56 protein-coding genes and 1 tRNA gene (1 of these 57 cut by a window edge) are annotated in these 56556 nt (G+C 59.3%); 24 read left to right on the plus strand and 33 right to left on the minus strand.

The window, feature by feature from the left end; all coding sequences use genetic code 11:
* Nucleotides 1–932 carry the 3' portion of a D-2-hydroxyacid dehydrogenase gene (locus MB02_RS14955; protein WP_067539474.1) on the plus strand. Its footprint begins 13 nt before the window's first position, so 932 of the gene's 945 nt are visible here — the last part of the coding sequence; its start codon lies off the left edge, out of view; its stop codon occupies nucleotides 930–932.
* A 16-nt stretch (nucleotides 933–948) separates the two neighbouring features.
* Here the strand turns inward: MB02_RS14955 and MB02_RS14960 are convergent, their stop codons facing one another.
* Complete coding sequence (locus tag MB02_RS14960; protein ID WP_067539801.1) at nucleotides 949–1320, minus strand: hypothetical protein; 372 nt, start codon at nucleotides 1318–1320, stop codon at nucleotides 949–951.
* Nucleotides 1310–1513: a hypothetical protein gene (locus MB02_RS17855; protein WP_082826251.1), complete on the minus strand. Its 204-nt coding sequence runs from the start codon at nucleotides 1511–1513 to the stop codon at nucleotides 1310–1312. The genes MB02_RS14960 and MB02_RS17855 overlap by 11 nt, the downstream gene beginning before the upstream one ends.
* A gap of 116 nt (nucleotides 1514–1629) precedes the next feature.
* On the opposite strand from MB02_RS17855, the gene MB02_RS14965 reads away from it, so the two are divergent.
* Complete coding sequence (locus MB02_RS14965; RefSeq protein ID WP_067539807.1) at nucleotides 1630–2274, plus strand: S24 family peptidase; 645 nt, start codon at nucleotides 1630–1632, stop codon at nucleotides 2272–2274.
* Nucleotides 2275–2299: 25 nt separating this feature from the next.
* Here the strand turns inward: MB02_RS14965 and MB02_RS14970 are convergent, their stop codons facing one another.
* Entirely contained in the window at nucleotides 2300–3328 is a 1029-nt protein-coding gene (locus MB02_RS14970) for a YeiH family protein (protein ID WP_067539477.1), read from the minus strand.
* Between the two features lie 75 nt (nucleotides 3329–3403).
* Here MB02_RS14970 and MB02_RS14975 point away from each other — a divergent pair, with 75 nt between their 5' ends.
* Entirely contained in the window at nucleotides 3404–4273 is an 870-nt protein-coding gene (locus MB02_RS14975; protein ID WP_067539480.1) for a LysR family transcriptional regulator, read from the plus strand.
* A 71-nt stretch (nucleotides 4274–4344) separates the two neighbouring features.
* Nucleotides 4345–5022 carry an MBL fold metallo-hydrolase gene (locus tag MB02_RS14980; protein ID WP_328585426.1) on the plus strand — a complete coding sequence of 226 codons (678 nt, stop codon included), beginning with the start codon at nucleotides 4345–4347 and terminating at the stop codon, nucleotides 5020–5022.
* 49 nt (nucleotides 5023–5071) lie between these two features.
* On the opposite strand, the gene MB02_RS14985 is transcribed toward MB02_RS14980, so the two are convergent.
* On the minus strand, nucleotides 5072–5464 hold the full coding sequence (locus tag MB02_RS14985; RefSeq protein ID WP_067539482.1) for an MAPEG family protein: 393 nt from the start codon (nucleotides 5462–5464) through the stop codon (nucleotides 5072–5074).
* A 203-nt stretch (nucleotides 5465–5667) separates the two neighbouring features.
* On the opposite strand from MB02_RS14985, the gene rpmF reads away from it, so the two are divergent.
* The 5 genes from rpmF to MB02_RS15010 all read left to right on the plus strand — a co-directional run bounded on the left by rpmF (nucleotide 5668) and on the right by MB02_RS15010 (nucleotide 8737).
* Nucleotides 5668–5847 carry a 50S ribosomal protein L32 gene (gene rpmF / locus MB02_RS17520; protein ID WP_082826238.1) on the plus strand — a complete coding sequence of 60 codons (180 nt, stop codon included), beginning with the start codon at nucleotides 5668–5670 and terminating at the stop codon, nucleotides 5845–5847.
* A gap of 25 nt (nucleotides 5848–5872) precedes the next feature.
* Nucleotides 5873–6949, plus strand: a complete 1077-nt coding sequence (gene plsX / locus MB02_RS14995) for a phosphate acyltransferase PlsX (protein WP_067539811.1) — start codon at nucleotides 5873–5875, stop codon at nucleotides 6947–6949.
* Nucleotides 6946–7911 (plus strand): beta-ketoacyl-ACP synthase III, encoded by a 966-nt coding sequence (locus MB02_RS15000; RefSeq protein WP_067539489.1) that lies wholly within the window; start codon nucleotides 6946–6948, stop codon nucleotides 7909–7911. The genes plsX and MB02_RS15000 overlap by 4 nt, the downstream gene beginning before the upstream one ends.
* A 167-nt stretch (nucleotides 7912–8078) precedes the next feature.
* Nucleotides 8079–8375 carry an integration host factor subunit alpha gene (locus MB02_RS15005; protein WP_456236278.1) on the plus strand — a complete coding sequence of 99 codons (297 nt, stop codon included), beginning with the start codon at nucleotides 8079–8081 and terminating at the stop codon, nucleotides 8373–8375.
* Entirely contained in the window at nucleotides 8372–8737 is a 366-nt protein-coding gene (locus MB02_RS15010; protein WP_067539495.1) for a MerR family transcriptional regulator, read from the plus strand. The genes MB02_RS15005 and MB02_RS15010 overlap by 4 nt, the downstream gene beginning before the upstream one ends.
* Before the next feature lie 14 nt (nucleotides 8738–8751).
* Here the strand turns inward: MB02_RS15010 and MB02_RS15015 are convergent, their stop codons facing one another.
* The 3 genes from MB02_RS15015 to MB02_RS18025 all read right to left on the minus strand — a co-directional run bounded on the left by MB02_RS15015 (nucleotide 8752) and on the right by MB02_RS18025 (nucleotide 12476).
* The gene (locus tag MB02_RS15015) at nucleotides 8752–9297 is read right to left on the minus strand and encodes a SixA phosphatase family protein (protein ID WP_067539498.1); all 546 of its coding nucleotides are present in this window, start codon (nucleotides 9295–9297) and stop codon (nucleotides 8752–8754) included.
* Nucleotides 9298–9307: 10 nt separating this feature from the next.
* Nucleotides 9308–12091: an ATP-dependent DNA helicase gene (locus MB02_RS15020; protein WP_067539501.1), complete on the minus strand. Its 2784-nt coding sequence runs from the start codon at nucleotides 12089–12091 to the stop codon at nucleotides 9308–9310.
* Nucleotides 12092–12272: 181 nt separating this feature from the next.
* Nucleotides 12273–12476 (minus strand): hypothetical protein, encoded by a 204-nt coding sequence (locus MB02_RS18025; protein WP_235829538.1) that lies wholly within the window; start codon nucleotides 12474–12476, stop codon nucleotides 12273–12275.
* Between the two features lie 9 nt (nucleotides 12477–12485).
* On the opposite strand from MB02_RS18025, the gene MB02_RS18030 reads away from it, so the two are divergent.
* Complete coding sequence (locus tag MB02_RS18030; protein ID WP_235829539.1) at nucleotides 12486–12872, plus strand: PadR family transcriptional regulator; 387 nt, start codon at nucleotides 12486–12488, stop codon at nucleotides 12870–12872.
* Complete coding sequence (locus tag MB02_RS15030) at nucleotides 12869–13156, plus strand: DUF2218 domain-containing protein (RefSeq protein ID WP_067539507.1); 288 nt, start codon at nucleotides 12869–12871, stop codon at nucleotides 13154–13156. The genes MB02_RS18030 and MB02_RS15030 overlap by 4 nt, the downstream gene beginning before the upstream one ends.
* 36 nt (nucleotides 13157–13192) lie before the next feature.
* On the opposite strand, the gene MB02_RS15035 is transcribed toward MB02_RS15030, so the two are convergent.
* Together MB02_RS15035 and MB02_RS15040 are read right to left on the minus strand one after the other, a co-directional pair.
* Entirely contained in the window at nucleotides 13193–14062 is an 870-nt protein-coding gene (locus MB02_RS15035) for a mechanosensitive ion channel family protein (RefSeq protein WP_067539509.1), read from the minus strand.
* A 129-nt stretch (nucleotides 14063–14191) separates the two neighbouring features.
* Complete coding sequence (locus tag MB02_RS15040) at nucleotides 14192–15880, minus strand: amidohydrolase (RefSeq protein WP_082826239.1); 1689 nt, start codon at nucleotides 15878–15880, stop codon at nucleotides 14192–14194.
* A gap of 120 nt (nucleotides 15881–16000) precedes the next feature.
* Here MB02_RS15040 and MB02_RS15045 point away from each other — a divergent pair, with 120 nt between their 5' ends.
* A complete protein-coding gene (locus MB02_RS15045) occupies nucleotides 16001–17614 on the plus strand; it encodes a lysine--tRNA ligase (RefSeq protein ID WP_067539512.1) in 1614 nt (537 codons plus the stop codon).
* A gap of 21 nt (nucleotides 17615–17635) precedes the next feature.
* Nucleotides 17636–18172: a DUF1003 domain-containing protein gene (locus MB02_RS15050; protein ID WP_067539514.1), complete on the plus strand. Its 537-nt coding sequence runs from the start codon at nucleotides 17636–17638 to the stop codon at nucleotides 18170–18172.
* A 21-nt stretch (nucleotides 18173–18193) separates the two neighbouring features.
* On the opposite strand, the gene MB02_RS15055 is transcribed toward MB02_RS15050, so the two are convergent.
* The gene (locus MB02_RS15055; protein ID WP_067539816.1) at nucleotides 18194–18877 is read right to left on the minus strand and encodes a prolyl hydroxylase family protein; all 684 of its coding nucleotides are present in this window, start codon (nucleotides 18875–18877) and stop codon (nucleotides 18194–18196) included.
* Nucleotides 18878–18978: 101 nt separating this feature from the next.
* Between MB02_RS15055 and MB02_RS15060 the strand changes: the two genes are divergently transcribed.
* A complete protein-coding gene (locus tag MB02_RS15060; protein ID WP_235829540.1) occupies nucleotides 18979–19533 on the plus strand; it encodes a cytochrome b in 555 nt (184 codons plus the stop codon).
* Nucleotides 19534–19644: 111 nt separating this feature from the next.
* Here MB02_RS15060 and MB02_RS15065 read toward each other — a convergent pair whose 3' ends face one another.
* Nucleotides 19645–20544: an RcnB family protein gene (locus MB02_RS15065; protein ID WP_067539520.1), complete on the minus strand. Its 900-nt coding sequence runs from the start codon at nucleotides 20542–20544 to the stop codon at nucleotides 19645–19647.
* Nucleotides 20545–20749: 205 nt separating this feature from the next.
* Between MB02_RS15065 and MB02_RS15070 the strand changes: the two genes are divergently transcribed.
* Nucleotides 20750–22081 carry a chloride channel protein gene (locus tag MB02_RS15070; protein WP_067539522.1) on the plus strand — a complete coding sequence of 444 codons (1332 nt, stop codon included), beginning with the start codon at nucleotides 20750–20752 and terminating at the stop codon, nucleotides 22079–22081.
* Nucleotides 22082–22320: 239 nt separating this feature from the next.
* Nucleotides 22321–23934 (plus strand): DEAD/DEAH box helicase, encoded by a 1614-nt coding sequence (locus MB02_RS15075; protein ID WP_067539525.1) that lies wholly within the window; start codon nucleotides 22321–22323, stop codon nucleotides 23932–23934.
* An 84-nt stretch (nucleotides 23935–24018) separates the two neighbouring features.
* Here MB02_RS15075 and ettA read toward each other — a convergent pair whose 3' ends face one another.
* The 5 genes from ettA to MB02_RS15100 all read right to left on the minus strand — a co-directional run bounded on the left by ettA (nucleotide 24019) and on the right by MB02_RS15100 (nucleotide 31367).
* On the minus strand, nucleotides 24019–25698 hold the full coding sequence (gene ettA / locus MB02_RS15080; protein WP_067539528.1) for an energy-dependent translational throttle protein EttA: 1680 nt from the start codon (nucleotides 25696–25698) through the stop codon (nucleotides 24019–24021).
* Between the two features lie 86 nt (nucleotides 25699–25784).
* Nucleotides 25785–29210, minus strand: coding sequence for a chromosome segregation protein SMC (gene smc, locus MB02_RS15085; RefSeq protein ID WP_067539531.1), 3426 nt, complete (start codon nucleotides 29208–29210; stop codon nucleotides 25785–25787).
* Between the two features lie 32 nt (nucleotides 29211–29242).
* Nucleotides 29243–29998, minus strand: coding sequence for a thioredoxin domain-containing protein (locus MB02_RS15090; protein WP_067539534.1), 756 nt, complete (start codon nucleotides 29996–29998; stop codon nucleotides 29243–29245).
* Nucleotides 29999–30111: 113 nt separating this feature from the next.
* On the minus strand, nucleotides 30112–30798 hold the full coding sequence (locus tag MB02_RS15095) for a DsbA family protein (RefSeq protein WP_067539537.1): 687 nt from the start codon (nucleotides 30796–30798) through the stop codon (nucleotides 30112–30114).
* Nucleotides 30795–31367 (minus strand): DUF721 domain-containing protein, encoded by a 573-nt coding sequence (locus tag MB02_RS15100; protein WP_156495544.1) that lies wholly within the window; start codon nucleotides 31365–31367, stop codon nucleotides 30795–30797. The genes MB02_RS15095 and MB02_RS15100 overlap by 4 nt, the downstream gene beginning before the upstream one ends.
* A 14-nt stretch (nucleotides 31368–31381) precedes the next feature.
* On the opposite strand from MB02_RS15100, the gene mutY reads away from it, so the two are divergent.
* The 4 genes from mutY (at nucleotide 31382) to MB02_RS15120 (ending at nucleotide 36250) form a co-directional block, all read left to right on the plus strand.
* On the plus strand, nucleotides 31382–32434 hold the full coding sequence (gene mutY / locus MB02_RS15105; protein WP_067539540.1) for an A/G-specific adenine glycosylase: 1053 nt from the start codon (nucleotides 31382–31384) through the stop codon (nucleotides 32432–32434).
* A 27-nt stretch (nucleotides 32435–32461) separates the two neighbouring features.
* Nucleotides 32462–33802, plus strand: coding sequence for a serine hydrolase domain-containing protein (locus tag MB02_RS15110; protein ID WP_235829541.1), 1341 nt, complete (start codon nucleotides 32462–32464; stop codon nucleotides 33800–33802).
* Nucleotides 33799–34695: an NAD(+) diphosphatase gene (gene nudC, locus MB02_RS15115; RefSeq protein WP_067539543.1), complete on the plus strand. Its 897-nt coding sequence runs from the start codon at nucleotides 33799–33801 to the stop codon at nucleotides 34693–34695. The genes MB02_RS15110 and nudC overlap by 4 nt, the downstream gene beginning before the upstream one ends.
* A gap of 85 nt (nucleotides 34696–34780) precedes the next feature.
* Complete coding sequence (locus MB02_RS15120; protein ID WP_067539546.1) at nucleotides 34781–36250, plus strand: class I adenylate-forming enzyme family protein; 1470 nt, start codon at nucleotides 34781–34783, stop codon at nucleotides 36248–36250.
* Between the two features lie 11 nt (nucleotides 36251–36261).
* Here the strand turns inward: MB02_RS15120 and MB02_RS15125 are convergent, their stop codons facing one another.
* Nucleotides 36262–36654, minus strand: coding sequence for a DUF1489 family protein (locus MB02_RS15125; protein WP_067539549.1), 393 nt, complete (start codon nucleotides 36652–36654; stop codon nucleotides 36262–36264).
* A gap of 54 nt (nucleotides 36655–36708) precedes the next feature.
* On the minus strand, nucleotides 36709–38148 hold the full coding sequence (gene mgtE, locus MB02_RS15130) for a magnesium transporter (RefSeq protein WP_067539552.1): 1440 nt from the start codon (nucleotides 38146–38148) through the stop codon (nucleotides 36709–36711).
* 158 nt (nucleotides 38149–38306) lie between these two features.
* Here mgtE and MB02_RS15135 point away from each other — a divergent pair, with 158 nt between their 5' ends.
* Nucleotides 38307–38771 (plus strand): peptidylprolyl isomerase, encoded by a 465-nt coding sequence (locus MB02_RS15135; protein WP_067539555.1) that lies wholly within the window; start codon nucleotides 38307–38309, stop codon nucleotides 38769–38771.
* Nucleotides 38772–38807: 36 nt separating this feature from the next.
* Here the strand turns inward: MB02_RS15135 and MB02_RS15140 are convergent, their stop codons facing one another.
* The 13 genes from MB02_RS15140 to MB02_RS15200 all read right to left on the minus strand — a co-directional run bounded on the left by MB02_RS15140 (nucleotide 38808) and on the right by MB02_RS15200 (nucleotide 48986).
* Complete coding sequence (locus tag MB02_RS15140; protein WP_170304754.1) at nucleotides 38808–39581, minus strand: DUF3616 domain-containing protein; 774 nt, start codon at nucleotides 39579–39581, stop codon at nucleotides 38808–38810.
* 322 nt (nucleotides 39582–39903) lie between these two features.
* Complete coding sequence (locus MB02_RS15145) at nucleotides 39904–40791, minus strand: LysR substrate-binding domain-containing protein (RefSeq protein WP_082826240.1); 888 nt, start codon at nucleotides 40789–40791, stop codon at nucleotides 39904–39906.
* 14 nt (nucleotides 40792–40805) lie between these two features.
* Nucleotides 40806–41735, minus strand: a complete 930-nt coding sequence (locus tag MB02_RS15150) for a hemolysin family protein (protein ID WP_067539832.1) — start codon at nucleotides 41733–41735, stop codon at nucleotides 40806–40808.
* Nucleotides 41736–41743: 8 nt separating this feature from the next.
* Nucleotides 41744–42262: an rRNA maturation RNase YbeY gene (gene ybeY, locus MB02_RS15155; RefSeq protein WP_067539562.1), complete on the minus strand. Its 519-nt coding sequence runs from the start codon at nucleotides 42260–42262 to the stop codon at nucleotides 41744–41746.
* A 46-nt stretch (nucleotides 42263–42308) separates the two neighbouring features.
* Entirely contained in the window at nucleotides 42309–43343 is a 1035-nt protein-coding gene (locus MB02_RS15160) for a PhoH family protein (RefSeq protein WP_067539565.1), read from the minus strand.
* Between the two features lie 87 nt (nucleotides 43344–43430).
* The gene (gene miaB, locus MB02_RS15165) at nucleotides 43431–44765 is read right to left on the minus strand and encodes a tRNA (N6-isopentenyl adenosine(37)-C2)-methylthiotransferase MiaB (RefSeq protein WP_067539568.1); all 1335 of its coding nucleotides are present in this window, start codon (nucleotides 44763–44765) and stop codon (nucleotides 43431–43433) included.
* Between the two features lie 43 nt (nucleotides 44766–44808).
* The gene (locus tag MB02_RS15170) at nucleotides 44809–45534 is read right to left on the minus strand and encodes a lysophospholipid acyltransferase family protein (RefSeq protein WP_235829542.1); all 726 of its coding nucleotides are present in this window, start codon (nucleotides 45532–45534) and stop codon (nucleotides 44809–44811) included.
* A gap of 41 nt (nucleotides 45535–45575) precedes the next feature.
* The gene (locus MB02_RS15175) at nucleotides 45576–45998 is read right to left on the minus strand and encodes a Fur family transcriptional regulator (RefSeq protein WP_067539574.1); all 423 of its coding nucleotides are present in this window, start codon (nucleotides 45996–45998) and stop codon (nucleotides 45576–45578) included.
* Between the two features lie 75 nt (nucleotides 45999–46073).
* A complete protein-coding gene (locus MB02_RS15180) occupies nucleotides 46074–46520 on the minus strand; it encodes a MucR family transcriptional regulator (protein WP_067539835.1) in 447 nt (148 codons plus the stop codon).
* 142 nt (nucleotides 46521–46662) lie between these two features.
* The gene (locus MB02_RS15185) at nucleotides 46663–47151 is read right to left on the minus strand and encodes an N-acetyltransferase (protein WP_328585427.1); all 489 of its coding nucleotides are present in this window, start codon (nucleotides 47149–47151) and stop codon (nucleotides 46663–46665) included.
* Entirely contained in the window at nucleotides 47151–47762 is a 612-nt protein-coding gene (gene tsaB / locus MB02_RS15190; RefSeq protein ID WP_067539577.1) for a tRNA (adenosine(37)-N6)-threonylcarbamoyltransferase complex dimerization subunit type 1 TsaB, read from the minus strand. The genes MB02_RS15185 and tsaB overlap by 1 nt, the downstream gene beginning before the upstream one ends.
* Before the next feature lie 16 nt (nucleotides 47763–47778).
* Nucleotides 47779–48375 carry a malonic semialdehyde reductase gene (locus MB02_RS15195; protein ID WP_067539580.1) on the minus strand — a complete coding sequence of 199 codons (597 nt, stop codon included), beginning with the start codon at nucleotides 48373–48375 and terminating at the stop codon, nucleotides 47779–47781.
* A 32-nt stretch (nucleotides 48376–48407) separates the two neighbouring features.
* On the minus strand, nucleotides 48408–48986 hold the full coding sequence (locus MB02_RS15200) for a NifU family protein (protein WP_067539583.1): 579 nt from the start codon (nucleotides 48984–48986) through the stop codon (nucleotides 48408–48410).
* 112 nt (nucleotides 48987–49098) lie between these two features.
* On the opposite strand from MB02_RS15200, the gene MB02_RS15205 reads away from it, so the two are divergent.
* The 3 genes from MB02_RS15205 to MB02_RS15215 all read left to right on the plus strand — a co-directional run bounded on the left by MB02_RS15205 (nucleotide 49099) and on the right by MB02_RS15215 (nucleotide 55499).
* Complete coding sequence (locus MB02_RS15205; protein WP_067539841.1) at nucleotides 49099–52026, plus strand: M16 family metallopeptidase; 2928 nt, start codon at nucleotides 49099–49101, stop codon at nucleotides 52024–52026.
* Nucleotides 52027–52180: 154 nt separating this feature from the next.
* Nucleotides 52181–53554, plus strand: coding sequence for a class II 3-deoxy-7-phosphoheptulonate synthase (locus MB02_RS15210; RefSeq protein ID WP_067539586.1), 1374 nt, complete (start codon nucleotides 52181–52183; stop codon nucleotides 53552–53554).
* A gap of 139 nt (nucleotides 53555–53693) precedes the next feature.
* Nucleotides 53694–55499 carry a sensor domain-containing diguanylate cyclase gene (locus MB02_RS15215; protein ID WP_082826242.1) on the plus strand — a complete coding sequence of 602 codons (1806 nt, stop codon included), beginning with the start codon at nucleotides 53694–53696 and terminating at the stop codon, nucleotides 55497–55499.
* A gap of 29 nt (nucleotides 55500–55528) precedes the next feature.
* Here MB02_RS15215 and MB02_RS15220 read toward each other — a convergent pair.
* Nucleotides 55529–55603 (minus strand) — tRNA-Gln (locus MB02_RS15220).
* Nucleotides 55604–55650: 47 nt separating this feature from the next.
* Nucleotides 55651–56508 (minus strand): glutathione-dependent disulfide-bond oxidoreductase, encoded by an 858-nt coding sequence (yghU, locus tag MB02_RS15225; protein WP_067539592.1) that lies wholly within the window; start codon nucleotides 56506–56508, stop codon nucleotides 55651–55653.
* Nucleotides 56509–56556: the final 48 nt, after the last annotated feature.

Below are 56556 nucleotides of genomic sequence, written 5' to 3' on the forward strand. Positions count from 1 at the left end.
TTCTTCCTGCTTCGCAAAAGGTGCATCTTGACGGCCGACTTCCGGATTGGGTCGATGCCCGGTTCTTCGAAACCGCGGACGAACTGCTTGCTCTGGCCCCTGAAGCGGAAATCGGCTGGTTCGACTACTTCGTGGATGGCCCGGGAACGACTGTCGAAGCTGTTCGCCGAGCAGAAAAACTGCGCTGGCTGGTTACGATCGGCGCCGGGCTGGATTATCTGCCGGTAGATGTTCTGGTCGAACGTGGCGTCACGATCACCAAAGGGGCAGGGCTCAGTGCCGCACCCATTGCCGAATATGTCGTCATGCTGATGCTCGCCTTCGCGAAGGACTATCGCACGGTTATGCGCGCGCAGGAACGGCGGGACTGGTTGAACGACGCGCCAGGCAAGCGGCAGTTGGCCGGGAGCAAGGCTCTCGTGATCGGATATGGAGCGATTGGGCGCGCATTGGGGCAGCGTTTGCGGGCGTTTGACGTTGAAGTGACGCCGGTCAGCCGATCCGGCGGCGATGGCATATTGCGTGCGGACGAGTGGCAGGGCCATCTGGGCGAATTCGACTGGGTGATCCTGTCCGCTCCCGCAACGGCGGAAACGCAACATATGATCGGTGCGGCAGAGCTCGCAGCCATGAAACAGGACGGTGTTCTGGTCAATGTCGCTCGCGGTACGCTGGTGGATTCGCCGGCGCTGGTGGAAGCCCTGACCACGCGCCGTATTGCGGGTGCCTTGCTGGATGTCACCGATCCCGAGCCATTGCCTGACGATCACCCACTGTGGGCATTCGATAACGTTCATGTGACGATGCATCTGAGCGGCCGGGCGCAAGACACAGTCTATGCGCGCGCTGCCGAACGTTTTCTGGCCAATCTTGAGCCTTACAGAGCGGGCAGGCAGCCCGAGCCGGTATATGATCCGACCACGGGCTATTAGCCTTCGGGCGTGATGCCTAGGCATCTTGCAGCAAAAGAATTTCAGCAATGACGATCACGCGCTGGGTCGGGATCATCTGGTGATCCACGCTCGTGATAGTGGCATCCGCGACAAGCTGGCCTGGAATCGCGAACTCGTGATCCGGCAAAGCCGCGATAAACGATTCGGCTGCGGCAACGGCGTAATCTTCTTCGAAAACTAGCTCTATCCGGTGACGCGACCCGGCAAACGTCGCGCTGGCCCACGGGGTTTCGCGATGGGCCTCTATTTTCACTTGTCCTTCAGAGAGCTTGTACAGTTCTTCTCGCAGCCTGTCGGCACAGGTGCGCCGCCGTACGCGGGGTACGGAGGTGGTGAGCGAGGGTGAAGGGCGGCATTCAACGTGCATGGGCTGCTCCGGTTTGCGATGAATTCTCATATATGTTCATGAAATGTTCCACTCGTCTCTCTGTGCGTGTTCGGGGGATGCGACCATTGCGCAGATCAAGCACGAAGCGTGGATCGTGTGTGGCGAGGCGTCCGAACTTGGTGGCTGGCATGCCGGTACGGCGCAGGAATTTTTCGATTTTACGGATCAACACGATCATCCCCCAATCCAGTGATTCGACCGGCCCGATTCGTTGCCTGTGAAATCCTACTTGTCTAGGAAAAATACTACGCGTAGGATTGCAGTGTGGTAAATCCGAAGGAAAAGCTCATGTCCGATGTGCGCAAGCGGCTGCTCGAACTGGCTGAGGAGGCACGTGTGAGCCTTGCTGCTCTGTCGCAAATGATTGGCCGTAACCCATCGTATTTACAGCAATATATAAGAAAGGGGAGCCCGCGTAAGCTGGATGAGACGGATCGGGCGACGCTTGCCGGGTTCTTCGGTGTTGCCGAATCGGAATTGGGGGGGGTGGAGGAAATTTCTCTCGATTCCCGAATCGGAAAGCGTATGGCCGGCTGGGTCGAAGTGCCAAGACTTGCGCTCGATGCATCGGCTGGCCCCGGTGCGTTCGGAACTGACGAATTGCCGTTCGACAGCTTCCGTTTTTCTGCCCGTTGGTTGCGTGAACGGGATTTCGATGCGGCGATGCTCTCCATCATTACGGTTGCAGGGGATTCGATGGAGCCGTTGTTGCGCGATGGCGATGAAATCCTTGTCGATCGCACACCACGCCCTTTGCGCGATGGTGTGCATGTCGTGAGACTGGGGGAAGCGCTGCATGTCAAACGGGTGCAGCAGTTACGGCCCGACGCGATCAAGCTGATCAGCGCGAACGAAGCCTATCCACCCGTCGAAGTGGCGCTGGCCGATGTCGATGTAATCGGCCGTGTGGTCTGGAAAGCCGGACGCCTTTGATCGCGAGGATCATGGACGAAGACAGTCAGGCCAATCCGCTGATTTTGAGCATGAGCAGGGCGGTCACGGCGAGCAGGAGCAGAGAAACCGCTACCGCCACAACCACGCGGGGGCCGGCGGCTGTAATGTCACGCAGGTCGACGCCCAGGCCGAGCCCGGCCATGGCCAGCACAGTCAGGATCTCACTCGCATGATGGGCCGATATGGCGACCGTATGCGGCAGGACGCCGATCGAACGGAGCCCGGCAAGGCCAAGGAACGCAAGAATAAAGGGCGGCAGAAGGTTTAGAAGTGTACCGCCTTTACTGGCCGGTCCGGTTCTCGCGGTGCGCCGCGCCATAAACAACGATAGCCCTGCTACGACAGGGCCCAACATCAAAACCCGGACCAGTTTGACCAATGTACCGGCCTGAACCGCGGTTGAGCCCATTGGACCTGCAGCGGCGAGAACCTGGGGGACTGCGTAGACGGTGAGACCGGCCAGCATACCCCCGGCGGCCGGACTTAGGTGCAAGTGTGTGGTCGCGATGGGCAGTGCGATGATGACGCCGATACCAAGCACTGCAGTGAACGCGATGGCAGTCGCAACATCGTCGCTGTCCGCATCGATTACAGGGGCAACGGCCGCGATGGCGGAGTTGCCGCAGATCGCATTCCCGCAGGCGATCAACATCGCCATTTTGCCCGGCAGACCGATCACGCGACCGACAAGATAGCTCGCCAGAATAGCGCCAATGACGGTGGCAATGATCGACAGTAAGAGTGGCAAGCCAGCTGCCGCCATGGTGCCGAAGCTGACTGTCGCTCCCATTAGCGCGACCGCAATTTCCAGCATCGTCTTGGCCGCGCACTTGATGCCCGCATCATAGATGCGCGGTGGGGTCCAGATTGTTCGTATGATAGCCCCGAGCACGATTGCCAGCACCAATGCCTCGAATGCTGTGCGGCCAAGGAGCAGGCGTTCGAGGTGTTCCAGCAACAGCGCAGTCAGAGCCGTTGCTGCGCATAACATCAGGCCTGGCACATGGGCGCGGAGAGACAGGGACAATGTCATTCCCCGAATCTGCGGCCGGCACTATAAAAAATCCAATTGATTGAATTTTGATATTTAATAAGTAATTCTTATCAAATGACGTTGGATCAACTCCGTATTTTCGTTGCTGTTGCGGAAGCGCTCAGCATGACGCGCGCGGCAGAACGACTGAACTTGACGCAACCTGCCGTCAGTGCGGCAGTCGCGGCGCTCGAAGAACGGCACGACACCCGGCTTTTCGATCGGGTGGGGCGGAGGCTGGAATTGACCGAAGCAGGCAAGTTGTTCTTGCCGGAAGCGCGGGAAGTGCTGGCCCGTGCGGAAGCGGCGCAACGTGTTCTGGTCGATCTCGCCGATCTTACCCGTGGAGAAGTGCGTATCGCGGCCAGCCAGACTGTGGCGAACTATTGGCTGCCCGAACGTATGGCGCGATTCGCGGGGGATAATCCGGGCATTCGGCTGGATCTGGTGACGGGCAATACTGCGCAGGCAGTCGCGCGAGTGCTTGGCGGAGAGGCTGATCTTGGTTTTGTCGAGGGTTTCGTGGATGAACCGATTCTCGCCCGCAGGGTCGTAGGCCATGATCGAATCGGTTTGTATGTCGCTCCGGGGCACAGGCTGGCAGGCTGCAAGGTATCCAAAGCAGACTTGGAAACTACCTCATGGGCGCTGCGGGAGCCTGGGTCTGGCACGCGCGAAAGTATGATGGCCGGGTTGGCAAAGCTGGGAATCGCAGAAGACACACTGGATATCCGGATGGAATTTCCGTCGAATGATGCGCTGCTTGAGGCTGCGAGGGCAGGGGATCTGATCGCCGGGGTGTCGGACATGGCTGCCGCGCCGCGCGTGGCCGCCGGTTTGATCCAGAGGCTGGACTGCCCACTTGCCGAGCGTGATTTCACAATGGTCACCCATCGCGCTCGTCGGCTGGGGCGGGCCGCGGCGGCGTTCATGGCTTCGCTTTAGGCTAAGGATTCGAATGGGTGTGCCGGGTTGAAGCGCTTGCATTCGGGCCCTCCCGCCGCCACATCGCGATCATGTCTGACAAAAGCACTCAAACCGGAATGCCGCCGATGCGCGCGGCCATTATTCCCGTTACTCCGTTACAGCAGAACTGCTCTCTCATCTGGTGTACAAAGACGATGAAAGGCGCATTGATCGATGCCGGGGGCGATCTGGATCGGCTCAAGGCAGCGGTCGAGAAGGCGGGCGTTACGCTTGAAAAGCTGCTCGTCACGCATGGCCATCTCGACCATTGCGGGCAGACCGGCATACTTGCAAAAGAACTTAGCCTGCCGATCGAGGGGCCGGATGAGGCAGATCGCTTCTGGATCGCCCGGCTTGGCGACGACGGTGCACAATATGGCATGCACGGGGAAGTGTTCGAACCGGATCGTTGGCTGAAGGACGGTGACAAGGTAACTGTCGGGGAATTGACCCTGGACGTGATTCATTGCCCTGGACACACCCCGGGCCATGTCGTTTTTTATCATGAGCCCAGCCATTTTGCGATTGTGGGCGATGTGCTGTTTCAGGGTTCTATCGGACGAACGGACTTTCCGCTTGGCAACCATCAGGACCTGATCGATTCGATCACGAAAAAGCTGTGGCCGCTTGGCAAGGACGTGACATTTATCCCCGGCCATGGCGCAGTCAGTACGTTTGGTCAGGAACGGCGAACCAATCCCTTCGTGGGGGATGCGGTAGTCGGGTAAATGAAACCGGCCCGTTCGATCATGGGCCGGTTTCCCCAATCTTGCCTGATCAGAATTTTCCGAGTGCGATCAGCACGGCGACTACGGCCAGGCCCAGCAGAACTGCAAAGGTAATCGCGGCGCCTGCTGCACGCAGCGGGTTGGCGGTGTCTCCGTCCATCCCGATCGCATGGCCCACGCGCGCCAACAGGAACGCGCCCACAACAAGCGGCAACCAGATTCCGCCTTTCCCGGCAATTTCGATCGCACCTGCGAGAATCAGCACCAGCGGGGTACTTTCAATGAAGTTGGCATGGGCCCGCATGCGTTTCAGCATCAGAGGATTGCCGCCGTCACCGTGGATAATCTTTGCGTTTGCGCGAACACTGCCGCACCGGAACATTAGCCACATATTGATGAGCGCGGCAGCGGCTGCCGCAGTTAACGTGGTTGCCAGAATCATGATTGCTGCCTCTCCCTGTTGCGTGCGGAGTGCTAGCAAGGGTGAGCCTGTGCTTGCAACGCTCGTGAAAATCGCTATAGGCCGCGCCTTCGCCGCCGTATGAAACCGCTGCGATGTGCGGGCCACGACTTGGGCTTGTGCATCACCGGGGCTTCGCTTAGGGCGGCTTCAAACAATTTGATATTGCAGGAACAGGTGCCGCAATGGCTGTCCCCAAAAGAAAAGTTTCGCCTCACCGCCGGGGCAACCGTCGTGCCCATGATGCACTCAAGGTCGAAGCATTCCATGAATGCTCCAATTGTGGTGAGCTGAAGCGCCCCCACAACCTCTGCTCGCATTGCGGTCATTATAACGGGCGCGAAATTGTTGCGGTGGGGCTCTAAGCCCCTTTAGCCGGAGATGTCCGTCATGAGTTTGCCGCGTATCGCTGTTGACGCGATGGGCGGAGACGATGGCGTGCGCGTTATGGTTGAAGGCGCGGCGCTTGCCCGCCGCCACCATGATCAGTTCAAGTTCCTGCTTGTCGGGGACGAGGCGCGAATCAAGCGCGCGCTCGAAAAGCATCCAAACATGTATGCCGCGTCCGAAATCCTTCATGCGGAGGATGTCGTTTCGGGCGAGGAGAAGCCGACGCAGGCATTGAGGCGGGCGAAGACCACCTCAATGGGGCTCGCGATCAATGCCGTGAAGCAGGGGGATGCGGGCGCGGCCGTCAGCGCGGGTAACACCGGCGCTTTGATGGCAATGGCCAAATTGGCCTTGCGCACTATGCCGGGGATTGATCGGCCAGCTTTGGCAGCCCGTATTCCAACTCTGGGCGAGAATGACGTGATCATGCTCGATCTCGGTGCGAATACCGAGTGTGATGCGCGCAATCTCCTGCAATTTGCAGTCATGGGTGCCGCTTATTCCCGGATCATTACTGGTCTGGATGCGCCGCGTGTTCGGTTGCTGAACATCGGAACAGAAGAGATCAAGGGTACCGATCAATTGCAGCAGGCTGCCGCGCAATTGCGCGAGGTGAGCGGGCTGTCGCTGCAATTCGAAGGTTTCGTCGAAGCGGACAAGATTACCCGCGGTGATGTCGAGGTGGTCGTTACGGATGGCTTTTCCGGCAATATCGCGCTCAAGGCCATCGAAGGAGCGGCCCGGTTCGTCGGCGATTTGCTCAAACGTAGCTTTACCAGCTCGCTGAGATCGAAATTCGGTTTCCTGATCTCGCGCCCAGCCACCGAGCTTATCCGCCATCATCTTGATCCCAACAATCACAATGGGGCAGTTTTCCTGGGTTTGAATGGCATTGTGGTGAAAAGCCACGGGAGTGCCAATGCGGCAGGCGTGGCTAATGCCGTGGCTGTTACGGCCCGCTTGCTGGAGGAAAACCTGACGGAGCGGATCATCGCCGATCTTGCGGAACTCGGTACCGGAACCGTAAATGCACAGGCCTTCGCAGGCGCAGAGGTACAGGGAGAGGTCGCAAAGTGATCCGTTCAGTTGTCCGTGGAAGCGGTTCGGCCTTGCCGAAGCGCTTGGTGACCAATGCCGACCTTGCCGGTCGGGTGGACACGAGTGATGAATGGATCGTCGAGCGGACGGGTATTCGCCAACGCTACATCGCGGATGACGATGAAACGACGTCTTCCCTCGCGATTGAGGCAGGGCGCAAGGCCATAGAAGCCGCAGGGATGGAGCCTGCCAGCATCGATCTTATCGTGCTTGCCACGGCAACGCCCGACCAGACATTTCCTGCCACTGCGACTCGCGTGCAGGATGCGCTTGGCTGCAATGGGGGGACGGCGTTCGACGTTGCGGCGGTTTGTTCCGGCTTCCTGTATGCTCTCGGTGTAGCCGATTCGATGCTTCGCACGGGTATGGCGAAGCGAGCGCTTGTGATCGGCGCGGAAACATTCAGCCGCATACTGGACTGGGAGGATCGCACGACCTGTGTGTTGTTCGGCGACGGGGCAGGGGCGATGGTTCTCGAAGCCGCTGACGTGGCCGAGGACGGGCCGGGCATTCTTGTCACCAGACTGCATGCCGACGGTGAGCATAATCAGCTGCTCTATGTCGACGGTGGCCCGTCAACCACGCAGACTGTCGGCAAATTGCGGATGAAAGGTCGCGAAGTTTTTCGTCATGCCGTGGTCAATCTGGCGGAAGTGCTGAACGAAGTACTTGGCGAAGCCGGGCTGACCCCCGCCGATATTGACTGGGTCGTGCCGCACCAGGCAAATGCGCGCATTCTCGATGCGACGGCAAAGAAACTTGGCCTTCCGGCGGAAAAGGTCATCAAGACCGTGGAATCGCACGCGAATACGTCTGCTGCATCGGTTCCGCTCGCTTTCGATGTCGCGGTCCGGGACGGGCGGATCAAGCCCGGCGATCTGGTTGTATTGGAGGCAATGGGCGGCGGCTTTACCTGGGGGGCGAGCCTCGTTCGGCTGTAATTACAGCCTAAAGCGCGAAATGTCCCAAATCGGGCCCGTTCGGTCCTGTTAAGACCCAGGATTGCAATTACTGTTCCTTCGGCATTGATAAATCGTGTGAAACGCGTAGTCTTCTGATTCGGGGAGTTTATAGCGTTCGCACAATTTATAGAGGGGACGGCCACATGATGCGTTCGGTGGGTACGCTCACTCGCGCTGATCTGGCAGAGGCGATCAATCGTAAGATCGGCCTGTCGCGCGCGGAATCTCTTGCTCTCGTCGAGTCGATTCTCGATCGGATGAGCGACGCCATGGCTCATGGCGAGAATGTAAAAATCTCTGGTTTTGGCACTTTCATCCTGCGCGACAAGAAACAGCGCATCGGTCGCAATCCGAAGACCGGCGTAGAAGTGCCGATCACGCCACGGCGCGTGCTGACCTTTCGCGCCAGCCAGATCCTGAAAGACAGGATATTCGAAGGATGAACAGTCCTGTCGACCTGCGCTTTGCCGATGGCAAGGATGCAGGGGCTTTACGTACGATCGGCGAAGTTGCGAAAGCATTGGGAATTGCGCCGCATGTCCTGCGGTATTGGGAACAGCAATTTCCAATGCTTAAACCGGTCAAGCGTAGTGGCGGACGCCGCTATTATCGCGCGGCCGATATCGACCTCATCTCTACTATAGACCGCCTCGTGAACCGGGAAGGGTACACACTGAAAGGCGCGAAGAAGGCGCTCGCATCTGGTGTTGCCGAGGAGATCGAGGCTCCCGAACTTACGGCAGCCGACCTGCTGCCGCGCTTGCGGGTATTGCGTGAGCAGCTGGCTTCGGCATTGGACGCATAACGCACAAGCCTGCGTTACGGCACCTCTTCAGGGCCGAGAGTTGGGTCGAGGTCGCGCGGGCGGGCAAAGTGGACCATCCGGCCACAACCGCGTTCGATATCTGCCCAGTCGTCTATATCGAGTTCGATAACGGCAAAGGCTGCCGTAGGAAATTTCCGGACGGCTTCGTCGAATTTGGCATCCTGCGCCGATTCCGGAATCAGCTCGAACAGCATGTCCTGCAATCCGGGGTTGTGTGCAGCGAGAATGATGTTGGCAGGCTGCCCTTCGACATGGCGCAGGACGTCGAGCATCGTCGGGACATTGGCGAGATAGAGACGTTCATCCCATGTGACGGGCGGCGGGCTGGCCATGGCGGGAATCGCACTTTCCAGCGTTTCGCGCACACGAACGGCGGGGCTCGCAATCAGAATGTCCCAAGGGACACCGTGTTCGCCAATATGCTGGCCCATCAACGTGGCTCCTCTGCGTCCACGCTTGTTCAGCGCGCGGTCGAAGTCGCGTAGATCCATGTCCTCCCATGAGGATTTCGCATGCCGAAAAAGTCCGAGCCGTTTCACGCCCTTGCCATCATCCTTTGTTCCCGGCGTCTTGTGTGTCCGGTGTTTCGGGTTCCGTCGTTCGGTCCAAGGAAACACTGGAGGCGATGCGTTGTAAAGCCTCATCCAGTGTCAGTCTTATGACAGGTGTGCCCTTGGGGAAAGCGGTGAGCAGACGGCTGGGGAACGCCGCGGACAGGACGACGAAATGCCCCCGATCTTCCCTGCTGCGGATCAAACGGCCAAAACCTTGCGCCAGTCTGGCCCTGATAATGCGATCGTCATACGATGATCCGCCATTCATCGCGCGGCGCGCACGGTGAAGGATGCCCGGTTTGGGCCACGGAACCTGCTCCATCACGACACAACGCAGTGAATGACCGGGGACATCGACTCCATCGCGGAGAGCATCGGTGCCGAGCAGGGATGCATGGGGATCGTCGCGAAAGATATCGACCAGTGTGCCCGTGTCGATCGGATCGACATGCTGGGCATAGAGCGGCAATCCGGCGCGGGCGAGATGATCTGCAATTCGTCCATACACTGCGCGCAGTCGCCGAATAGCGGTGAACAGCCCCAGGACTCCGCCTTCAGCCGCTTCGATAAGGCGGGCATAGGCCCCCGCCAGCGCAGGTATGTCGCCTCGCTTCACGTCGGTGACAATCAGAACCTCGGCCTGGTTCGAATAATCGAATGGGCTTTCTGCCATGCACAGGCGCGGCGCGACATCGATATGCGCGGCACCAGACCGGGCTATGGCAGTTTCCCAGTCGTCATCCTCGTGCCCGCTGCGGTCCGTCAGAGTTGCACTTGTGAGCATCACGCCGTGTGAGGGTTCGAGCACCACGCGCGCAAAAGGCTTCATTGGATCGAGCCACCGGCGGTGAATGCCGGTGTCGTATTCCCGGGCCTCGGACCGGTCGACTGCGAGCCAGTCGACGAAATCCGGGTCAACCGGTCCACCCAGACGGTCAAGCAATGCCTCCCAGGCGGCAATCAGGTCGATCCGCCAGCCGAGCGAATGGCGGGCACCCTCGATCCGTGCGCGGCCCAATCCGTCGAGCCAGTCGGGCGGTTCCTCCAACAGAGCTTCCAGCCGATTGGACAACTTCATCAGCGGATGGCGCAGTTCGGCCAGTGCAGCTTGCGCTTGCCCGGCGAGTTCGACGAAGTTGCCATCCAGTTGAGCCGCTTCGGTTTCGATACCGTATCCCGCCTCTTGCCCGCCGCTTTCGTCGCGGGCGTAGGTGAGCGAACGTACCGCGCCGAGCAGGGTTTCCAGCGGCCCTGAAGGTGCCTCGTCATGCAGGCGTTGCAGCCATCCGTCAGCGGGCAGCGCTTCTGCGGCCTCGCGCGCGGCGGCGATCGCCTTGGCCCCTTGTTCGTCGTAAGAGGAGACATCGGCCAGCCGGGCGGCAAGACCCCGCCGCCGCCCCTTGGAGCCACGCTCGGGCCCGATGACCCAGCGCCTTAATTCAATCGTCTCACTACCGGTCAATGCGGCGGAAAACGTTGAATCGGCTGCCTCGAATACGTGATGGCCTTCGTCGAATACGATGCGTGTCGGACGCTGGGCATGATCGCGTCCGCGTGCGGCATTGACCATCACCAGGGCATGATTGGCGATGACCAGATCTGCCTGGGCCGAAGCACGAGCGGAGCGTTCGATAAAGCACTTCCGATAGTGGGGGCATCCGGCATAGACGCATTCGCCGCGTTGATCGGTCAGCGCCTTGATCCCTCGCTGGCGAAACAGTGTTCCGAGCCATCCCGGCAGGTCACCGCCGATCATGTCCCCGTCCTGCGTATAGGCAGCCCAACGGGCAATCAATTGCGCCATGATGGCCGGACGTCCGCTGAACCCCCCTTGCAGCGCGTCTTCGAGATTGAGCAGGCAAAGGTAATTTTCCCGCCCCTTGCGCACTACCACTCGCTGCCTATTGCCGGATGCAACGCTGCCTTCCGTCGACGTATCAGGCCATACGCGGCGGCTTTCGCGGCGGAGCTGACGTTGCAGATTCTTAGTATAGGTGGAAACCCAGATCGTTCCGCCAGATTGCTCGGCCCATAGGGATGCCGGTGCCAGATATCCCAGCGTCTTGCCGGTCCCGGTGCCCGCCTGGGCCAGCAATACATGGGGGAGGCCCGGCTGCTGCCGCGGGGCAAACGTATGACCTGCCTCGCGCGCGTAGGCTTGCTGGCCGGGGCGTTGTTCGGCGCCTGCGCCGGTCAGGAATGCCAGTCTTGCGTCGATGGCTTCGGGATCAAGTACGATCTGTCCGGGTTGGGGCCTGTCAGGGGCCTCCTCCCATTCCGGGAGACGGGTGAACAGCCACCGTTCGGCCCGTGGGGGCTGCTTGATATGAGGGGCGATTACCTGGGCCCAGGGCCAGCGCAGACGGGAAAGGGATTGCAGTGCGCTCCAAGCGCCTTCGCGCTCTGCCCAGTTGGAGCTTTCACAGGTTTCCAGCAATTTGCCAGCCGCGTGTTGCAGCAGTTCGGGCACCGCATCGTCGCTGGCAGGCGGTGCCAGCCCCAATGCGGTTGCGAGACCTTTGGGTGTGGGCACGCAAAAGCGCGCAGGATGAACGAATGCGAACAGTTCCAGAAGGTCGAGACCGGAAAGGTCGGGATATCCCAGGCGGGTTGCCACCAGAGGCGCATTGAGCATCAGCAACGGGGTATCGGCCGAGGCCATGATGGCTTCGCCTTTACCCAGACCGCGCGTCCTTCCGTCACTATCGCGCAGCCAACAACCGCCATGGCTGGCATGGAGTGCGCCCAGGGGCAGGGGGGAAGGACGCGGTGCGGCCATATCCTTGCGTTAGGACGGGCAGGTAGCGGTGGGCAAGGCGACAGCGCCGGCTGGAGCGCATTTTACCCAGACATGATCTCGATTCCGTCGCAGCGAGCGCGATTCATGCTCGGGTCTTGCAAAATAACTTACAAGATATATCTTAGACGAACTTGAAATGGTCTGGAGATATTTTGTGAGATCAGGAAATGGCCATGCCCATGGCCGGGGTCGGCATCGCGGACACGGTGGGGCACAGGAAGCCTTGGAGCCTCATCACGGCGGAAGAGGCCTGCACCATCATGAAGATGGATTTGGCAACCGGAGACGTCGGCGACGGCGTTTGTTCGATCAGGGCGAGTTGCAATTGTTGCTGCTGAGCCTGACCGTAAATCAGGCGCGGCACGGATATGAAATGATCCGCGAAATCGAGGCGCGTTCTCACGGAGGATATTCGCCCAGCCCGGGCGTGGTATATCCTGCCCTGACCTTCATGGAAGAAGCAGGTTTGATTGCGGTTGCCGCTGACGAAGGCGCTCGCAAGAGTTACGCCGCCACCGGAGAAGGTGAGGGGCACGTCGCGGCACATGCGGACGAAGTGGCGGCGGTCGAGGCGCGGCTGGCGGCTCTGGCGGAAATGAGGGAACGCACCGATGCAGCGCCTGTCAAACGGGCAATGCAGAATCTCAAGACCGCGATTTTTGACCGCTTGTCGCAGGAAAATGCTGGGCGAGACACGGTGTTGCAGGTCGCGGACCTGATCGATCAGGCGGCGCGCCAGATCGAGAGGATCGAAACATGACAACAGCGATCGCAATGGTCAGCACCGCCAATGGTGGGAAATACATTCGGCAACTCTGCAAGCACTGGTCGCACAAACTGGATGTCGAACAGGAAGGGCAGACCGGCGTGGTCCGGTTTCCCGACGCTGTGGCCACCATGGAAGCGGGTAATGATGCGATACGGGTCAAACTCGTAGCCGACGATCAAGAGACGGTCCTGCGTTTGCAGGACGTGATCGAACGCCATCTTGACCGTTTCGCCTTTCGCGAAGCACCGCTGCTTTACAAGTGGAAGGTGGGTTAACCACCTTCCACGGAGGCCTGAGGCCTCGCCTTTGGCTCAGGCCGCGTTGGCGGCCGGCAGGGAAACCGGAACATCGTCTTTGAAGGTATGCGTGACATAGGGGAAAGGAATCTCGATCCCCGCATCGTCCAGTGCCTGCTTCACTGTGAAGACCACCTCGCTCTTGACGCCGAGAAAGTCGTTCTTGCCGGTATCGGTCCACCAACGCACGAGGAAGTCGATCGAGCTCGAATTGAATTCCTGGGCATATATGTCGATGCCCCGCTGCTGCTCTATGGATGAGAGCCTGTCCAATGCCTTGCGGATGGTACTTTCGGCTTTCGCGAGATCGGTATCGTACGAGACGCCGACTACGATCTCGTTCCGGCGAATGGGGGCGTCGGTCAGGATTTTCACCGGGTTCTTGAAGATTGTGGAATTCGGAAGAATGGTCAGCTCGTTGGAAAACTGCCGGATGTGGGTTTCCCGCAAGGTAATCCGTTCGACCTTGCCCAGAATGCCGTCCACTTCGACAGCATCGCCGATCTGCATCTTTTCCCGCAGCATGATCAGAACGCCGGCGAGGAAGTTTTCGAAGATGTCCTGAAACGCGAAGCCGATCGCGACGGCGCCAATACCCAGCCCGGCGACAAGACTGGCGGGTGTCAGCCCAGGCATGACGATGGCGGCTGCGATCATCAATCCGATAAGCCAGATGCCAAGCCGCACCAGCGTCTCACTCAATTGCCTGAGATCCTGCCTCAGCGAAGTCCGGTTGGTAATCCGTGAGGTGATGCGGACGGCTGCCCGGGACACCAGCCATGTCAGCAACAGAACACATATCGCGATGGCGATTCCCGGGATGGCGGCGATCAGGGCATGGGACATCGCATCTACCTGCTCACGCAGGATATCGGCATAAGGCAACGTAAAATCTCCAGCTTTATCTCATTCCTCCAACAGTCAGAACGTGGCTCTGTTCCGACGAGGCGGGTGCCGGGTGCCATTTTCCTTCAGAAAGGGGCGGGCCATCGAAACAGGCGCGGTGCTGGAAATTCAGTTCCTCGACCAGATGGTGCGCCCTTCCTTGATCGTTTCGAGTACGGCAATGTCACGGATGGCATCTGTTGGCGTTTCCAGGGGGTTGCGGTCCAGAACAACGAAATCGGCAAGTAGCCCCGCGTGAATGCGACCCTTGCGGTTTTCCTCGAAGATTTGCCAGGCAGGGCCGGTCGTCAGCGCTTGCAGAGCGGCATATGCGGATACCCGCTGGTCCGGGCCGCTTACCACACCCGATTTCGACACGCGGGCCATCGATGTCCACATCATCAGCCGGGTATCCAGCGGCGTAACCGGAAAGTCGCTGTGGTTGGATGGGTGGAGGCCGGCGGCCTTTGCCGCGCGCAGCGGGCTGATGAAGTCGACCACCTCCTTGCCGAAATTGCTGCGGTGTACGTCGGCCCAGAAATAGGTGTGATTGGTGAAATAGGCGGGCCCGACGCCAATCCGGGCATAATCGGCCAATTGCTCGGGCCGCTGGAACTGGGAATGGATGACGATGGGCCGTCGATCATCCCCGGCCACGATGCCAAGCGCGTCAAAGGCGTGAATTGCCATGTCGATGGCTGCATCGCCATTGGCGTGCGCAAATATCTGCCATCCGCGATCGTTTACCTTGCGGGCGAGGCGGGTGAAGGTTTCCTCGTCGACAACAGGCTGTCCGTGCCAGGGATGATGCCCTGCCGGACTGCCATTGGCATAGTCGCGCGTGAAATAGGCAGTGCGGGCCTGCGGCGATCCATCGAGAATGAACTTGATGCCCTGCAGTTTTACATGTCCGCGATAGGAACCGAATTGCAGGTCATCGCGGCTGAGCAGATCGTCAAGCTGCGTATAGAATGGCAACAGGGCGAGATCGATGAACATGTGTTCGCCAGCTGCTTCGGAAAGGAAGAAGGGGAGGTCTGACGCCTGCGTCGCCCCGTCCTGAGCATGGGTATAGCCTTCGCGGGCATAACGCATTTGCGCGGCGTCGAGCGCGGCGAGTTTCTCCTCCTCCGTGGGTTGCGGCATAACCGGGAACAGGAGGAAGGAGGCGCTCTCGAACAAGGCCCCGGTCAATTGCCCTTGCTCATCCTTCAGGATCATCCCACCGGGGGGCACTGCTGTCGTTTCGTCGATCCCTGCTGCAGCCAGTGCAGTGCTGTTCGCGACCAGGCCATGTCCGGATATGTGCAGCAGGACCACTTTGCGGCCCGGCAGCGCTGCATCGAGTTCGGCACGCGTGACCTGACGCCGTTCGGACAATTCCTCCTGATCGTATTGCGTGGCGATGACCCATCCACCCTCGGGAATGTCCCTGGCTGCGACATAGGCGTGCAGGGCATCGAGCAGGCCTGGGATATCTTTCACTGGCGGGTCGGAAAGGTCGAGCGTGTTGGCCCCCTGCAGCGCTGCGGTGAAATGGGAATGAGCATCTATGAAACCGGGCAACATGGTCGCACCATGCAGATCCCGGTCGATGGCATCGGCCCCGGCAAGTGTGCGCGCCTTCGCTTCCGGCCCGGCGAATGCAATTAATCCGTCGCGCACCACGACAGCTTCGACAGTTTCCGGACTGTCGCCATCCATCGTGATGATGGGGCCACCATGATAGAGTGCTGCAGGTTCAGCCTGTGCCTGGCTGCCCGTAAACGCAGCAATGGCCAGACCTGCCGCCAGCCATTTGAAACGGAATTTGCGCATGCCAGTCTCCTCTCCCAACCCTGTGCCTAGGGGAAGACAGGGCGATTTGCATCCTCTGACTGGAGGGCGCGGCTTTTGCGCACTTGCGAAAAGCGCGCATCTCCGCGAAAGGGCTCGGCCATGACTGACAGCACTCTGATCGCAGCCGCGAAGACGTCCAAGGCATGGCCGTTCGAGGAGGCCCGCAAGCTCGCCAAGCGGTTCCCGCAAGGGAAACCGGGTGGTGAGCCGGTGTTGTTCGAAACCGGCTATGGTCCGTCGGGCTTGCCGCATATCGGCACTTTCCAGGAAGTATTGCGCACCACGCTGGTACGCCGTGCCTATGAAGTGCTTACTGACGGTGCCCCCACTCGGCTGGTGGCTTTTTCGGATGACATGGACGGCCTGCGCAAAGTGCCGGACAATGTCCCCAATGGGGAACTGCTGGCGGCCAATCTCGGCAAGCCGTTGTCCCGCATTCCCGATCCGTTCGGAAAGTATGAAAGCTTCGCGCATCACAACAATGCGATGCTGTGCGAATTCCTCGATCGCTTCGGCTTCGACTATGAATTCGTTTCCGCTTCCGATCGATACAATTCCGGCGCATTCGACGATGCGTTGCGCAACGTGTTGCGCAATTACGGTGCGATCATGGACGTCATGCTGCCAACCCTGCGGGCAGAGCGGCAGGCGACCTACTCACCGGTTTTGCCGGTCAGCCCGTCAAGCGGAGTGGTGCTTCAGGTCCCGGTCGAAGTGGTCGATGCGGAAGCAGGCATCATCCGTTTCGCTGACGAGGATGGCAGTACGGTCGAGCAATCGATTCTCGGCGGACAGGCCAAGCTGCAATGGAAAGTCGACTGGGCAATGCGTTGGGTCGCGTTGGGCGTCGATTACGAGATGTGCGGCAAGGATCTGACCGATAGTGTCACCCAGTCTGGCAAGATCGCGAAGATTCTTGGTGGGCGGCGCCCGGAAGGATTGATCTACGAACTTTTCCTCGACGAGAAGGGGGAGAAGATCTCGAAGTCGAAGGGCAACGGGCTCACGATCGAAGAGTGGTTGCGGTACGGTACGGAAGAAAGCCTCGGCTTTTACCTCTTCCGCGAACCGAAGAGCGCCAAGCAACTGCATATCGGGATCATTCCGCGCGCGGTCGATGAATACTGGCAGTTCCGGGAACGGCTGGCAGAGCAGGATCTCGACAAGCAACTCGGTAATCCCGTGTGGCATCTGAGCCGTGCGAATGGAGGGGTTGCCGGGGCGGACGCACCCGGTGCGGGGGACAAACTCGCCGTTACTTTCGGGCTTCTGCTCAATCTCGTTGGGGTACTGGGACCCCGTGCTACGCATGATCAGGTTTGGTCTTATCTGGGCAACTACGTCCATGATGCGAACCCGGCGGATCATCCGGAATTGAACAATCTCGTTGATCCGGCCCTGGCCTATAATCGGGATTTCGTGCTGCCGACGCTCCATCATCGCGCACCTGCCGCGAATGAGGCGGCCGCGCTGAAGGCGCTGGATGGGGAACTTGCGGAGCTGCCGGAAGATACCGCAGCGGAAGACATTCAGACCAAAGTCTATGAAATCGGAAAAGACGAAGCATTCGGTTTCGAAAGCTTGCGGGATTGGTTCAAGGCGCTCTACGAAACGCTGTTGGGGTCCTCTCAAGGGCCGCGCATGGGCAGCTTCATTGCGCTTTATGGCATTGCCAACACGCGCAAGCTGATCGAAGAGGCATTGTCCCGGTAATCTTCTGCGAGGTGGGGCGGCATGAAACTTGATACCAGTCCCGAAGCTCTGGCAAAGGAGCTGCTTGGCCGTCCCTTTGCGGAACTGGACGTGGAAGAACGCGCGGTGCTCCATCGCGTTTCGACCGGGGAAGTCATGGGCCTCGATGCCGACGAGCGGGCCGCCGCAAAGATGACTTTCGGGGATCGGCTATCTGACAAGGTGGCCGCGATTGGGGGAAGCTGGGCCTTCATTTGCAGTTTTGCCGTGGTCTTGCTGACCTGGATGGTCATCAACAGCCGCGTATTGGAAGACTTCGGTTTGCATCCGTTCGATGCCTATCCGTACATTTTCCTCAATCTCATGCTGTCGATGCTGGCGGCATTGCAGGCTCCGATCATCATGATGAGCCAGAATCGCCAGGCGCAGAAGGACCGGGTGTCCGCCCGTCACGATTACGAGGTCAATCTGCGCACTACGATCGAACTGCTTCGGCTCCATCGCAAGATAGACCATGTCCTGGCCAGGCTGGGGCAATTGGAAGGGGTAGGTCCCGCAGATCGGGAACACCACGAATAGAATTCATCCTGGCGCGCGTGTTCAGCCCCATTCGCGGACGCGATACCACTTCGTCACGACATGCTTTACGCCCTTGATGACAGGGTTTGCCGCATGCATTGTCATTTCGTTGGGCGTGCCGTCGGGGTTGGCATTGTTCCATACCAGCAGCGCCCCTTTTTGAGGTGTTACCGACAGGCCGACACGCGTGAAATAGGTGTGCCCGCCTTCCTCTACATCGTTCAGGAAAGCCATGGCCGTCCAGCAGCGTTGTCCACCGCGCTTGCGTTCGGTCTTCCAGTAATCGGTCTCCATCGCGAACCAGTCGTGATGCTCCTTGTACTGCTGACCGGGATGATATCGCTGCCCTTGCAGTGTTTCGCCAAATTCGGAAGGCAGGCCCAGGAGATCGTCGATCCGCCGTGAAATCATCTGAATGAACGGGTGGTGGTGATCGAGATTGCCGGAATACGATGTGCGATAGTCCGCTTCGGCCTCGCTTGATGCAAACAGGGTCGAGGGCTGGGCGACCGTGTCGATCATCGTGGTCAATTGCCAACATTCCGCGGCGTCGAAAAACGCGCCCAGCGCATAGATCTCTGCATCTTCGGTCGGCAATTTATGCACATTCGGATCCGCCTGCAGCCGTTCGCGGACAGAGGCTCCGAGGCGGGCGAGGGCTTCCCGGTCGGGCGAGCCGGTTGATTTCCGCTTGAACAGTTTCATCGCCAGCCACCTTTGGAAGCGGATGCCCGGCATCGCAAGGGGGCTGTGCAAACCGGGTTGCCGAAAAGACACGAGCAGTTAAGACTATGCTTATGGAGAGTTTGGGAACCCCCGCGGCGCGCAGCCGCTATTCGCTTGTCGCGATGCTCCTGCACTGGGCTATCGCGATCGGAGTCATCGCCAACTGGCGCATTGCCGAAGCGGCCGAAAATCTTCCGCAGGCGGAGCGAGGGGCCGTGATGAGCTGGCACTTCGCTATCGGCATGGCGATCCTGCTGGCCACTTTGGCACGGATCATCTGGCGGCTGGTGCACCGTCCTCCACCACTGTCCTCACGCCTCGCTGTCTGGGAGCGGGTACTTGCTCGCGTGACCCACTCGATCTTCTATATCCTGCTGCTTGCCTTGCCGCTCCTCGGCTGGATCGGGATGTCGGGTTACAAGGCTCCGATCGATATGTTCGGATTTGTCTGGCCCGTTCTGCCGGTGGGTTTCGGGGAAAAGACCGGACATGAGATTCTCGAATTCCATGCGACCCTGGGCAGTCTGATGATTCTGCTGGTGGGCCTGCATTTGCTGGGTGTCATCAAACACATGGTTGTCGACCGGGATGGCAACCTTTGGCGCATGCTGCCGTTCGGCACGCCAAAGGCATAGCAGCCGGGCAGGTGCGCTAAGCGTCAGGCAAAGGAAAACCCCCGCCCGAGGGAAGAGGCGGGGGTTCCTTGCCCAAAACTGCCGAACCACTCAAACGGCAGGGGCTATTCGTTACCAGAAGAAGTCGTAGATCACGTCCACCACTTCACCGGAATAAATGTTCACCAGCAGCACGTCGTCATAATAGCGTACCCAGCGATAGGGGCCGTATGCGGACGGCAAGCGATAGTTGTAGGGATCGCTGATCCAATAGCGGTTCGAATAGAACAGCGAGTCCAGGAAGAAGCCCACAGTCAGGCGGCGATAGGACCAGTGGCTATACGGTGAATAGTAGCGGCCGATCCGGTAGGCATTCCGGTGCTTGTTACGATAATTATACCAATTGTACCGGTTGTTGTCGCGCCAGCGGCGATCCCATTTGCGGCTGTCGTCCCGCCCATTCCGATATCCGTCCCGATAGGCATCGCGGCGGTCATAGCGCCGGTCGTCCCGATTCCGGTTCCGGTCGGTATATGTCCGATTGCGGTCGCGGTCGGCATAGCTCCGATTACGGTTTTGTTCAGCCATGCGATCCCGGTTTGCGGTACGGGTATCGCGACGTTCGATGCGATCGGCCTGGCGTTCGCTCCGGGCATTCACTTGTGCGGCACGAATGTCACCCCGTCGCTCGATTTGCGCGGCACGACGTTCGCTGTTGCGTTCAATCTGCGCGGCCCGACGATCGCCCATACGTTCGACTCGCCTGGAGTCACTGTTGTTGGTGCGGTTCTGCACTTGCTGCGCGCGAATGTCTGCCCGGCGTTCGACACGCTCCGCGCGTCGTTCGCTGCGATTGTCTATCCGGGCGGCACGGTTGTCACCCCGCCGTTCGACTCTGGCGCTCCGATTGTCGTTGTTCCAGTTTCGTTTGTTATCCGAATTGGCGAGAGCTTCAGCGGGAAGGGCGGTAATCGCCATTGCAGCGGCCAGCGCTGTCATGCCACCCGATCTCAGCATTTCTTTCACATGCATTGCGGCATCTCCATCCGTCAGGCCGCATGAGTGGGAGGCGGCTTATTACGAAGCCTGTATTACCCGAGTCGGCCTGTCGCGAAGGTGAACCGGGCGCATAGGCCTTTGTTCATGTTTATGAACTGTAACATGAACAAACCTGAAGGTTACCAAGAGTTTCTTTCCTTCACTGGACCTGAGGGCTTCCCGCCTCTAGGAGCCCTGCATGCAATTTTTCCGACGGATTGCCGATCGTGTCGCAGGCGCTCTGCCGACCGAGCCCGTCCAATTGGACGATTGGCGCCGTCGCGTGGCAACTCTGGTCGCTGCGTTGCTTGTTGGTCTCGTTGCTCTCGCATTCGCCAAGATGGGCGACCTTGCGCAGTCCGCTTTTTCGCGCCTGGAAAACGAAGCGTGGTGGCTGCCGTTGATCTGGACGCCGTTTCTGTTCGTGTTGTTCGCGGCCATTACCCGGCGGTTCGCGCCCGAGGCGCGCGGCTCTGGCATTCCGCAGGTCATTGCGGCCAGCCATAATGCGGAAGGACGTTATAGCGCGAGGCTTCTGTCCTTGCGCGTGGGATTGTCCAAGCTGTTCCTGACTGTGGGCGCCTTGCTGGGCGGCGCGTCAGTCGGCCGCGAAGGGCCGACCGTGCAGGTTGCTGCTGCGATCATGGTGAAAGTTCACCGGCTGTTTCGGGTGAAATTAACGCCCGGTGTCATGATCGCCGGTGGCGCGGCAGGCGTGTCGGCTGCGTTCAATACGCCGCTCGCGGGAATTGCGTTCGCGATCGAGGAATTGGCTGTCGCCTATGAACAGCGTGTGGCTGTGCTGGTCATGGCAGCGGTGATGATTTCAGGCCTTACCAGTCTCGGGATCGCTGGCGATTACATTTACTTCGGCCAGATGGGGGCCAGTTTGCCCGTTTCGACAGTGCTTGTCGCGGCTCCTCTCGCCGGTATTGTCGGCGGGGTTGCCGGAGGGCTGTTCTCGCGCTGGTTGCTCGCTCTAAGAGGGCCAGAGGGCCGCTTTTCCAGCTTGCTTGGCAAACGGCCGATGCTTGCGGCGCTGGCCTGTGGTTTGCTGGTGGCCGTTCTTGGCGTTGTCACTGGCGGAATGACCTGGGGCACCGGCTACGAACCGACCAGGGCATTGCTGGAAGGTGGAGAGAGTGCCTTGTGGTTCGGCCCGGCCAAACTGCTCAGCACGCTGGCGACAGCGGCCAGCGGGCTTCCAGGCGGCATTTTCGCCCCATCTCTGGCCGTTGGCGCCGGTTTTGGCGAATTGCTGACGCCTTTGTTCCCCTCTGATGATGCCGGGGCAATCATTCTGTTGGGGATGGCGGGATATTTCGTCGGCGTAGTGCGAGCGCCACTGACTGCGGTGATTATTCTGGCCGAGACTACGGCATCGAGCAGCAGCATGATCCTGCCCTTGTTCGCAACCGCATTGATCGGGGATTGGGCCGGCTCTCTGGTGTGCAAGCAAAGGCTTTATCATGCGCTGGCCAAGGATTTCCTGCCCAAACAGGAAACGGCGGAGAAAGCAGGCTCAGCCTGACCAGTCGCAACTCGCTTGCGTTTTATTGCAGCGCACACTAGATGTGCCCGCGATTGGTGTTCGGGGACTTGTCCCTTCGCCGTCCGTAGCAGCGTGAGGCCCATTGATAATTGGGGCCTGCGCGGACGAATGATCACCAAAACCAGCTTAAGCTTCCTTATTCACGCAGGGTCGCGATTTTACGAACCCTGACCGCGCGCCGCGATTGCGCGCGCGCCGTTATTTATCGAAAGCATCTCATGTCTTATTTTTCAGAACTCGGTCTGGCCGAGCCTCTTCTTCGTGCGCTTGGCAGCAAGGGCTATTCCGATCCGACCCCCATTCAGCAACAGGCTATTCCGGCGCTGTTGCAGGGCCGTGACCTCCTGGGCATTGCCCAGACCGGGACGGGCAAGACCGCCGCGTTCTCGCTTCCCTCCATTCACCGTCTCGCAGCGGACCCCCAACCGCGCAAGAATGCCTCCTGCCGCATGCTCGTCTTGTCGCCGACGCGAGAGCTGGCTGCCCAGATCGCCGAAAACATGCGCGGCTACGCAAAGTACCTCGCGCTCAATATCCAGTGCGTATTTGGCGGCGTTCCGGCTGGCAGACAGGCTCGCGCGCTGGTGCCGGGCTGCGACATTCTGGTCGCAACGCCTGGCCGATTGCTGGATCTGGTCGATCAACGTGCGCTGACATTGCGTAATGTCGAGATTTTCGTGCTCGATGAAGCCGACCAGATGATGGATCTCGGCTTTATTCACCCGCTAAAGCGGATTGCCGCGATGTTGCCTAAGGAACGGCAAAGTCTGTTCTTTTCCGCCACTATGCCCAAGGCGATTGCGGATCTGGGCAAGCAATTCATCCATGACCCGGTTCGTGTCGAGGTCGCGCCGCAATCGACCACGGCAGAGCGGGTCGAACAATTCGCGACATTCCTCAATCAACCTGAGAAGCAGGCGCTTCTGACGTTGAGCTTGCGCGGTGGATTGGCCGATGGTTCCATTGATCGTGCGCTGGTCTTTACGCGGACCAAACATGGCGCGGACCGCGTGGTGCGCCATTTGTCCACGGCAGGGATTCCGGCCGCTGCAATCCACGGTAACAAGAGCCAGGCGCAGCGGACGGCCGCGATCAAGGGATTTCGCTCCGGCTCGATAGCGATCCTTGTTGCAACCGATATCGCTGCTCGCGGAATCGATATTCCGGGCGTGAGCCATGTGTTCAACTTCGAGTTGCCGAACGTGCCGGAACAATATGTGCACCGTATCGGCCGCACGGCGCGTGCCGGTGCAGATGGCGTAGCGATCAGCTTCGTGGCGCCCGATGAGAAAGCGTATCTCCGCGATATCGAACGCCTCACCAAAGTGAAGCTGACGCAGCAACCGCTCCCTGAAGATTTCACGAAGGAAGCCGCACGGTTGCCACTGCCTTCGCGTAAGGCCGTACAGGCAGCGGTGTCGGAAGATGGCCGCAGAGCGCAAAACCAGCCACGCGGCCGTCGTAATGATGGCCGCCGCAACGATGGCCGTGGCGAAGGTGGTCGCAGCAACGATGGACGGGGCAGGCGCGAGGGCGATCGGGATCAGCGGTCACAGGGCCAGTCGCGCGGGCCTGCGAGGCCGCGCACGGACCGGACTCATATCCAACCGGGCCGGGCCGATGGCCAGCGCGGTCATGAGGAACGGCAGGCACGTCCCGCGCGCAGCGGGGGCAATTCTTCGCGTTCACATGATGCTCGTTCTGCTCCACAAAAGGATGGTGGACGCAAGGCCCAGGGGCACGGCGGCCAGCGTGGCGGTGGCCAGAACAATGGCAACCGGAATAACGGTGGGCAACGGTCTTCGGGACGCCAGCGGCAACCGCAAAGCTGAACCGGGCACCCGGAATTTCATCTCTTCAAACAAAAAGGGGCCGCGTACCGAAAGTACGCGGCCCCTTTTTTGTCGATGTGACCGTCAGCGAGTCAGTTTCTTGTATGCGAGCCGTGTCGGCCGGTCTGCCGCATCACCCAACCGGCGACGCTTGTCCTCTTCATATGCAGCGAAGTTGCCTTCGAACCATTCGACGTGGCTGTTGCCTTCGAAAGCGAGGATGTGCGTTGCCAAACGGTCAAGGAAGAAACGGTCGTGGCTGATGACCACGGCGCAGCCGGCGAAATTCTCGATTGCGTCTTCCAGCGCGGCAAGCGTTTCCACGTCGAGGTCGTTCGTCGGTTCGTCCAGCAGCAACACGTTGCCGCCTTCCTTCAGCATCTTGGCCATGTGTACGCGATTGCGCTCACCACCAGAGAGCTTGCCTACGTTCTTCTGCTGGTCCGCACCCTTGAAGTTGAACGCGCCGACGTAGGCCCGCGTGCTCATGTCGTGACCGTTGACCTTCATGTAATCGAGCCCGTCGGAAATCTCTTCCCAGACGTTCTTCTTCGGGTCGAGGTGGTCGCGGCTTTGATCAACATAGCCGAGATGCACCGTCTGGCCGATTTCGATCTCGCCTTCGTCAGGTGTTTCCTTGCCGGTGATGATCTTGAACAGCGTGGATTTACCTGCGCCGTTCGGCCCGATCACACCCACGATGCCGCCCGGCGGCAACATGAACGAGAGGTTTTCGAACAGCAGCTTGTCACCATAGGCCTTCGAAATGTTCTTGGCCTCGATGACTTTGCCACCCAGCCGTTCCGGCACCTGAATGACGATCTGTGCCTTGCCGGGTTTGCGGTCGCTTTGCGCTTCCTGCAGTTGTTCGAACTTGCGGATACGGGCTTTCGACTTGGTCTGGCGGGCAGCCGGCGTCTGCCGGATCCATTCCAGTTCTTCCCGAAGGGCCTTGGAACGACCGCTTTCCTCACGCTCTTCCTGCGCCAGGCGTTTGGCCTTCTTTTCCAGATAGGTCGAATAGTTGCCTTCGTAGGGGAAGTATTTCCCGCGATCGAGTTCAAGAATCCATTCCACCACGTTGTCGAGGAAGTAGCGGTCGTGGGTGATCATCAGCACCGCGCCGGCATATTCCTTGAGATGGCTTTCCAGCCATTCGACGCTTTCGGCATCGAGGTGGTTGGTCGGTTCGTCCAGCAGCAGAATTGACGGTTTCTGGATCAGCAGGCGGGTGAGGGCGACGCGACGCTTTTCACCGCCGGAAAGAGTGGACACTTCCCAGTCCGAGGGCGGGCAGCGCAAGGCCTCCATTGCGATCTCGAGCTGATTGTCGAGCGTCCAGCCATCGACTGCGTCGATCTTCTCCTGAAGCGTGCCCATCTCTTCCATCAGGGCGTCGAAATCGGTGTCATCCTGCGGATCACCCATTTCAGCCGAAATCGCGTTGAACCGATCGACCATGTCGGCGATTTCGCGGGCGCCGTCCTTGACGTTTTCAAGGACGTTCTTGGTCGGGTCGAGTTCCGGCTCCTGCGGCAGATAGCCCACAGTGATATTTTCGCCGGGCCATGCTTCGCCGGTGATGTCGGTATCGATCCCGGCCATGATTTTCATCAGTGTGGATTTACCCGCGCCGTTGGGCCCGACGATGCCGATCTTGGCACCCTGATAAAACTGCAGGTTGATATCGCTCAGCACCGGCTTCTGCGCGCCGGGGAAAGTCTTCGTCATGCTCTTCATGACATATGCGTATTGGGCGGCCATGCGTCGTCCTTCGGGGGTGACTTGTGAATGTACGGAGTTGCCGCGCCATGTAGCGATGGCGAGGGGCAGGGGCAAGGTTTGCGAACCTATTCGGCGGCCAGCAATTCCTCTGCCGCGCCCAGATCGACACTGACGAGCCGGGAAACACCCTTTTCCACCATGGTGACACCGAACAGGCGGTTCATGCGGCTCATTGTGACGGCATTGTGCGTCACGATCAGGTAGCGAGTCTGCGTTTCGAGGTTCATGGCGTCGAGCAGGTCGCAAAAGCGATCGATATTGGCATCGTCCAACGGCGCGTCGACTTCGTCGAGCACGCAGATCGGCGCAGGATTGGTAAGAAACAGGGCAAAGATAAGCGCCACGGCGGTCAACGCCTGTTCCCCGCCCGACAGCAGGCTGAGCGACTGGAGGCGCTTGCCTGGGGGCTGAGCGAAGATCTCAAGCCCTGCTTCCAGTGGATCGTCGGAATCGATCAGTGCAAGGTGGGCTTGCCCGCCTTCGAACAACCGCGTGAAGAGACGGCGAAAGTGCGTATCGACTTTCTCAAAGGCGGCGCGCAGCCGTTCACGCCCCTCGCGGTTGAGACTGCCTATGGACCCGCGCAGACGATGGACTGCTTCGGCCAATTCGGCCTGTTCGGCGGCGCTTTCCCCATGGCGGGTCTCGATTTCGGCAAGTTCGTCGGCTGCCACGAGATTGACCGGGCCAATTCGCTCCCGGTCGGAAGTGAGCTTTTCGAGGGCGGCGGACTCGTCGTTGGGATCCGTGATGTCCTGCTCATCGAAATCGAACCGGCTGGTCAACAAGGGCGGAGGGCATTGGAACCGTTCGCCCGATATTCGGGCGATCTCACTGCGCCGCGTCTCTTCGTTTTCCGCTCGCGCACTGGCCCCGGCACGGGCTTCGCGTGCGCTGGCAAGCATTTCCGTTGCTTCCGCGAGGCGAGCGTCGATGGCCTTTGCGGCGACTTCGGCTTCCGTCAGCGCCGCTTCCGCAGCGGCAAGTTCCCGGTTCAACCGTTCGCGAACGACATCGCCCTGCTCGATGTCGCACATCAATGCGGCAGGCCTGGCTGCGACAATCGTGCGTTCTTCTTCGATTTCCTCGAACCGGCGGGCCATTTCGGAAAGGCGGCGCGTGGCTTCGTCAGATCGGGCCTGCCAACCCTTGATATCGGCGGCGCGAGTGGCAGTTCGCTCCCGCGCTACAGCCAGAGCCTGATCGTGGGCGGCCAATGTCGCAGTGGCGGTTTGCAGGGTGGAGCGGGCCGCCTCGTGTTTGGCCTGAGCCGCAGTCAGCGCGGACCTGCCCAATTCCGGATCCGGCAAGTTCGCCAGCTTGGCTTCCGCATTCTTCCACTCTGTTTCGGCCTGTTCGCGCTGTTCCTCCAGGTCGGTCGCTGTCCTCGCCAATTCGGCCAGGCGGGAGGCGTGCCGTTCCCACGCCGCTTCTGCCTGATCGAGTGTGCGTAGAGCCTTGCGTTCGTCATCCGCAGCCGCAGCTATCTCGCGTTCCGCCGCAATCAGGGCGCGTTGCAGTTCGCTGAGAGCCTCCTGCGCAGCCTGTTGGCGTGAAGTGGCAGCATCTACAGCAGCGCGCTTGCCGGGCAATTCCTCTTCCAGTTCGACGAAGCGATTTTCCGCTTCCAGCCGGGCGGCCTCGGCGGCGCCTTCGCCCCGTGCGATGAACCCATCCCAGCGTCGCAGAAGGCCATCGCGCGTAACCAGCCATTCGCCCGGGGCAAGGTCACGTCCATCGTCCGCGTCCGCCACATGAACGAGAGCAAGACGGGCACCGAGTTCGGGAGGGCAGTCGGGCACATGCGAAGCAAGGCTGTCTGCCACGGAAGGAGGGACGGCGCTGCCGGTCCAGAATCGCCCTTCCACCACCGTATCCGGCTGGCCAAGCGGTGCCTTGGCATCACGACCAAGCACGGCGGCAAGCGCTCGTTCGTAACCGGGTGCGGCACGCACCTTGTCCAATGCAGCAGGCATGCCGTGCTTGTTTGCGGCCTGCTTGGCCCGTGCCTCACGATCCCGCAGTAATGCGTTGTATTCTCTCTCTATTCCAGTGAGTTCGGCCTTTGCGGAAGCCAGCATGGCCTCTGCATCGTCGCGCGCCGTGGCCATTTCTTCCTTGCGACCTTGTCGTTTGGCGAAATCGTCACGCAGGACGGACAATCTAGCACTGGCCTGATCTACTGAAACTTTGGCGTCGGTGACCGCGCGTTCAGGATCTTCCTGCGCGGTCAGAGCTGCGCGCATTTCTTCCTGGCGCCTCACTTCCTGATCCAGCCGCTCCAGACGCGACCGTGCCTGCGCCAGTTCGGCCTCTGCCACGCGCCATTCGGCTTCAACTCCGGCATGGTCTGCTGTCGCCTTGGCCAAGGCAAGCTCGGCGGCGCGGGCGCTGCGTTCGGCATCTTCAAGCTTCGCCGCCATACCGGGTCGAGCCTGTTCGTCCGCAGCGAGCGCCTTTTCGTTGTCGGCCAATTCGGTTTCCAGCCGGGCCAATGCCTCGGCGGCGTCTCTCGTCAGCCGGTCGGCATCGCCGCGATCCTCTTCCAGCCTGCGATGCTGACGTTCGAGATCCGCCAGCCGTTGTTCCGCTGCCTCCAGCTGGCTCGTCAGAGTCGCCATGCGATGCCCGTGGGCACTGGCATCGTCACGTCTGTCAGCCAGCGTGTCACGCACCTGGGCCAGTGCTGTTGCGGCTTCCGCTTGTGCTTTCTGAGCCTCGGTAGCTGCGGCTTGCGCGTTGGCAACCCTCGCGTCGCACGATTGGGCTTCGGCACGTGCGGCATCGGCGGCTTGCGCTGCGTCGCGCCAACGGGAAAAGAGCAGCCGCGCTTCCGCCACCTGAATCTGTGCGGAGAGGGCTTTGTAGCGTTCCGCCTGTCGTGCCTGGCGTCGCAGAGTCGATATCTGCGAATCCAGACCAGCCATCATATCTTCCAGCCGGGCCAGATTGGCTTCGGTCTGACGTAGCTTGCTCTCCGCGTCCTTCCGGCGGACGTGCAGCCCGGCAATCCCGGCCGCCTCTTCCAGCATTTGCCGCCGTTCAGCAGGCTTTGCGGCAATGACTGCGGCAATTTTGCCCTGACTGACCAAGGCAGGGCTATGTGCGCCGGTTGCTGCATCCGCAAAGACGAGCGCGACGTCCTTTGCGCGCACATCGCGCCCGTTGACGCGATAGGCGCTGCCAGCGCCGCGTTCTATCCGGCGTGTGACTTCAAGTTCTTCTGCCTCCGAATCCTCGCATTGCAGGACGACTTCGGCAAAATCTCGCGGTGGGCGTTGGGTCGTTCCCGCGAAGATGACATCTTCCATCCCGCCAGAGCGCATGGACTTGGGCGAATTTTCGCCCATGACCCAGCGGATCGCTTCCAGCAGATTGGATTTACCGCAGCCATTCGGGCCGACAACCCCGGTCAGTCCGGGTTCGATGCGCAGTTCAGCAGGTTCGACAAAGCTCTTGAAGCCCGAAAGTTTGAGCTTCTTGATCTTCATCGCGACCCGCCCCCGCTACTCAGCCTGGCGCATTATCGCGCGCCTGCATTTTGAAGCACCGGTTCAAGCTTGTCCCAACTTTGCTCATCCAGCTTGCGGCCATTGAGCAGGAAAGTGGGTGTTCCCTCAATTCCAAGTTCTTCCGACTGGGTTTCGGACCGATTGACGATCCCTTCCGCGAATCCCGGCTTGGCAAGGCAAGTGGCCGATTGCTCACGGGAAATGCCACGTGCAGCGAAAAAGTCGGTCAGGCCGCCGGCATCGGCAATCGTCTTGTAGCGTGTAGTCTGATCGGTCTGCTTCATCGCGGCTTCCACTTTCGCGGAATTGGCCTGAACGCCTTTTACGATGTCTTGCAGGTTGGCCCACACCTGCTCGCTCAATGCAGGATAGCTTTCGGGAGTGCCGCAGCGAACCAACATGGCCAGTGTCAGGTCCAGCCCGTCATGCACCTGATTGCGCAATTCGTAGCTGACTACGCCGCTCGCGACATATTTGTCGCGCAATGCCCCTCCGGCTTCCTCGGAGAAATGAGCGCAATGCGGACAGGTCAGCGATGCATATTCGACAAGCTTGAGGGGGGCATCCGGATTGCCGATGCGATAGCCATCTTCGTCGGTGACACTGATTACCTCCGACCACTGCTTGCCCGCGGGAGGGGCAATGGCGGCAATCGGCCCCGCATTTTGGGTTGCTGCTGCGTCATTGTCCGAGCCACAAGCAGCGAGGGCCAGCACCACTGGGGCCATCAGGGTTGCAAGGGCGGCGGGGCGAAGCAATCTCGTCATGGTTGGTCCTTACTGTCGATCGGGAGGTTAGCCCAAGGGGCGCGGCGGGCAAAGCGGGCATGGCTCCGGATATGGGCTATTCCACAGATATCGGCGGCTTCAGTTGGATGGGATCAAAGGCGCGCAGCGATTTGCGGTTGCAGAGTATCCCACGTGTGCGTTCCGCTCAGCAGTACGCCGTCGATGGCAAAGCTGGGAGTTCCGGTGACACCGAGAGCATCGGCGCCGGCCTCGCTCTGGGTCGCAATACGGCGGGCGGCGGCGTCATCGGAAAGACAGCGGTTGGCCGCGACACGGTCATATCCACGTTTCGTCATGATGTCGTAAAAGCCGACATCGCTGGCGATCGCGCGCATCCGTTGCCCCATGGGGCCACTGCGCCAGCGCACTTGGGTGGCACTGCTTGCCGATGTCACACGGGGGAGCCATTCGTCCTGATTACGGAGAATGGCGGCGTGATTGCCGAAAAACTTGTCCTTCGGGCCGCATTCGGCAAGCAGAGCGGCTGCCAGGTCCACCGGATTGCGGATGACATGGCGAACTTCGACTGAAACCAGCCCAGGATTGACATAGGCAAGCTGTATTGCGCCATCCGCTTCCTTCTGGAAATGCGCGCAATGAGGACAGGTGTAGCTGACGAATTCCATCAAGGCGATTTTCGCATCGGGATTGCCCATGCGGTAGCCGCCTGCATCCGTTTTGGCGACGTATGTAAGCCATGAAGGATGCGTCGCTGCCACCGAGAGCAGGGCAACGGCGGCGAGAGCACAGAATGTGAGGGCTTTCGGCAGTATTTTCACTCTTTCCCATCCTCCTTGCCGCCCAGGCTCCGGGCGAGCGATTCAAGCACTGTGCGCAGTTCGGAGTCCCCGATGTCGCGCAAGCTATCACCCAGTTCCATCGGGATAGGTTTCAACGAAGGCGGCGCGCTGGCGCGCTTTTGAGCATCGGGTGCCTTAACCACACCTTGCCGAAGCTTGACCCGGGCGACGGCATTGTATCCGAAGAAGCGATTTACCCGTTCGATGATTTCCGGAATGACTTGCTGAATCAGGGGGGCGTGTGCGGGTTTCACCACCAGTTGCAGGATGCCTTCGCTTTTCTCGCCGGGCGGAAAACGTATCGCCTCCGGCACGCATGCGCGGGCGTGGACTTCGCCGACGATCTCCGGCCAGCGGGTAACGACGCTCGATTGGACGAAACCGAAGCGGCGAAAGGCTGTGCGTCCGATTTGAGGCATGAGATCGCCAATCGCGCGGGCCTGCCCCCCGCGTGGACGCTCATACGGCTTCGCCGTTTTGCCGCCTGGCTTGCTTTTCGCGCTGCGTTTCGGTTTCGGTTCGTCCGGTTCCATTGCGTTGTTCGCCATGCCATAGCCGATGGATGGAGGATAGTGCTTCGACCAAACTGCTCGACTGGTATGACACCCATGCGCGTACATTGCCCTGGCGCAGCCCGCCGGGCGTGCAGCGGCCATTCGACAGGAACTGGCCCTATCGGGTGTGGCTTTCCGAAGTGATGCTGCAGCAAACTACTGTCGCGGCGGTTATCCCCTATTTCGAAACTTTCATCCGGCGTTGGCCGGATGTGGAGGCTTTGGCTTCTGCACCGGAAGAAGACGTCATGGCCGCATGGGCGGGGCTTGGATACTACAGCCGGGCACGCAATCTCGTGGCTTGCGCCCGCGAGGTTGCAGCAAAGGGAGGCTTTCCGGAAACGGAAGCGGAGCTCCTGCAACTGCCGGGCCTGGGCGCATATACCGCGGCTGCGGTCGCTGCGATTGCATTCGGGCAACGCGCGGTCGTGGTTGACGCCAACGTGGAGCGCGTGGTGGCGCGCCTATTCGCAATAGCGGAGCCGCTTCCTGCTGCACGCAAGCGGATTCGTGAATGTGCAGACCAGATTACGCCTGACACGCGGTCAGGCGATTTCGCACAGGCCATGATGGATCTGGGGGCGACGATCTGCACCTCACGCGATCCCAAATGTCTGCTTTGCCCGTTAACAGGCAATTGTGCGGCAAGGGCGGGAGGTGACCCGGCGAGTTTCCCGGTCAAGGCACCGAAAAAGGCACGCCCTGAACGGCATGGAACGGCCTACTGGATCGTGCAAGGCAGAGAAGTGTGGTTGGTCCGCCGTCCGGGGAAGGGAATGCTGGGTGGTATGCGTTCGCTGCCCGACGACTCGTGGTCCGCACGGAAGAATGGGCATGGGACGGCCCCCATAGCTGGCGCGTGGCGTTCGGGAGGGGTGGTTCAGCATGGCTTCACACACTTTTCGCTCCATCTCTCGGTCGCATTGTACGATGGCCAGACCCCGTTGTCGGCCTTGGATGATGCGGATGGAGAATGGTGGCCGCTTGACCGGCTGGATGATGCCGGGTTGCCAACCGTGTTTGCCAAAGCTGCGCGGCTGGCGCTCGCCCAACTGGTATGAGCGGACGTTCAAATGGGAGCCGGTTTCATGCGCGATGTAATGCCAGACTTTGAAAGCGGGGCAGGAACGGGAATGGGCAAGACCGGTCCGGCTCTGTCCCGTCGTGCTCTCCTCGGGCAGGGCGTGATGCTTGGTGCCTCGCTGGCTCTGGTTCCGCAATTCGCGCTCGCGGAAGTGGCATCATGGCCTGGTGTAACCCGTTATGCCGATAATTACGTTCGCACCGGCAAGGTGGCCGGTGCCGTTGCCGCCATGGGTGTGGGGCAGGAAACATTGGACGTCATTGCCCGAGGCAGGCGGACGCTCCAGGGCGGTGTGATCGACGGAGACAGCCTCTTTCGCATCTATTCCATGACCAAACCGATCACCGGCATGGCGGCCATGATGCTGATCGACGAGGGGCTGCTGGAACTCGATCAACCGCTGGCGGAAATTCTGCCGAAATATGCGCATATGCAGGTTCAACGTGTCGCTGACGGTTCGGTAAGCGATCTGGTGCCCGCAGAACGGCCTATCACCATACGACACCTGCTCACCCACACCTCGGGCCTCGGTTATTCGATTGTGCAGCAAGGGCCGATCAAGGCGGCGTATGTGCAAGCCGGGCTTGTTCCGGGGCGGATCAGCCGTTTGCCGCTCGCCGAAATGTTCGGTGCCGGCAACACGATGCTGACCTTGGCCCAGTTTGCCGATCGGCTGGCAACGATGCCGCTGGTCTATCAGCCGGGTACGAAATGGAGCTATTCGGTTGGGCTGGATCTGATCGGGCGGGTAATCGAGGTGGTATCGGGGCAATCATTCGATGCATTTCTCCAGCAACGCCTGTTCGATCCGCTGGGCATGACCAGCACGTTTTTTCGGGTCCCGCAGACTGAAGTCGGCCGATTGACGACCAATTACGGCGTGCTCGGCGGTGTGCTGCTGCCTCTTGATCCGGCAGGAGCGTCGGTTTTTCTGAACGAACCGGCGTTTCCGTTCGGCGGGTCCGGACTGGTCAGCAGCCCACGCGACTATGATCGTTTCCTTCGTATGTTGCTTGGTTTCGGGAAATTCGAAGGCAGGCGTGTAATGGCGGAGAGCGCCGTAAGGATCGGCACCAGCAATCTTCTGCCAGATGGGATCAGCACGGTGGGCACGTTTGCGACCGGAGGGGGCTTCGGAGCAGGCGGTCGCGTCGGGCTGGGACGAGAGGCCGGGACGTTCGGCTGGGCCGGTGCGGCGGGAACTATTGCTTTCGCTGATCTAAAACGCGGTTGGCGTGGCGGCTATTACACGCAATACATGCCGGCCTCGGCATATCCGATCCAGAAGGAGTTTCCCGAAGTGGCGATGAAGGATGCATTGGCGGCCCTTGGGGTGAACGCATGATGGACGCACTGATTGGTTTTGTCGGGCAACCGCTCGATCGTGCTGACCATATCCGCAACGATCCCGAAGCGCTGGAGGCGCTCAAGGACGAACGCGCATTGCTGCTGCTGCTCGAAGGGCTCGATCCGGTGATGGACGATGACAATCGTCTTCAGTGGGGTTCATTGTCCGACGCGCCAACGGGGGCGGAGCTCGTTTTTCTGGGTCTCATGGATGGCCGGGTCTGTTTTGCGGCGGTTCCCTCCGCGGGGGAGGGCGGCCCGCTCAATATGGGTTCGTCGATCCGCCGCGTCATGGGCGGGATGCCATCCATCGATCTCGCACTTTACGGAATGGCCCGCAGTGTTGTCGATTGGCATGCCCGGCATCGTTTCTGCGCGCAGTGTGGAGGCTCGACTGTTCCGGCCAAGGGCGGTTGGCAGCGTGATTGTTCCTCGTGCAAGGCGCAGCATTTCCCGCGGGTCGATCCGGTGACCATCATGGTGGTCGAACATCGTGGGCGCCTGCTGCTGGGGCGTCAGCCGCGTTTCCCGGAAGGGTTCTATTCTGCGCTTGCAGGCTTTGTTGAGCCCGGTGAGACGGTGGAGGAGGCTGTCGCGCGCGAAGTCATGGAAGAAGCAGGCGTGCGTGTAAACAACGTCGATTATGTGATGAGCCAGCCCTGGCCATTCCCGTCACAGCTCATGATCGGCTGCTATGCACGGGCAGAAGATGACAGATTGATCGTGGATCGCACCGAACTGGAGGATGCGCGCTGGTTCACGCATGAGGAAGTCGCTCGTGCCGTGGCGGGGCAGGCTGAACAATCGCTAGAAGGTGCCCCGTTCGTCCCACCTCCGCCGGTTGCGATTGCCCATCATCTTCTGAAATGGTGGTTGAGGCGCGACAACTGAGACTTGCCTTGCCAGCCGTTTCTGTCAGCTTCTCTATTTCAGGCATTAGACCGGTCCATGATCTGCAAGCAGGAGGTTTTGGCACATGGCTGACATTCTGGCCGAATTTGTAGCGAACCTCAGATCGGGCCTTCTCGACGGTGATGACAGTGCGATCATCCTCCATACTCCGGGTGAAACCTATACCCGTGCGGAATTTCGGGAGCTGGTGGCCAGTCTTGTAGTCGGTTTGCAGGATGCTGGTGTAGGTCCGGCCAGTCGGTTGGTATATCATTTTCCAGAGGCGCGGGCGCTTGGCGCTGCGCTGCCGATTGCCGCTTATTTTCTTGGTTTTTCATATATGCAGGCCAAGCCCGCGTTCGATTACGAAGATCTGGTTGCAACCCATTTCATAAAAGATCCCGTTTCACCGCAGCTTTCGCTGCATGGTGCACAAGCCATGGCAACGCTGGAGTTTGGGGTTACTCGACGCGTCAGTAACGCAGCAGATGTCATTACACGCTGCCCGGGCCCGTCATCGGGCGAAGATGTCGGACCGATTATTCCTTCATCGGGCACCACAGGAATTCCGAAGGCCGTGCCGGTCGGGTTCAGGGCTCTCGCGATATACTGCACGAAAGCTCCGGCCGCTCACCCGGAAATCGTCCGTAGCGCCTCTTTGTTTCCTACGGCTTCCCTTGGGGGACTGATCAGGCTCATGGTCGGCATCGCGGGTGGGGGAAGCTATTTCGATGCCTTTGGCGCGGACGCTGAACGAATACTACATTACCGTCCCGAGACTTTGGCGGGATCTCCAGCGCAGATTGCATCCTTTATCCGGCAATGCAGACCTCTGATGAGCGAACCATTGCCCAGGGCAACTTGTGGCGGTGGTTTTTTGTCCGCGCCTCTTGCGTTGGCGATGAGCAAACACTTCCGCGAAGTTTATGTTGGTTATGGAGCTTCGGAGGTTGGTGCGATCTGTGAGATGCTCGTAGAGCAGGGCTACCAGCCGGGAGTAGTGGGTACGCCGTGGTCAGGCTGTGAGGTTCAGGTTGTCGATGGGAATGACGATCCAAGGCCCGTCACAGATGTGGGTGCCGTCCGCCTGCGCAGTGGTACGATGTGCCATGGGTATCTGGGGAAATCGGATGTTCACGATGCAGAGAGTTTTCGTGACGGCTGGTTCTACCCTGGTGACCATGGGCGGCTGTTACCGGATGGCCGTTTGCAGATCGTGGGGCGTGAAGCCGATCATCTCAATATCGGCGGAGTTAAAGTCAACGCATTGATCATCGACGAAATTATGGTTTCGGCGGAAGGAGTGAAAGACGCTGCCTGCTTTATTCTGCCCGGTGAAATGGGGATTGGCCGGCTGTCGGCGATGATCGTGCGGGAGGACGGCTTCGATATCGAAGTTATCAAGCAGAATATTGTCGCCGCTTTTCACGGCGATCCACGTACCCGGCCGACAATGGTGCCTCGGCATATCTTTTCTGCAAGTGCGCTGCCGCGGAATGAAAATGGCAAGATCATGCGGCATGTGGCCACCAAATTGGCTGGGCAACTGGCATAGCACGCAGGGGGCTAGACCAGTCCGAGTTTGGCCAATTCCTTTACCAGATGGCTGGGCAGAACATCGCCCTGTATCTCGCCGGAACCGAGATCGGGTGGGGCATCTTCCGGCTTGAGATAGCGCCAACCCTGATGCGCGCGCTTGGCTCTGGGTTCGACGGGAATGAGGCGCGGTTCCAGCATGATGTTCCAACGGCCATCATCACGTTGCGTAAAGCCGCGAATTGGGCTGCGCCCGACCAGCGTGTGGTCGAAAATCCAGTAGAGTGAGCCGCCAAGCATCTCTTCATGCCGCTTGGGCAAGTAGCGTGTCGTGGCAAAGGCATCAGGGAGACGCTCCAGCCATCCGCGCAGATCGTCCACGCTTTTTGCCCCAAAGGCGATCTTGGTCATGTGCAGGGCCATAAATGGCAAATTAGGCAGACTGTGGCAGCACGCAAGGCTTGAACGATAGGGCGTCTAGGCCAGCCCGACGACCACGGCCAGCCCGAGGAACGAGAAGAAGCCCATAACGTCGGTTGCCGTAGTCACAAAAACGGCAGATGAGACGGCGGGGTCGATCTTCAGGCGCTCCAGTGTGACAGGTACCATGATCCCTGCCAGCCCTGCGGTCAGGTTGTTGATTATCATCGCGGCGCCAATCACCGCGCCGAGGAGGGGGTATTGGAACAGCAGGGCGGTGCCGCTGCCGATCAGCAGGCCGAGGGCTGCGCCATTGGCAAGCGCAATCCGCAACTCGCGCCCGATCATCCTGACGGTATTCGAACTGGTGAGCTGGTTGGTGGCAAGTGCGCGTACGACCACGGCCAGCGTTTGTGTTCCGGCATTGCCGCCCATCCCGGAAACAATCGGCATGAGTACGGCGAGCAACGCAAATTTCGTGATCGCGCCCTGAAATAGCCCGACGACGGACGACGCCACGATTGCTGTGCCGAGATTGACCACCAGCCATGACAGGCGTGAACGGACAGTGAGGACGATGGGTTCGTTGATGTCGCCATCGCCTGCGCCAGACAGGCGCATGATGTCTTCGCTGGCTTCTTCCTGAATGATATGCACGACGTCATCGACCGTGATCTGGCCGACGAGGCGGCCGCCATCGTCCACAACCGCTGCCGAGATTAGCGCGTACTTCTGAAAGCGCAGCGCAACCTCTTCCTGATCCATGCTTACCGGGATCAGAGTTTGATCGCGCTGCATCACATCGGTCAGTGGGATATGGCGGGGTGTCCGCAATATCCAGCTCAGCTGGCATGTGCCGACCGGACGATGCTGTGGATCGACAATGAACGCTTCCCAGAATTCGGTCGTCAGGTCGCCATTGTCGCGCAGGTAGTCGATCAGATCGCCGACTGTGAGATGTTCGGGCACCGCGACCAGATCGCGCTGCATCAGGCGGCCAGCGGTTTCTTCCGGATAAGCCAGCGCGGATTCGATCGCGGCCCGGCCTTCCGGCTCCATCTTGGCGAGAATCGCCTGCTGGTCTTCCGGTTCGAGATCCTCGATCAGCTGGACGGCATCGTCGGTTTCCAGCTGATCGGCAATTTCGGCCACTGCGTCCGGAGTGAGCGATTCGACCAGTTCTTCCCGCACATAGTCGTTCAGTTCACTGATCACCTCGGCGGTCATCAGGTCGGTGATCGACCGTGCGAGCTGGCGCCGCTGCTCCGGCTGAAGCAATTCGAAAAGATCGGCGATGTCTGCGGGGTGCAATGGCTCGACGAGGCTATAAGTCTCGTCAGCGTCGCCTTCATCCAGAGCTTCGCGGACTTGCTCGACGAAATCGTGTTTCAGCCGGTCTTCGTCGTCGAGGCGATCCTCGCGGGTCGTATCGACCGAAGAGTCGTCCCGGGGGAGGGACTCGTCCAGAACAGTATCGTCGAAATCGTCTGCTGCCATGCAGCGGGGTGTAGGTTTGTGCAGCGCAAAAGCAACCCAATATCAGGGCACGGCGATGCGAACATTCCCCGTTGTCCCAAATGCGATGCGAAATTGCGTGGGGAGTGACTTTGTCGTTCGCTTGCCTATATCGGTGCGCAAACTTCAGGAGATACCCGATGTCCGATCAAAAGCTTACCCTCACGCTCGATACCAATAACGGAGAGGGGGGCGATGTTGTAATCAAGTTGCGCCCCGATCTTGCGCCGGGCCATGTCGCGCGGATTACCGAACTTGCCAACGAAGGTTTCTACGATGGCGTCACCTTCCACCGTGTGATCCCCGGTTTCATGGCGCAGGGCGGTTGCCCCAACGGCACCGGGATGGGTGGCTCGTCCAAGCCGGACCTGCAGGCTGAATTCAACGATGCGCCGCACGTGCGTGGAACGTGCTCAATGGCACGCACATCTTATCCGCATAGCGCAAACAGCCAGTTTTTCATCTGCTTTGACGATGCCAGCTTCCTCAACAAGCAGTATACGGTGTGGGGCGAGGTCGAGAGTGGAATGGAACACATCGACGCCTTGCCGAAGGGTGAGCCGCCTGCGAATCCGGGCAAGATCGTCAAGGCTACCGTTTCCTGAATTCGCGGGGCCGCAGTCTTCTGACTTGATCGCGGCCTAGTGTTCGGTTTTCAAAATGCGGCCGCGAAATACCTTGGCTGAGGTGTTCGCGGCCGTTTTGCATCTGTCAGTGCCATCATCGCTCATGACCATAAGCGTATCACTGGTCAGAAATACGGCACTTTCCGGAACGAAGTCCTGCCAGCCTGCTTGATCCGCCGCAGGTTGCGCGGGGCTTTGCCCATCCCAGTGATAAAGTGCGAAATTGCGCCCTGTATCGACCGGGCCGGCAACAACGATGTAACCGCCTGCTGGATCAGCCTCGATGCTGCGGATACCTCTGCCACCGAGGTCGAGAAGGAAGGGGGCTGAGAAGCGTGGCCTTTCTGCTCTGGCTAGAACGGCTTGTGGGTTTCCCAAATTCGCAACGATTGCCTTTCCCTCGGCAAGCGGGCTGCGCAAGCCAATGAGCAATCCGCCATCTGGTGTTGAGGCGAGGCCCTCGATATTGATGCCGCCTGCTTTGGGTGGCAATTGCCGCTTTTCCGCCTCTGACAAACCCAGAGAGGCTATGCGCGGATCGGCGAGCAAATCGGACAACAAACGCTTGTAGGGCTTCCCGGCCATCGTGAGATGTCTGTCATCCCATTGCGTGGCAAAAAGGAGGTGGCGCGCTTCCCTGACCTTGCCGTTCGCGTTGCGGCCGTGAGAGGATATCCAGTAAATTGTGTCACCGATCCGGGCCGCTGCTTCAAGGTCTGCCTCCTGATCGTGCTCAAGGCCGAGTTTGCGGCCTAATTCCAGTTCCCAGACCGGCAGGTGAATAGACACGCAGAATGTTATCCTCGTCATTCGCGGTAATGAGGAGATCGGGTGAAAGCGCCGCTGCCGCAGAACCGTCGCAGGTCCCGGTGAATGTCTGGATGTCCATGGATGGCGGTGGTGCTTGAGCGGAACCCGTCACTGGCAGGCAGAGCATTGAGAGACCTGCCAGCAAGCTCAAAATAAGGAGGTCCTTTCTCCGATAAGCAAAGGCCTTGGTCATGTGCGGAGAATCCGTTTCTTGCGGTGACAGGCATTGCTGCCCCGCTATTCAGTTCAAAACGGCCGGGCTTCTTTGCGCACAATATGACCTTGGTGTGACAAAATCGAATCAAAGACCGGCATGCACCAGCCACTCATAAAAGATGCGAACCGGGCGTTGTTCCAGAGCTTTGGGGCGACAGACGAACCAATAGCTGTAGGGGCTTTCGACTTCCTGCCCAGGGAACAGGCGTGCCAGACGCTTGTCCGCTGCGCGGCGGAAGTGATCGTCATGCATGATGGCGATACCCAGACCTTGTGCCGCTGCTTCCAGCAGCAGCTGTCCAGAATCGAAATGGTCGATTGCTACGGGATCGAGGTCCGGCAATCCTACGGCTTCTTTCCAGGCACCCAGACTATCCGGCATTTCCTGATGGACGAGAAATGTCTGGTGCGAGAGAACTTCCGCACTGGGCGTCTCGCCGATTTCATCGGCAAGATCCTGTGCGCAAATAGCATAGACCTGATTGTGATCCAGCCGAAAGGCATGGAGCGATGGATCTGGCTGTTTTACGAGAAGAATAGCGCAATCCAGAGTATCACCCACGCGCGCCTCGAGATGCGGGCTGGTGTCCATATCAATGTGCAGGCGGGGATGTAGCTTGCGCAATTCCGGCAGGCGAGGAAACAGGCGCTGGCTGCCGAAAAGGGGCAGCATTCCCAGATGAAGCCGCCAGAGAGTCAGATTCTCTGACTGATCTTCCACCGCAGCGGCGAGCGCTTCGAGGTGCGGCGAGACAGCATCGTAGAATGCGCGACCTTCATCGGTCAGTTGCATTGATTGGCGTGCGCGGGTGAACAGCTTTTTGCCCGTGAATTCTTCCAGATTGGCAACCCGGCGGGACAGGGCCGATGGCGACAGGGCGAGCTCTTCCGCCGCCGCGCGGGCGGAACCCAGGCGGACAATGCGCACGAAGGCTTCGAGCGAGCGCAGCGGCGGTAAGCGTCGCGTTGGCACTGTCGATCCGATTCCTAATCTATGCTTTCGCTGTTATCGTCCGTTACCGGCGGATGAAGCCGCAACCGTGTGACATGACGTTCGTCACCGTCGGTCACCTCAATGCGCCATCCGCTATCATGTTCCAGCACTGCACCCACAGGCGGTACCTGCCCGGCCAGTACAAATGTCAGGCCGCCAAGAGTATCTACAGCTTCGTCCACTTCGGCAAGTCGCGGATCGACCTTTTTCGATATGTCATCCAACTCGGCCCTGGCATCGGCATCCCACATCCCATTCCCAATGGAGACAATGAGTTCCTGGGGGGCATCATCGTGTTCGTCTTCGATATCCCCGACGATCTCTTCCACCAGATCCTCGATCGTGATGATGCCATCGACGCCCGAGTATTCATCGACGACGACCGCAAGGTGAATGCGGCGGCTGCGCATGTCGGCCAGCACATCCAGTGCCCCACGGGACTGCGGGACATAGAGTGGCTGGCGCATCAGGATCGTCCAGTCGGACGGTGGTGGCGTGCCCTTGGCAAGATAGGTGAAGATGTCCTTCACATGGATCATGCCGATTACCGAATCGAGCGTGTCGCGATAAACGGGCATGCGGGAGTGGCCGTGTTCCGCAAAACTGGCGACCAGATCGTCCCAGGATGCATCGGCGGACACGGCAATGATCTCGCCACGCGGTATGGCCACGTCATCGGCGTCGTGTTCGCTGAAATGGAGCAGGTTGCGTAGCATCTGCAATTCTACGGGGGAAAGGTCGCCGTTCCTCCCTGCCGCAGATGTCTCGCTATGCTCTTCCTCATGTTCGTCGATCGCTTCTTCGATCTGCGCGCGCAACGACTGGTCGCCGCCTTCGCCTTCGAAGAAACGCCGGATGACGCGCCACAGGCTGTGCCTACTGTCCGCGTCTCCCGTGCTATCGCCTTGCCTGCTTTCGGGCATGGCCACTTTCAATTCCCCTCAATAGTGTGGTGGTCGCCATATGGGTCTGCAATTCCAAGAATCGCAAGCGCCTTTATTTCCAATTCTTCCATCGCACGCGCATCTTCCGGTGAGGTCTCGTGATCGTAGCCTGCCAGATGGAGCAGTGCGTGAGTGATCAAATGTGTGGTATGCGCCTTCACCTCGATAGCTTTCTCGACAGCTTCGCGGATGCAGGTTTCATAAGCAAGAGCGATATCGCCGAGCAGTTCGGGTGGGCCGCCGATTGCATCCGTGCCGGACAGGGCAAGCAATTCCTCACGCTCCAGCATGGGAAATGACAGGACGTTGGTGGGTTTATCCTTGTTGCGCCATTCACGGTTGAGCGTTCGGACTTCGGCGTCCGAGGTAAACAGCAGGCTGGTTACCAGAAGCGGATGAGAAAGCTCGGGTGCAACCTGCGCGACGGCATCGGCCGCATCCATCGCCAGGCCATTCCAGTCCACCGTGTCAGGCCACGGCTCTTCAATGTCGATTTCCAGGTCCAACTGATGTTCCGCCAGTCCCGTGAATACAGGGACGCCTCTATACTATTCAGGCGTCCTTGCCTTCATATGCTTCGACAATCCGCCCCACGATCGGGTGACGCACGACATCCGCGGCAGTAAAGCGAGTGATGGCAATTCCATCGACTCCTTCGAGCCGTCCAACTGCGTCCTGAAGGCCGCTCAGCGACACACCGCCTGGAATGTCCACTTGCTTGGGGTCGCCGCAGATGACCATCCGGCTGTTCATGCCGAAGCGGGTGAGGAACATTTTCATTTGTTCGCGTGTGGTATTCTGTGCCTCGTCCAGAATGACGAAAGCATCAGCGAGGGTGCGCCCGCGCATGAAGGCGATCGGGGCGATTTCAATTTCGCCGCTCGCCAATCGCCGCTCAACCTGTTCCGGCGGCATGCAATCATACAGCGCATCGTAAAGGGGGCGCAGGTAAGGGTCGACCTTGTCCTTCATGTCGCCTGGCAGAAAGCCCAGTCTCTCGCCGGCCTCGACTGCTGGCCGTGAAAGAATCAGACGTTGGACACTGCCGGTGATGAGCTGGCTGACCGCCTGGGCAACTGCCAGGTACGTCTTGCCGGTACCCGCCGGCCCCAAGGCGAAGATCATGTCGTCCCGGGCCAGTGCCTTCATATACTCGATTTGTGTGGCGGAGCGCGGAACGATCGTCTTGCGTCGCGTGCGGATCATGATCCCGCCGCCCAGAGGGTCCTTGCCTGAAATGATACCGTCCAATGTCGGCTCGCTGGACATCGCTATGAGTGATTCGACGGCCCCGGCATCGAGTTCCTGCCCTTCAAGCAGGCGCCGATGCATGCCTTTGAGGACATCGCGGGTACGAGCCACCGAATCTTCGGAACCTTCGATCAACACACGATTGCCGCGGGCGCTGATATAAACGCCCAGGCGGTTCTCAAGCTGTACGAGGTTGGCATCGAATTCACCGAACAACGCGCCAAGCACGGTTTGTTCTTCAAATTCCACTTCAGCTCGCGCTCGCCGTGGCGAGGCGCGATCAGCGGGGCGGATCAACGCCGAATCGGAGTCGGCGCGTTGCGGTTTACGGCCCATGCGCTCCTTTCAACTGGTGCAGGCTGAAGATAATGCGCGTTTGGCCAAGGGCAAGCTGGCAGATGAAAGTGTACGGTGGATAACCGCTCAGACGGTGGCCGGAACAAGCAGGCGACCCGACAATGAATTGGGGCCTGCCTCGGCCAGTTCCACTGTCGTCAGGTCACCGATACCGGCATCGCCGGTGAAATGCACCGATTGCAGCCATGGCGATTTGCCCAGCCATTGGCCGGGGTATTTGCCCTTGCGTTCGACCAGCACTTCGCAGGTTTTCCCCACAGAGGCCTGGTTGAAGGCCAGCTGATCGCGATTGATGGCAGCTTGCAGCCGCTGGAGCCGCTCGTCCATCACCTCTGCCGCAATCGTATCTTCCATATCGGCAGCGGGTGTCCCCGGACGAGCGGAATATTTGAAGCTGTAGGCTTGTGCGTAACGCACTTCGTCGACCAGCGAGAGGGTGTCTTCAAACTCGGCTTCCGTTTCACCCGGGAAGCCGACGATGAAATCGCCTGACAAGGCGATGTCGGGCCGCGCTGCACGGAAGCGTTCGAGCAGTTTAAGATAGCTGTCCGCCGTATGGCTGCGGTTCATGGCCCTCAACACTCTGTCTGATCCGCTTTGGACCGGCAGATGCAGGTAAGGCATCAATTTGGGTTCTTCGCCATGCGCCGCAATCAGCCCGTCGGTCACGTCCATCGGGTGACTGGTTGTGTAGCGAATCCTTTGTAAATCAGGCAGTTTGGCAAGGGATCTTATCAATCCATCGAAACTGACGGCTTGGCCCGCCGCATTTTCGCCCGACCACGCATTCACATTTTGTCCCAGCAGTGTGATTTCACGCGCACCGTTTTCGACCAGCCTTTCCGCCTCGGCAACCAAATCCTTGAAGGGCCGAGAAATTTCTGCGCCGCGCGTATATGGGACAACGCAATATGTGCAGAATTTGTCACAGCCTTCCTGTATGGTCAAAAAGGCTGCCGGGCCGATCCGGCGGCGCTGGGGAAGTTGATCGAACTTCGCATTCGCGGGCATATCCGTGTCGGTCGCACGCTCACCCTTCGCTGCCTTGTCGAGCAGAACTGGCAAGCGATGGTAAGCCTGAGGTCCGACCACCATGGAGACGGCGGGGGCGCGAGCCATGATCTCTTCCCCTTCCGCCTGTGCAACGCATCCGGCAACAGCGATAAGCGGCTTGGAACCGTCGACCTTTGTGAGGCGCCCGATATCGGAATAGACCTTTTCCGCTGCTTTCTCGCGAATGTGGCAGGTATTGAGCACCACCAGATCGGCGTCCTGCCCTTCGGCAGCGGCAGTCATGCCCCTGTCAGCCAGCAATTCGGCCATGCGCTCGCCATCATAGACGTTCATCTGGCAGCCGAAGTTTTTGACCCGGTACGTCTTGGGGGTGGTGGGATTAGGCATGGCGCGCGCGTTTAGGGGAAAAGCGGGCTTTCGTGAAGGGGGCTCACGCACGCGCCATCTCTCGATCAATTGCTGCACCGGCTTCAGCAGCCATCTCCTTGCGGCTGTTCAGGGCATTGTCTGCGAGCGGGGTCAAGAAATGGACCTCCACCTTGATGGGGCGCCATCGCGCCAGGATGCGAATGAAATTGGCAATTCCGCTCTCTTCCCCATACCAGGCTATCGCTTGTGCTTCCGCTCCGTAATCGAGGAATACGGGCTGGACCGAGACGCCTGCGGGCAGAGGTTCAACTGCGGCCAGCAGGGCGGATTTAAACGGCAGAAGAGATTGTCCATTGCCGGTCGTTCCCTCGGGAAACAGTGTGAGCGCCCCAGTGTCGTCAAGGGCATGGCGGACCTGTTCCGCCTGAGCCGCAACGCTGGTTCGGCGGTGGCGGGCCACGAAGACGGTATCGTTCATTGCGCAAAGCTGTTTGAGAACGGCGATTTGGGCCAGTCCGTCATGCGCGATGAAAGCGCTGCCGCTGACTGAGGCAATGGCAGGTATGTCCAGCCAACTCAGGTGATTGGCAAGAAAGAGTGTGCGTTTGCGTGGAGTGCCGCTTCTTTTGACCCGAAGGCCTGCAATCCATCCCACGCCGGCCAGGAAGATGCGAGGCCAGAAACGAGGGCGGCGAAGAAGTCGCCACAGATAATAAAGCGGTATGCAGGCCAGCAGGAGAACCAGCATTGATGTGATCCGAATGGCTACCAAAGCCAGACCGGGCAAGCTGATTGTTCCTGAAGGCCGTGCTGTACTGGACGTAAGCGTCAATCCTCGCGGTCGAGGCGGACGCCGTAAAGTTCCATCCGGTGATCGACCAGGCGATAGCCCAGCTTCTCCGCAATCTGGCGCTGGAGCGCCTCCAGTTCCGGGTCGACAAATTCGACGACCCGTCCCGTTTCAACGTCGATCAGATGGTCATGGTGAGCCTCTGGCACGGCTTCGTAACGGGCGCGGCCGTCTCCGAAATCATGCCGGTCGAGAATGCCTGCCTCTTCAAAGAGCCGCACTGTGCGATAGACCGTGGCGATGGAAATGCCGGGGTCGATGGCCGAAGCCCGCTCATGCAGTTTTTCGACGTCGGGATGGTCTTCACTTTCCGAAAGGACACGAGCGATGACGCGCCTTTGGTCGGTGATTCTCAAGCCGCGATCATGGCAGAGTTGTTCGATATCTATTGCCTGGTGCAAGGTAACCCCTCGGGCAAAATGAAACGCCCCGCTACCTTAGCCGGGCAGGGCGTTTCTCACAAGCGGAGGGAGGACTTACTTCCCGGTCGAGCGCGGTTTGCGGCCACGCTTCTGGCCAGGCTTACGGCCCAGGCCAATTTTCTTCGCCAGTTCGCGGCGGGTTTCGGCATAATTGGGTGCCACCAGCGGGTAATCGGAACTGAGACCCCAGCGGGCGCGATATTCTTCAGTGGTCAGCCCGTGATCGGTGGACAGGTGCCGCTTGAGCATTTTCATTTTCTTGCCGCATTCGAGGCAGACGACATGATCGGGTTTTACCGAAGACCGAATAGAAACGGCAGGTTCAAGTTTTTCTTCAACTACAGGGGCAGTGTTGCCGAGCTCTGAAAGGGCTCCGTAGACATTGGCGATCAGTGAAGGAACATCTTCAACCGTTACGCTATTGTTCGAAACATGCGCTGCAACGATGTCGGAAGTTAGCGTAATAAGAGTTTCCTTCATGTCGTTCTCAATGCTTTCCATGTCTTTCCTCATTATTTTTAACGACCACGTATATTCGAAATTATCAAAACTATATGGATTCGGTGCGGGCCCTTGCACGCGTGCCTAAGAATTTTCAAGTGTACGTATTATTAATATCGACGAACGGAGCAAAAAATCATCCTTACACACATGCCAGCAATTTTTCGAAAGTCAGAGCATCTGTGCGAGCGCCGTTGGCACCTCTGTAGTACTGTGGGCGTCTGCCAATCGGTGTAAAGCCAAATTGGCGGTAGAGATTTTCTGCTGTATTGCCGTCTCTCATTTCAAGGAGAAGGCGTGTCGCTCCGTGTAAATGGGAATCTTCCTGAAATAATTCCAGCAGGTTATTGCCAATGCCGCGGCGACGGGCTTCGGGCTTTACCGCGAGGAGGAGCAATTCTGCTTCGTCGAGTACGCCGCGCGCCATGAAAAAGCCCGCGGCGGAGACGCCTTCTGCCGGAGGGGCTCCCCGGGCATCAAGCAAGCCGTAGCGGCAATTTCCGACCATCAAGGCATCCGATACCTGCCGACGTGTCCAAGCCTCGCCAAAGGCAGGATCGAATGCAACAGCCATCACGTCCATGATTCGGTCGATGTCGTCAGAAGGGAAGACGGGAGGGCTCATCGGCATCAGTCCGGTATCTTGGCGTCTGGCGGGCGACCGTAAAGGGGAGCGGGTTCGGGCACCAGAACACCTTCAGCGAGCAACGGGAATTGCCGCGCATCCGGAAGAAGGGGCAGGGCATGGCCTTTTTTGCGCAAGGCGCACAAGGCCTCTGCCTGGCTGCCGGCTACAAGAGTGGCGTTCGCGGTGTTGCTGGCATCTTGTGGGCGTAGAGAAGCCAAAGGTGCATCCGGTTCACCGAATGCGTCGAAATTTTGCAGAAACCACTCGCCATGCCCGCCGGTCATAACGACAGTGACGGGCTGGTCCCCGGCCTCATTGCGCGCCATGGCGGCTATTAGTGCCAATGTGGGGTAGCCGATCACATCTGCCCCCCATGCCAGAGCCAACGCGCGCGCGGCGGCAAGGCCAATTCTGACACCGGTAAAGCTACCGGGCCCGAGCGAGACCGCTATCCGGTCTGCTCGCCCCTGGTGCGGCAGGCGGGCTATCATGGGGATCAGATGCTCGGCATGGCCACGACCGAGCATGGCGCATTCGCTCCCCACGAGCACATCACCTTCGAACAGAGCAGCTGAACAGTTTTCAGTCGCGCAATCTATCGCGAGAGTCCGCACGCCCTATCGTCCGCCGTCAAAGAATAGTGTTGAAAGTATCGAATTCAGGCCTTGGGCTGCGCGCAAAAATAGAATCCTTGTCGCCATAGCCAATAGAGCAAATGAAATTGGCCTTGACCTTGGCCTGATCAGCAAAGAATTCCTGCGTCACGCCTTCTTCATCGAAGCCGGACATCGGGCCACAATCGAGGCCGATCGCCCGAGCGGCCAGCATCAGATAGGCGCCTTGTAATGAGGAATTGCGCAAGGCGTGGCGTGTCCGCCCTTCCGCATCGCCAGCATACCAGCTTTTCGCGTCCGTATGGGGGAACAGCCAGGGCAGTTCCTCGTGAAAATCCTGATCCATGCCAATAACCACGCAAACAGGCGCGGTCAGGATTTTCGACTGATTGCCTTGCGAGGCGTGTGCGGCGAGGCGGGCCTTTGCTTCAGGTGAACGACACCACACAAACCTGCTGGGCTGCATGTTTGCGGCTGTCGGCCCCATTTTCAGTAATTCGTATATTCGATGGATGTCGGCGTCGCTGACATCTTGATCGAGCCAGCCATTAAAGCTGCGCGCTGTGCGGAACAACTGGTCGAGGGCACTATCCGGTATGGCTTCGGTCGTCATCGCTGAACTCCTGTTGTGACGGAGCGTGAGGCTTAGGCGGCGCGCACTTCAGTTACCTCGGGGACATAATGCTTGAGCAGCGATTCTATGCCGTTCTTGAGCGTTGCAGTGGACGAAGGGCATCCGGAACAGGCACCTTGCATAGTCAGATACACGATGCCTTCGCGAAAACCGCGATAGACTATATCGCCGCCGTCACCTGCCACCGCCGGGCGCACGCGGGTTTCCAGCAGTTCCTTGATCTGGTCGACGACATCAGCGTCGGCGGGATCGTCTCCGAAGTCTTCTGCGTCCTGCGTGGGAATTGCGATTGCATCCGCGCTACCACCCGCGAAGAGCGGAGCCTCGCTGATGAAATGATCAAGCAGGATGGAGACGACCTGCGGCTTCAATTGTCCCCAGTCCGCTCCGGGCCCAGCCGTAACAGAAATAAAATCCGAACCGAAGAAAACCCCCGTCACTTCCCCGGAATCGAACAGGGCACTGGCAAGCGGCGAACTTTCCGCTGCTTCGGGCGAGGTGAATTCACGCGTTCCCGCCTCCATCACTTTCCTGCCGGGCAGAAATTTCAGTGTGGCCGGATTGGGCGTAGTTTCGGTTTCAATATACATGATCCACGCGATGTAGGGACCATTGTCTGCCGGTCAACCCGCGATCGCATCTGCCTGGGTCGAAGCAGCCTATTCACTGGTCCTTCATCGTTGCCCTTTCTATAGCGTTGGCATGACCAGATTTGCACGGCTGTTTGCGGCGCTCGCTTTCCTCTTCTCTGCACTCCTTGCCGGACAGGTGACTGTCGCGCAGGCACGACAGAGTGCGCAAGCGCCTGTGCAGTCGCCTGTGCCGTCGATAGAGAAGGACGATCCGTGGATCTACCGGGGCACAGATATTCCCCATGATCCGGAATGGGTTTTCGGTACACTGAAGAATGGTCTGCGGTACGCGGTCCGCCACAATGAAGTACCTCCGGGCCAGGTTTCCATCAGAATTATTGTCGATGCCGGCTCGCTTTATGAAAGCGAGAACGAACGGGGCTACGCTCATTTGCTCGAGCATTTGCTGTTCCGTCAGTCGAAATATCTCGGTGTTGCGGAGGCTATTCCGACCTGGCAGCGTTTGGGTGCCACATTCGGCAGCGACACCAATGCGCAGACCACCGCCACTCAGACGGTTTACAAACTCGATTTGCCGAACGCGAATGCGACTGGGCTCAACGAGAGTTTTCGTCTGCTTTCCGGTATGGTGCGCGATCCGGTATTGAGCCAGACCAATATCGACACGGAAGTGCCGATCGTATTGGCCGAAAAACGTGAGAGGGGCGGGGCCGCCAAGCGTGTCGGGGACGCTACGCGGGAAACATTCTTTGCAGGTCAGCCTTTGGCCGTGCGTGCGCCCATCGGAACCGAGAAGGCATTGAAAGGTGCCACGGCGAAGACTGTGCAGGCATTTCACGATCGTTGGTATCGACCCGAAAACGTGGTGATCGCGGTGGTCGGGGATGCAGACCCGATGAAACTTGCTGCCGAAATCGAGCAGTGGTTCGGTGACTGGCAAGGGGAAGGTCCCTTGGCGGCTGCGCCCGATTTCGGTTCGCCCAAAGCGCCGGCAGGGGTTGATCCCGCCAATCCGGTGGGTAGGGCCAATGTGGTCGTTGAACCCGATCTGCCGCGCAATATCGGCTATGTCATTTTGCGGCCCTATGTGCAGGTCGTCGATAATATCGAGTATAATCGTGGGTTGATGCTGGACGCGATCGCGCAGGCGATCATCAATCGCAAACTTGAAGAACGCGCCCGGGCAGGTGGCAGTTATCTTTTTGCACAAGTCAATCAGGACAAGATAAGCCGTTCCGCCGATGGAACATTCGTCAATTTCACGCCGCTTGGCAGTGACTGGCGAGCCGCCTTGGCCGATGTCCGGGGCGTCATCGCAGATGCCTTGGCCAATCCCCCGAGCCAGGCTGAAATCGATCGTGAACTGGCGGAATACGATGTGGCATTCGCCAGTGCGGTTGAAGAACGTGCGGTAATGGCCGGATCCAAGCTGGCCGACGATATCGCTTCGGCTGTCGATATTCGCGAAGCCGTGGCGACCCCGGAGACGGTGTTGCAGGTGTTTCGCGATATGCGCGCCCGTTTCACGCCGGAGGCGATCCGGGAACATACACGTCAGCTTTTTTCCGGTACTGTGATCCGGGCGGCCATGAATACCCCTGTTGCTGGAGAGGCGGACGCGGAATCGCTGCGTCAGGCCTTGTTGAAACCCGCTGATGCCAGTGGGGGGAGCAAGGGGGCGGTCAAGTCACTGACTTTTGGCGATTTACCCTCCATCGGCACGCCTGGGACAGTCGAGAAAAGCGTACCGACCGGCATAATGCAGATTGAATGGCTGCAATTGTCGAACGGTGTCCGGGCCCTCATCTGGCCGAACAACGCGGAGCCGGGACGGGTCAATGTGCAGGTCCGGTTCGGTTCGGGCTATCGTGGTTTCACTGCCGCGGATGCCCCATATATCCAGTTGGGTCAGATGGCGTTGGTCGGTGCCGGTCTTGGGCCTCTGGGCCAGGATGGGCTGGATCGAATTTCCACCGGACGCAAGATGGGCTTCGATTTCCAGATCGAGGATGCGGCTTTCCAGTTCAGCGCGGAAACCCGTGCGGCGGATCTGGAAGATCAGCTCTACCTGTTTGCGGCCAAGCTGGGGATGCCGCGATGGGACGAGAATCCGGTGCTGAGAGCCCGTGCTGCGGCACAGATGCAATATGAAAGCTTTGCCACTGCTCCGGGGGGGATCCTGCAGCGCGATCTCGACTGGTTGCTGTCAAATCGCGACGCGCGTTTTGCCACTCCCGATCCCGAGGCGATGGCGAAGACCACGCCACAGGGTTTTCGCAAGGTTTGGGAACCGTTGCTGAAGCAAGGGCCGGTCGAAGTGATCATGTTTGGTGATTTCAAGCGTGAAGACGGTATTGCCGCATTGGAAAAGACTTTCGGAGCATTGCCTGCTCGGGAGCCAATCCCGGCTGATGCTGCGGCTCGCACTGTTGCGTTCCCTGACCCCGTCGATGCGCCGACGGTTCTGCATCACCGTGGTGATCCAAATCAGGCGGCGGCGGTAATCGCATGGCCCAGCGGAGGCGGCTCTGCCGGGTTGAGTGAATCGCGTCAGCTCGAAATTCTCGTGCAGTTGTTCAACAATCGTTTGTTTGACGCCATGCGCGAGCATGCAGGTGCCAGCTATGCGCCGCAGGCCACTTCGGACTGGCCGGTGGATATGCCCGGTGGTGGCCGCATCATGGCGTTTGCTCAGCTCGAACCAAAGGCTGTGCCGATGTTCTTTGCCGAGGCGAAGAGGATTGCGTCCGAGCTGGCTGCCGCGCCGCCGAGTACCGACGAGCTGGAGCGGATTACGGAGCCTCTGCGGCAAAAGATCAGCCGGGCGTCCACTGGCAACGCCTTCTGGATGTATCAGCTTGAGGGGGCGAGCTACGATCCGGTACGTGCGGAAAAGCTGCGCAGCCTGTTAAGCGACTACACCGAAACTACTCCCGAAAAGATGCAGGAGCTTGCCAGAAAATATCTGACCAGCCGTCCCGGATGGCGGGTGGCAGTGATTCCAGAAGGCCAGGAACTGGCCACATCCGCCGATTGAGCAGGCTCTCCCGATCACTGTGAGTGGTTTTCCACGCTGGCCTTGGGCGCTCGCGCTCGCTATGGGGCCACGCAGTTAGATTGATCCCTATATGGGTGGCGGGCACGTCCCGCACAGTTCCGGTGGCCCCGGAACATGAATTTGGAGAGTAACTGTGGCCAAGAACTGGACCCCGGATGGATGGAAAGCCTTCGAGGCAAAGCATCTGCCGAAGTATGAAGACCCGGCCGTGCTGGAAGCGGCTGAGAAAACGCTCGCTACTTATCCGCCGCTCGTGTTCGCAGGTGAAGCGCGTGCGTTGCAGGCTGAATTGGCGGAAGTGTGCCACGGGCGTGGTTTCCTGCTTCAAGGCGGGGATTGCGCTGAAAGTTTTGCCGAATTCCATCCGAATAACATTCGCGACACTTTCCGTGTGTTGTTGCAAATGGCCGTCGTGCTGACGTTTGCCAGCAAGCAGCCCGTGGTGAAAGTTGGCCGTATGGCCGGCCAGTTCGCGAAGCCTCGTAGTGCGCCGACCGAGAGCCAGGGCGAAATGGAACTGCCGAGTTATTTCGGCGACATCATCAACGGGATCGAGTTCCAGCCGGATAGCCGGATGAACGATCCGCAGCGGATGATCCGCGCCTATTCCCAGGCGGCGGCCACGCTCAACCTGCTGCGGGCGTTTGCCGGCGGCGGGTATGCGAATCTGCGTCAGGTTCATCAGTGGACGCTGGAATTCATGGGTCGCAGCCCATGGGCGGAAAAGTTCAAGGATATTGCCGATCGCATCGGCGAAGCTCTGGATTTCATGGAGGCTTGCGGGATTGATCCGAAGACCGTGCCGCAGCTTCAGGCGACCAGCTTCTACACCAGCCATGAGGCATTGTTGCTGCCGTATGAGGAAGCCCTGACCCGTCAGGATTCGCTGACCGGGGAATGGTATGACACCAGCGCCCACATGCTGTGGATCGGCGATCGTACTCGCTTCGAAGGGTCTGCTCACGTCGAATACCTGCGCGGTGTCGGTAACCCGATCGGGATGAAGTGTGGCCCGAGTCTGGAACCGGATGCCTTGCTGCAAATGCTCGACACGCTGAATCCCGGCCGTGTACCGGGACGCATGACGCTGATCAGTCGTTTCGGCCACGACAAGGTCGAGGCAGGACTGCCTCGCCTCGTCCGTGCGGTTCAGCGCGAAGGACATCCGGTGGTTTGGTCATGTGACCCGATGCATGGGAACATCATCAAGTCGGAAAGCGGCCTGAAGACGCGGCCTTTCGATCGCATCCTGTCGGAAGTGAAAGGCTTCTTCGCTGTACACCGGGCAGAGGGCACGCATGCTGGCGGTATCCATATCGAGATGACGGGTCAGGACGTGACCGAATGTACCGGCGGTGCCGTTGCTATCACCGATGAGGCATTGTCCAGCCGTTATCGCACTCATTGCGATCCCCGGCTGAATGCGGCCCAATCCCTGGAACTTTCATTCCTTCTGGCAGAAATGCTCAATCTGGAAGCGGAACAGCGCCGGGCCGCTGCCGCCTGACCGTATGATCTTTGCCCGACAGTGCTGATTGTTTCGGTGCTGTCGGGCTTAGGTTAAGTATTATCCCCTATACGGTCGTTGCGCAGGCCGAAATGCAAAAACCTTACGTTGTACCCCTTAACCTTGGGGAGACGGGTCGTTGTATTCGAGGTTGTCATATGGAGGGGCCGCGCTTGCCGCTGTGGCATGGCTCGTGGTCGCCCTGCCGGCATATTATGCATATGGCATTTTCCATGTGACCTTTGCCGTATGGCTGCCCAGTGGTATCGCGGTAGCGGCACTGATGCTGGTCCCCGTACGCAAATGGCCACTCGTAATGGCAATATTTGCCTGTGGCAGCTTCTCCCTCAATCTTACGCTTGGCCTGCCCACTGCGTTTCTCCTCACCCATTTTTTAAATACGGTGATGCAGCCGACCTTAACCGCGTTGCTTCTTCGGAGGCTGGTGCGCGGCACCATGGTCGACACGATGTCTCTCTCCGATTTGATCGGGTTGACCGCCGCGGCTCTGTTGGGCGCCTTGCCAACAGCCGTGCCGCTGGCCTTCGTGCTCAAGGACCCCACATTCACTGTCATTCAGTACTATCTGACGATGGTACTCGGGACGATCATCGTCACTCCGATCGCGCTGAGCATAAGGGATAAGGTCGCAAAAAGGGCGGACAACCGCATATGGCGGCAAATCGCGCAGCAAGTCGTCATTGGAATCGCGTTATTTACTCTTTCCTATGTCGTGCTCGGAATTGGTCGCATTCCGCTGTTGTTCCTGTGCGGAGCGATAATCGTGATTACAGTGGCGCGATTTGGCCAGATCGGGGCTTCCACAGGCGTGTTCGCCCTGGGCATGGCGGTAACCATGCGCTCCGCCGGCGGGCAAGCTCCAGCCGCATTTCTCGATTTTACCACGATGCAGCAAGTCGTTTATCTGCAAATCTACATGTTGGCCGTGGCTGCCGTATCCCTTCCTTTGGCGGCGTTGCTCAACGATCATAACCGGCTTGCCCGCAAGCTTGGTGCCCGTAACCAGGAACTGCATCACGATATGATGGTCTTTTCCCTGGCGGAAACTCTGGCCAGAATCGGCCGCTGGCGGCTTGATCTCGCAACGGGTGAATGCTGGTTTTCTCCTGAACTCAAGCGAATGTTCGGCTATTCCGCCGATGCCCATGTCACCTTCGCCCAGCTGGCGGCATTAACTTCGGATAATGGTGCCGATTTCCGCTCATCCTTGACCACGCGGAGGGCCAGCCGCACGCCTTGGCGGATGGAATTGATTGTCCGCCGCCTGGATGGGCAGGAACGGATTGTAGAAACAATTGCAGTCAATGAGTTCGATGATGACGGCCAGGTGCGCGAAAACCTGGGAGTGGTGATTGATGTCACGGAGCAGCGGCGGCGTGAGGAAGCACTGAGTGAAGAGCGGACACGGGCGATGAGACTGGCAGCGGAAGCCAACCTGCTGGCCCAGACCGATCCGCTGACGGGGTTGGCAAACCGCCGGCGAACATTGACGCAACTTGAGAAGTGCGTTGTTCGTTCGAGGTCGGATGCAAAGAGTCTGTCGCTTGTCGTTTTCGATATCGACCATTTCAAACGGATCAACGATACCTTCGGTCATCAGGTTGGCGATGAGGTGTTGATACGGGTTGCCGATATCGCGCGGAAACAGATGAGGGATTTCGACCTGCTTGGACGGACCGGCGGGGAAGAGTTCGTTTGGTTGCTGCCTCGCGCAGACGCGAAGGAGGCGCGCGTTGCTGCGGAGCGTTTACGGCTGGCGATAGAGCGGGACAGCGCAATGAATGGCTTGCCCGGCGTAACGGTCAGTGTGGGCTATGCAACGTTTCAGGAAAGCGACGATGCCAACGCGCTGTTCGCACGTGCCGATGCAGCACTTTACGAAGCCAAGCGCGATGGTCGCAATTGTGTGACGATGGCTGCCTGAGTATCGGTTTTCCCGCAATCTCAAGGTGATGGCTGGGGCGGCAGGATTCGAACCTGCGAATGCCGGTACCAAAAACCGGTGCCTTACCACTTGGCGACGCCCCAGCAGCCGGGCGCCTCTATAGCGGGCGCGGCGGTGAAGGGAAGGGGGGTTAGGACGCTTTCAGCAACTTAGGGTCGATAGTATCGAAATCGCTTGCTGCATGACGTTCTGCCAAACCTTTTTCGGTATTGACCAGACTGCCGCGAATTGCGCCGGGACGCTCGCGAATCTCGTCGATCCATCGCCCGACATTCTCATATTCATGAAGCGACAGAAAACGAGCGCCATTGTCATAGGCTTGGCCGTTATAGACGATGCTTAGCCAGGGGAAACTCGCAATATCGGCGATTGAATAGTCATCACCGGCCAGAAAGCGGGTTTGACCGAGTTTCCGGTCCGCCACGTCGAACAGGCGCTTTACTTCCATGGCGTAGCGATCGATCGCATATTCCAGTTTCACTGGTGCATAAGCATAGAAATGACCAAATCCGCCGCCGATGTAGGGGGCAGAACCCATTTGCCACATCAGCCAGCTTATCGCTTCCGCGCGGCCTGCCGGATCACGTGGCAGGAGGTAATCGAATTTCTCCGCCAAGTGCAGCAGGATGGCCCCTGATTCGAACACGCGAAACGGTTCGCTGCCAGAACAGTCCAGCAGGGCAGGGATCTTTGAATTGGGATTGATGTCGACAAAGCCCGACCAGAATTGCTGGCTTTCCATGATGTTGATCATCCAGGCATCATACTCTGCGTCCGAATAACCTGCTTCCAGCAGTTCTTCGAACATAATGGTGACCTTCTGCCCATTGGGAGTGCCCAGCGAATAGAGCTGGAAGGGGTGCTTGCCCTGCGGCAGTTCCTTTTGCTCCCGAGGGCCGGCGGTTGGGCGGTTGATACCGGAGAAGCGCCCGCCATTTCCCTGGTTCCAAGTCCAGACCTCGGGTGGGGTGTAAGGTGCGTCAGCCATGCTGTATCTCTCCTGCGCGATTTCTCGTCTATGTTCTCAGGATGACTG

Origin of the sequence: Croceicoccus estronivorus (assembly GCF_001625325.1) — a bacterium.
In the GTDB taxonomy this organism is placed as follows: Bacteria; Pseudomonadota; Alphaproteobacteria; order Sphingomonadales; family Sphingomonadaceae; genus Caenibius; species Caenibius estronivorus.

Bases quoted from the DNA above. Each gene is read 5' to 3' on its own strand.
- MB02_RS14975 (WP_067539480.1), top strand. From the start codon at position 3,404: ATGACGTTGGATCAACTCCGTATTTTCGTTGCTGTTGCGGAAGCGCTC.
- MB02_RS14970 (WP_067539477.1), bottom strand. From the start codon at position 3,328: ATGACATTGTCCCTGTCTCTCCGCGCCCATGTGCCAGGCCTGATGTTA.
- MB02_RS14965 (WP_067539807.1), top strand. From the start codon at position 1,630: ATGTCCGATGTGCGCAAGCGGCTGCTCGAACTGGCTGAGGAGGCACGT.
- MB02_RS15100 (WP_156495544.1), bottom strand. From the start codon at position 31,367: ATGGCGAACAACGCAATGGAACCGGACGAACCGAAACCGAAACGCAGC.
- MB02_RS15160 (WP_067539565.1), bottom strand. From the start codon at position 43,343: ATGGGCCGTAAACCGCAACGCGCCGACTCCGATTCGGCGTTGATCCGC.
- MB02_RS15010 (WP_067539495.1), top strand. From the start codon at position 8,372: ATGAACAGTCCTGTCGACCTGCGCTTTGCCGATGGCAAGGATGCAGGG.
- rpmF (WP_082826238.1), top strand. From the start codon at position 5,668: ATGGCTGTCCCCAAAAGAAAAGTTTCGCCTCACCGCCGGGGCAACCGT.
- MB02_RS15075 (WP_067539525.1), top strand. From the start codon at position 22,321: ATGTCTTATTTTTCAGAACTCGGTCTGGCCGAGCCTCTTCTTCGTGCG.
- MB02_RS14985 (WP_067539482.1), bottom strand. From the start codon at position 5,464: ATGATTCTGGCAACCACGTTAACTGCGGCAGCCGCTGCCGCGCTCATC.
- yghU (WP_067539592.1), bottom strand. From the start codon at position 56,508: ATGGCTGACGCACCTTACACCCCACCCGAGGTCTGGACTTGGAACCAG.
- MB02_RS15040 (WP_082826239.1), bottom strand. From the start codon at position 15,880: ATGCGCAAATTCCGTTTCAAATGGCTGGCGGCAGGTCTGGCCATTGCT.
- MB02_RS15150 (WP_067539832.1), bottom strand. From the start codon at position 41,735: ATGCCCGAAAGCAGGCAAGGCGATAGCACGGGAGACGCGGACAGTAGG.
- miaB (WP_067539568.1), bottom strand. From the start codon at position 44,765: ATGCCTAATCCCACCACCCCCAAGACGTACCGGGTCAAAAACTTCGGC.
- MB02_RS15125 (WP_067539549.1), bottom strand. From the start codon at position 36,654: ATGGCCCTGCACATGACCAAGATCGCCTTTGGGGCAAAAAGCGTGGAC.
- MB02_RS15020 (WP_067539501.1), bottom strand. From the start codon at position 12,091: ATGGCCGCACCGCGTCCTTCCCCCCTGCCCCTGGGCGCACTCCATGCC.
- mgtE (WP_067539552.1), bottom strand. From the start codon at position 38,148: ATGGCAGCAGACGATTTCGACGATACTGTTCTGGACGAGTCCCTCCCC.
- MB02_RS14960 (WP_067539801.1), bottom strand. From the start codon at position 1,320: ATGCACGTTGAATGCCGCCCTTCACCCTCGCTCACCACCTCCGTACCC.
- MB02_RS15110 (WP_235829541.1), top strand. From the start codon at position 32,462: ATGCGCGATGTAATGCCAGACTTTGAAAGCGGGGCAGGAACGGGAATG.
- MB02_RS15185 (WP_328585427.1), bottom strand. From the start codon at position 47,151: ATGCCGATGAGCCCTCCCGTCTTCCCTTCTGACGACATCGACCGAATC.
- MB02_RS18030 (WP_235829539.1), top strand. From the start codon at position 12,486: ATGATCCGCGAAATCGAGGCGCGTTCTCACGGAGGATATTCGCCCAGC.
- MB02_RS15180 (WP_067539835.1), bottom strand. From the start codon at position 46,520: ATGGAAAGCATTGAGAACGACATGAAGGAAACTCTTATTACGCTAACT.
- ettA (WP_067539528.1), bottom strand. From the start codon at position 25,698: ATGGCCGCCCAATACGCATATGTCATGAAGAGCATGACGAAGACTTTC.
- MB02_RS15050 (WP_067539514.1), top strand. From the start codon at position 17,636: ATGAAACTTGATACCAGTCCCGAAGCTCTGGCAAAGGAGCTGCTTGGC.
- MB02_RS15205 (WP_067539841.1), top strand. From the start codon at position 49,099: ATGACCAGATTTGCACGGCTGTTTGCGGCGCTCGCTTTCCTCTTCTCT.
- smc (WP_067539531.1), bottom strand. From the start codon at position 29,210: ATGAAGATCAAGAAGCTCAAACTTTCGGGCTTCAAGAGCTTTGTCGAA.
- MB02_RS15065 (WP_067539520.1), bottom strand. From the start codon at position 20,544: ATGCATGTGAAAGAAATGCTGAGATCGGGTGGCATGACAGCGCTGGCC.
- MB02_RS15055 (WP_067539816.1), bottom strand. From the start codon at position 18,877: ATGAAACTGTTCAAGCGGAAATCAACCGGCTCGCCCGACCGGGAAGCC.
- MB02_RS15030 (WP_067539507.1), top strand. From the start codon at position 12,869: ATGACAACAGCGATCGCAATGGTCAGCACCGCCAATGGTGGGAAATAC.
- MB02_RS15045 (WP_067539512.1), top strand. From the start codon at position 16,001: ATGACTGACAGCACTCTGATCGCAGCCGCGAAGACGTCCAAGGCATGG.
- MB02_RS15090 (WP_067539534.1), bottom strand. From the start codon at position 29,998: ATGACGAGATTGCTTCGCCCCGCCGCCCTTGCAACCCTGATGGCCCCA.
- mutY (WP_067539540.1), top strand. From the start codon at position 31,382: ATGGAGGATAGTGCTTCGACCAAACTGCTCGACTGGTATGACACCCAT.
- nudC (WP_067539543.1), top strand. From the start codon at position 33,799: ATGATGGACGCACTGATTGGTTTTGTCGGGCAACCGCTCGATCGTGCT.
- MB02_RS14980 (WP_328585426.1), top strand. From the start codon at position 4,345: ATGTCTGACAAAAGCACTCAAACCGGAATGCCGCCGATGCGCGCGGCC.
- MB02_RS15135 (WP_067539555.1), top strand. From the start codon at position 38,307: ATGTCCGATCAAAAGCTTACCCTCACGCTCGATACCAATAACGGAGAG.
- MB02_RS15120 (WP_067539546.1), top strand. From the start codon at position 34,781: ATGGCTGACATTCTGGCCGAATTTGTAGCGAACCTCAGATCGGGCCTT.
- MB02_RS15195 (WP_067539580.1), bottom strand. From the start codon at position 48,375: ATGACGACCGAAGCCATACCGGATAGTGCCCTCGACCAGTTGTTCCGC.
- MB02_RS15070 (WP_067539522.1), top strand. From the start codon at position 20,750: ATGCAATTTTTCCGACGGATTGCCGATCGTGTCGCAGGCGCTCTGCCG.
- plsX (WP_067539811.1), top strand. From the start codon at position 5,873: ATGAGTTTGCCGCGTATCGCTGTTGACGCGATGGGCGGAGACGATGGC.
- MB02_RS15200 (WP_067539583.1), bottom strand. From the start codon at position 48,986: ATGTATATTGAAACCGAAACTACGCCCAATCCGGCCACACTGAAATTT.
- MB02_RS15005 (WP_456236278.1), top strand. From the start codon at position 8,079: ATGCGTTCGGTGGGTACGCTCACTCGCGCTGATCTGGCAGAGGCGATC.